Annotated in this window: 39 protein-coding genes; 18 read left to right on the top strand and 21 right to left on the bottom strand. The window is 61.7% G+C overall.

Translation table 11 applies throughout. The features are described from left to right. The 3 genes from VGY55_05365 to VGY55_05355 form a co-directional block, all read right to left on the bottom strand. A partial coding sequence (locus tag VGY55_05365; protein HEV2969401.1) for a type IIL restriction-modification enzyme MmeI occupies window positions 1-489 on the bottom strand: 489 nt, incomplete at its 3' end. A gap of 196 nt (window positions 490-685) precedes the next feature. Further along, the gene (locus tag VGY55_05360; protein HEV2969400.1) at window positions 686-865 is read right to left on the bottom strand and encodes a DUF4926 domain-containing protein; all 180 of its coding nucleotides are present in this window, start codon (window positions 863-865) and stop codon (window positions 686-688) included. Next, window positions 862-2,115, bottom strand: coding sequence for a C45 family peptidase (locus tag VGY55_05355; protein HEV2969399.1), 1,254 nt, complete (start codon window positions 2,113-2,115; stop codon window positions 862-864). The genes VGY55_05360 and VGY55_05355 overlap by 4 nt, the downstream gene beginning before the upstream one ends. 232 nt (window positions 2,116-2,347) lie before the next feature. Here VGY55_05355 and VGY55_05350 point away from each other — a divergent pair, with 232 nt between their 5' ends. The 8 genes from VGY55_05350 to pruA all read left to right on the top strand — a co-directional run bounded on the left by VGY55_05350 (window position 2,348) and on the right by pruA (window position 13,222). Continuing rightward, window positions 2,348-3,217: an RDD family protein gene (locus VGY55_05350; protein ID HEV2969398.1), complete on the top strand. Its 870-nt coding sequence runs from the start codon at window positions 2,348-2,350 to the stop codon at window positions 3,215-3,217. Window positions 3,218-3,256: 39 nt separating this feature from the next. Beyond that, window positions 3,257-4,246, top strand: coding sequence for a stage II sporulation protein M (locus tag VGY55_05345; GenBank protein HEV2969397.1), 990 nt, complete (start codon window positions 3,257-3,259; stop codon window positions 4,244-4,246). After that, window positions 4,236-5,081 (top strand): hypothetical protein, encoded by an 846-nt coding sequence (locus VGY55_05340; GenBank protein ID HEV2969396.1) that lies wholly within the window; start codon window positions 4,236-4,238, stop codon window positions 5,079-5,081. The genes VGY55_05345 and VGY55_05340 overlap by 11 nt, the downstream gene beginning before the upstream one ends. A 5-nt stretch (window positions 5,082-5,086) precedes the next feature. Next, a complete protein-coding gene (locus tag VGY55_05335; GenBank protein ID HEV2969395.1) occupies window positions 5,087-5,959 on the top strand; it encodes a hypothetical protein in 873 nt (290 codons plus the stop codon). Window positions 5,960-6,087: 128 nt separating this feature from the next. After that, the gene (locus tag VGY55_05330; protein HEV2969394.1) at window positions 6,088-7,305 is read left to right on the top strand and encodes a hypothetical protein; all 1,218 of its coding nucleotides are present in this window, start codon (window positions 6,088-6,090) and stop codon (window positions 7,303-7,305) included. Window positions 7,306-7,643: 338 nt separating this feature from the next. Beyond that, window positions 7,644-8,648, top strand: coding sequence for a MoxR family ATPase (locus VGY55_05325; protein HEV2969393.1), 1,005 nt, complete (start codon window positions 7,644-7,646; stop codon window positions 8,646-8,648). Next, window positions 8,645-10,027 (top strand): DUF58 domain-containing protein, encoded by a 1,383-nt coding sequence (locus VGY55_05320; GenBank protein ID HEV2969392.1) that lies wholly within the window; start codon window positions 8,645-8,647, stop codon window positions 10,025-10,027. The genes VGY55_05325 and VGY55_05320 overlap by 4 nt, the downstream gene beginning before the upstream one ends. 132 nt (window positions 10,028-10,159) lie before the next feature. Next, window positions 10,160-13,222, top strand: a complete 3,063-nt coding sequence (gene pruA, locus VGY55_05315; protein ID HEV2969391.1) for an L-glutamate gamma-semialdehyde dehydrogenase — start codon at window positions 10,160-10,162, stop codon at window positions 13,220-13,222. A gap of 28 nt (window positions 13,223-13,250) precedes the next feature. Here the strand turns inward: pruA and VGY55_05310 are convergent, their stop codons facing one another. The 13 genes from VGY55_05310 to VGY55_05250 all read right to left on the bottom strand — a co-directional run bounded on the left by VGY55_05310 (window position 13,251) and on the right by VGY55_05250 (window position 39,284). Next, window positions 13,251-13,532, bottom strand: a complete 282-nt coding sequence (locus VGY55_05310; GenBank protein HEV2969390.1) for a DUF2442 domain-containing protein — start codon at window positions 13,530-13,532, stop codon at window positions 13,251-13,253. Between the two features lie 574 nt (window positions 13,533-14,106). Then, a complete protein-coding gene (locus tag VGY55_05305; protein HEV2969389.1) occupies window positions 14,107-14,475 on the bottom strand; it encodes a hypothetical protein in 369 nt (122 codons plus the stop codon). A gap of 384 nt (window positions 14,476-14,859) precedes the next feature. Further along, a complete protein-coding gene (locus VGY55_05300; GenBank protein ID HEV2969388.1) occupies window positions 14,860-15,768 on the bottom strand; it encodes a DUF58 domain-containing protein in 909 nt (302 codons plus the stop codon). Window positions 15,769-15,875: 107 nt separating this feature from the next. After that, window positions 15,876-16,916 carry a MoxR family ATPase gene (locus VGY55_05295; protein HEV2969387.1) on the bottom strand — a complete coding sequence of 347 codons (1,041 nt, stop codon included), beginning with the start codon at window positions 16,914-16,916 and terminating at the stop codon, window positions 15,876-15,878. A gap of 115 nt (window positions 16,917-17,031) precedes the next feature. Continuing rightward, a complete protein-coding gene (locus VGY55_05290) occupies window positions 17,032-21,027 on the bottom strand; it encodes a hypothetical protein (protein HEV2969386.1) in 3,996 nt (1,331 codons plus the stop codon). Further along, window positions 21,024-22,724, bottom strand: coding sequence for a DUF4175 family protein (locus VGY55_05285; GenBank protein ID HEV2969385.1), 1,701 nt, complete (start codon window positions 22,722-22,724; stop codon window positions 21,024-21,026). The genes VGY55_05290 and VGY55_05285 overlap by 4 nt, the downstream gene beginning before the upstream one ends. Window positions 22,725-22,729: 5 nt before the next feature. Further along, the gene (locus tag VGY55_05280) at window positions 22,730-25,273 is read right to left on the bottom strand and encodes a hypothetical protein (GenBank protein HEV2969384.1); all 2,544 of its coding nucleotides are present in this window, start codon (window positions 25,271-25,273) and stop codon (window positions 22,730-22,732) included. Then, entirely contained in the window at window positions 25,270-27,807 is a 2,538-nt protein-coding gene (locus VGY55_05275) for a BatA domain-containing protein (protein HEV2969383.1), read from the bottom strand. The genes VGY55_05280 and VGY55_05275 overlap by 4 nt, the downstream gene beginning before the upstream one ends. A 178-nt stretch (window positions 27,808-27,985) precedes the next feature. Further along, on the bottom strand, window positions 27,986-29,125 hold the full coding sequence (locus VGY55_05270; protein ID HEV2969382.1) for a squalene--hopene cyclase: 1,140 nt from the start codon (window positions 29,123-29,125) through the stop codon (window positions 27,986-27,988). 171 nt (window positions 29,126-29,296) lie between these two features. Next, a complete protein-coding gene (locus VGY55_05265) occupies window positions 29,297-34,120 on the bottom strand; it encodes a PQQ-binding-like beta-propeller repeat protein (protein ID HEV2969381.1) in 4,824 nt (1,607 codons plus the stop codon). Then, on the bottom strand, window positions 34,110-34,667 hold the full coding sequence (locus VGY55_05260) for an RNA polymerase sigma factor (GenBank protein ID HEV2969380.1): 558 nt from the start codon (window positions 34,665-34,667) through the stop codon (window positions 34,110-34,112). The genes VGY55_05265 and VGY55_05260 overlap by 11 nt, the downstream gene beginning before the upstream one ends. Before the next feature lie 389 nt (window positions 34,668-35,056). Then, complete coding sequence (locus tag VGY55_05255; GenBank protein HEV2969379.1) at window positions 35,057-36,415, bottom strand: serine hydrolase domain-containing protein; 1,359 nt, start codon at window positions 36,413-36,415, stop codon at window positions 35,057-35,059. Between the two features lie 418 nt (window positions 36,416-36,833). Then, window positions 36,834-39,284 (bottom strand): thioredoxin-like domain-containing protein, encoded by a 2,451-nt coding sequence (locus VGY55_05250; GenBank protein HEV2969378.1) that lies wholly within the window; start codon window positions 39,282-39,284, stop codon window positions 36,834-36,836. A gap of 427 nt (window positions 39,285-39,711) precedes the next feature. On the opposite strand from VGY55_05250, the gene VGY55_05245 reads away from it, so the two are divergent. Beyond that, the gene (locus VGY55_05245) at window positions 39,712-40,944 is read left to right on the top strand and encodes a DUF1573 domain-containing protein (protein ID HEV2969377.1); all 1,233 of its coding nucleotides are present in this window, start codon (window positions 39,712-39,714) and stop codon (window positions 40,942-40,944) included. A gap of 187 nt (window positions 40,945-41,131) precedes the next feature. Here VGY55_05245 and xerC read toward each other — a convergent pair whose 3' ends face one another. The 3 genes from xerC to VGY55_05230 all read right to left on the bottom strand — a co-directional run bounded on the left by xerC (window position 41,132) and on the right by VGY55_05230 (window position 43,702). Continuing rightward, window positions 41,132-42,031, bottom strand: a complete 900-nt coding sequence (gene xerC / locus VGY55_05240) for a tyrosine recombinase XerC (GenBank protein ID HEV2969376.1) — start codon at window positions 42,029-42,031, stop codon at window positions 41,132-41,134. 119 nt (window positions 42,032-42,150) lie between these two features. Beyond that, window positions 42,151-42,390 carry a hypothetical protein gene (locus VGY55_05235; protein ID HEV2969375.1) on the bottom strand — a complete coding sequence of 80 codons (240 nt, stop codon included), beginning with the start codon at window positions 42,388-42,390 and terminating at the stop codon, window positions 42,151-42,153. Between the two features lie 121 nt (window positions 42,391-42,511). Next, the gene (locus tag VGY55_05230) at window positions 42,512-43,702 is read right to left on the bottom strand and encodes a hypothetical protein (protein HEV2969374.1); all 1,191 of its coding nucleotides are present in this window, start codon (window positions 43,700-43,702) and stop codon (window positions 42,512-42,514) included. 261 nt (window positions 43,703-43,963) lie between these two features. On the opposite strand from VGY55_05230, the gene VGY55_05225 reads away from it, so the two are divergent. Further along, the gene (locus VGY55_05225; GenBank protein HEV2969373.1) at window positions 43,964-45,211 is read left to right on the top strand and encodes an aminotransferase class V-fold PLP-dependent enzyme; all 1,248 of its coding nucleotides are present in this window, start codon (window positions 43,964-43,966) and stop codon (window positions 45,209-45,211) included. An 80-nt stretch (window positions 45,212-45,291) separates the two neighbouring features. Here VGY55_05225 and VGY55_05220 read toward each other — a convergent pair whose 3' ends face one another. Continuing rightward, window positions 45,292-46,170: a DUF5658 family protein gene (locus VGY55_05220; GenBank protein HEV2969372.1), complete on the bottom strand. Its 879-nt coding sequence runs from the start codon at window positions 46,168-46,170 to the stop codon at window positions 45,292-45,294. A 140-nt stretch (window positions 46,171-46,310) separates the two neighbouring features. Here VGY55_05220 and VGY55_05215 point away from each other — a divergent pair, with 140 nt between their 5' ends. The 5 genes from VGY55_05215 to VGY55_05195 all read left to right on the top strand — a co-directional run bounded on the left by VGY55_05215 (window position 46,311) and on the right by VGY55_05195 (window position 50,507). Then, window positions 46,311-46,835, top strand: a complete 525-nt coding sequence (locus VGY55_05215) for an RNA polymerase sigma factor (protein HEV2969371.1) — start codon at window positions 46,311-46,313, stop codon at window positions 46,833-46,835. Further along, on the top strand, window positions 46,832-47,590 hold the full coding sequence (locus VGY55_05210; GenBank protein HEV2969370.1) for a hypothetical protein: 759 nt from the start codon (window positions 46,832-46,834) through the stop codon (window positions 47,588-47,590). The genes VGY55_05215 and VGY55_05210 overlap by 4 nt, the downstream gene beginning before the upstream one ends. A gap of 379 nt (window positions 47,591-47,969) precedes the next feature. Beyond that, a complete protein-coding gene (locus VGY55_05205) occupies window positions 47,970-48,311 on the top strand; it encodes a hypothetical protein (GenBank protein ID HEV2969369.1) in 342 nt (113 codons plus the stop codon). A 446-nt stretch (window positions 48,312-48,757) separates the two neighbouring features. Further along, window positions 48,758-48,991 carry a hypothetical protein gene (locus VGY55_05200; protein HEV2969368.1) on the top strand — a complete coding sequence of 78 codons (234 nt, stop codon included), beginning with the start codon at window positions 48,758-48,760 and terminating at the stop codon, window positions 48,989-48,991. A gap of 883 nt (window positions 48,992-49,874) precedes the next feature. After that, on the top strand, window positions 49,875-50,507 hold the full coding sequence (locus tag VGY55_05195; protein ID HEV2969367.1) for a hypothetical protein: 633 nt from the start codon (window positions 49,875-49,877) through the stop codon (window positions 50,505-50,507). 19 nt (window positions 50,508-50,526) lie between these two features. Here the strand turns inward: VGY55_05195 and bshB1 are convergent, their stop codons facing one another. Next, the gene (gene bshB1, locus VGY55_05190) at window positions 50,527-51,216 is read right to left on the bottom strand and encodes a bacillithiol biosynthesis deacetylase BshB1 (GenBank protein HEV2969366.1); all 690 of its coding nucleotides are present in this window, start codon (window positions 51,214-51,216) and stop codon (window positions 50,527-50,529) included. A 372-nt stretch (window positions 51,217-51,588) separates the two neighbouring features. On the opposite strand from bshB1, the gene VGY55_05185 reads away from it, so the two are divergent. From VGY55_05185 to VGY55_05175, 3 genes are all read left to right on the top strand, one after another. Next, the gene (locus tag VGY55_05185) at window positions 51,589-51,765 is read left to right on the top strand and encodes a hypothetical protein (protein ID HEV2969365.1); all 177 of its coding nucleotides are present in this window, start codon (window positions 51,589-51,591) and stop codon (window positions 51,763-51,765) included. A gap of 18 nt (window positions 51,766-51,783) precedes the next feature. Then, window positions 51,784-53,349 (top strand): carboxypeptidase M32, encoded by a 1,566-nt coding sequence (locus VGY55_05180; protein HEV2969364.1) that lies wholly within the window; start codon window positions 51,784-51,786, stop codon window positions 53,347-53,349. A gap of 374 nt (window positions 53,350-53,723) precedes the next feature. After that, on the top strand, window positions 53,724-54,929 hold the full coding sequence (locus tag VGY55_05175) for a PrsW family glutamic-type intramembrane protease (protein ID HEV2969363.1): 1,206 nt from the start codon (window positions 53,724-53,726) through the stop codon (window positions 54,927-54,929). Window positions 54,930-54,958 lie beyond the last annotated feature (29 nt).

Raw genomic sequence — 54,958 nt, 5'->3', positions numbered from 1 at the left:
CAATTCGGCCGCTTTGACGTTGACCTGCGGAGCCTCCTGAAAGGGTCGCGCCGTATGTCCGGTTAAGAACCCAAAATCGTTGACGTGGGCGTGAAGCGATTCCACCGGAAATTCAATCGGTTGTTCGCCCTCTAAATCGTAGAGCCGCAACGTGGCGAAATCCGACACGATGACAAATCTCGGCAAATCCTCGTCGGCAATACCCTCGAAGTAATTTGCGGCTTGGGTGAACGCGGCCGTCAGATCCTCGCCGCGCGACTTATGCTCAACCAATAATACACCGCGCCAAAACAGATCGATTCGACCGTGTCTGCCGTCGCGCAACTCGACCGGCACCTCGAACGTCGCCACGCGCCGCCGATGGATCCCAAAGGCATTCAGGAATTCGTTCCAGAACGACTGCTTTTCGGCAATCTCACTCGTCTCGCCTCTCCATTCTTTTGAAAAAGAAATGGCGCGGGAGCGGATTTCGTTTAGTGTGAGCGGCATGTAGGTTGATAATACCAGAATGCAGCTATGAGAAAAGCTGCGGACGGGTTACCGAATTCCTCGAGCGTTCAAGATTTCGGCGGTTCCGCAGAAATTCACAATCGCGATTCCATGGCGCGTGCCAGAACGGATGCCGAGCGGGCCGTTATCCAAAGTCGATTTGTCGGGCGTGAGGCATGTCGCGCGAGGTGACGGGTCACACTCGCGCCGCGTCTAAGGTGGCGACAGCGGTCGTTTGACCAGCGACGGTCACGAACTCGACTTCAATCGCTTCGCCCCCTTCGTACACATGAACGACGGTTCCCACATCGCCCGCTTCGAGCGATTCTTCGGGCACGGAGGTCGTCATGACAACTCTCTCATGTTCCTTGATCATGGACTGACCGCATGGAGAGCAGGGCTTTTCGCGTCGCTCAGTTTCACGGCCGTGACGAGCGGAATCTCCCTTGCTGTTGAATTGGGCTTGCGGGCGAGCAATTCGGTGAGTTGGAATTCGTGATAGGGCTGCTCGGCGGCGGGCTTGCAATCGGCCGACGCGTTGGCGACCCAAAGTTTGGTGCTCGCCGGAGCGAATAGCACGTCGTGCAGGTTCGACTTCATGGCCACCGGGCAATCCATCAGGTGCAGAGCGCCCGCCGCGTCGAACTTACCATGGCCCGCTTTCGCTCGCTCAACTAATTCCTCATATCTCCTTCCGGCGGAGAGCAGCACGCAGTCCTTGACCGGCTTGGGAAGCAGCGGATCGGGTTCGCCCGGCTGGACGGTGTGGAATTCGTTCCAAGAGGCCTCCATGCCGACGGCTCGATTCGTATTGCCATCAGCCACCACGTAGAAATACTGGCACGTCCGCGGATGGTCGCGAAAGACGCCGATGGCCGTGTCCAAATCGCCGGACTTTTCGAGCGCCTCGCGCACTAACAACGCCATCGGCATTCCGCGCCAATGCCCCGTGCCGCCTCCTCCCATCTCGCCGATCGACACGTGCCGAGCGTTCATCCCGGTGACCGAGCCAATGAATCCAGCATAGCTGACGTTCACGAAGGGAATGCTCCCTTCCGGCTCCGCCACGATCAGCACGGCGTGGTCCTGGAGATGCCAGCGGATCGCGTAGTCGAGCACGCGGCCGTGGTATAGAGTGCCATCGGTCGTGGCCGAATTCATGATCGCAAACCCGCTGCAATGAAACAGCTCGGGCACAAAGTTGCCGGCGACGATGTCGTCTCGTTTCAAATCGGCGCCGGCAGCCAGGCCGCTCATCTCGTCAATGTAGCGATCGGGCACGTAGGGGCGCTCGACGATCGGGATCGTGTCCATCAACCGCCGCGGCTTGACGGTGAGCGGGCCGAACTTGATGTCGGTATTCCCCTCGATATCGAGGATATTGTGCATATTCTGGCGGACCGACTCCTTCAGCAGCGCGCCGTGCTGAAAGCCCATTTCGTAAGGTGTGCCTTTAAGGTGCAGCACCGGGTAACCGTCGATCGTTTCGAGCCATCCTTGCCCGCAGCGGGAGACCGTCTGGCCCAAAGCGGCATTTCCGCCGATCGCTAAATGCAAGCAAAGGCCAATGATCGCCGCGACCGCAACACGATTTCGACCAATCCGCAAAATAATCATCGGGTTCATGGTATTCATCCTTCTATGGACGTGTTTTAGCCGACGGCAGTTCGATTCTACGCGATCGGCAACGCAGCTTGCCAGAGCGGAAAACGGCCTCCCATTGCGGGGGCGCGCGGCGGAACGAATAATGGCGATAAGCGTCATTTGACGAGCGGCGATCCGTGGCAGCGAAGGATTGGCCACGTCGTTGTCTTATCCAATAGTGTTTTCCCTCGGTCCCCAATCCCCAGCCCCTTCCTTGTCGAAACCGCCAGACCAACTCGATTCGCGGATTGAAATCGTCACGCCTGAGAACATTGCGTTCAAATACCGGGTGGCGGGGCCATTCCGCCGGCTGCCGGCCTATTTGATCGACATGCTGATCCGAGCCGGCGTGATCCTCGTGGTTGGATATTTCGCGGTGATGTCGTGGCATATCGGGTTCTTGGTCGGCGCCGCTTTGATGCCGTACATTTGGTTTTTTGTCGACTGGTTCTACGGCGGTTTTTTCGAGGCATATTGGAACGGTCAAACCCCGGGGAAACGGGCGATGGGACTGCGCGTCGTTTCGCACGACGGCCAACCGATCGACGCTTTGCAAGCCGTGCTGCGGAATGTGCTGCGGGCCGTTGATGCGTTGCCGACGTTCACGTACCAGCTCGGCCTGGTTGTTGCTGCGTCCAATAAGAGATTCCAGCGACTGGGCGATTTGGCAAGCGGCACGATGGTGGTCGTCGAAGAGAGTCCGCGGCTCTACGGCGTGGCCGCGGTCACCGAGCCGGAGGCGATTCGCCTGGCCGATTTGATTCCAGTCAACTTCGAACCAAGCCGGAGCTTAGCTCGTGCTCTCTCGGTCTACGTCGAGCGTCGCGGCGGTTTCGCCTGGGGCCGGCGGGCAGAGATCGCCCGACATTTAGGCGAACCACTCTGCGAGCGATTCAATCTGCCGCGGCAGACGAGCCACGACCTGCTGCTGTGCGCCGTCTACTATCGCATCTTCGTCGCCAACAAAGCCGGCGAAAGGCAACAGGCCCAAGCCGCCGTGCCGCCGCGTATTGCCCCACCCCCCATTACCGCCGGCCAAACTCGAACCGCCGATGTCCACAACCTGCTCGACCAAATGGTGTGATTTTCCAATCGTCAGTCCCCAGCCCCCAGTCCCCTTCCTATGAAAGTAGTCGAACTCCTCGAACAACGCCGGACAAGCTGGCGGGCCCTCGAGCTGTTGTGCGTGAAGATGGAAGGCCGCGGGCGAAAACGTCTGGGCGGGCCGGGCATTGCCCAGTTTGCATCGCTCTATCGTTCGGCCTGCGCCGATTTAGCGTTGGCGGATTCGTACCAATTGCCGGCCAACACGGTGCTCTATCTGCACCAATTAGTCGCTCGGGCGCACAATCAACTCTATCGCAGCCGCCGGTTCAATGTCGGCAAATGGTGGCAAGAAGTATTTCAGACCGTTCCCCAACGACTTTTCCGCGACAAGTTCTTGCGGATCTCGTTCATTATCTTCTGGGGCTTGTTTCTCGCGTCGATGCTCTTCGCCAGACAGTCTCGAGAGTACGCCGAAGCGCTCGTCGGCAAGAGCAATCTGCACCAGTATCAGGAAATGTATTCCAAGCCACTCGATCAACGGAACGGACAGCTCTCCGCGCTCATGCAAGCCTTTTATAGCTCGCACAATAGTACCATCGGCTTGGAATGTTTTGCCTTCGGCCTGGTGTTTGGCGTTGGCGGCCTCGTCGCGCTCGTGTTTAACGCGGCGCAAATCGGAGCGGTCTTCGGCTATATGTCGACGGTCAGCGAATGGAGCATTTTTTCAGATTTCGTGACCGCGCATGGGCCGTTCGAGTTGTCGGCGGTCGTGCTTTGCGGCGCGGCGGGCATGCGGCTTGGGTTCTCGATGATCGACACCAAGGGCCTGAGCCGCGCGGAAGCATTGCGGCAGGCAGGTCGCGAGGCCATGCCGTCGGCGGGCGTGGCGGTTGCCCTCTTCTTCCTTGCCGCGCCGATCGAAGGCTTTGTCTCGCCTTCGGCGATCCCATACGCTTTCAAGGTGCTCGTCGCGATCGTTTCGGCGGCAGCGATTCTGTTTTACGTCGTCGTCTTGGGCAGCCGGCCGCTGCCAGTGAGCGAAGCGGGGCCGACCCATGCAGCTTGACAATACCCGCATCGCGATCCGCGAGCGCGATCTGCTCGACGTGCTCGATCTATCGCTGCAACTGGTCCGCGCGTATGCGCTGCCGTGGTTTATTACCAGCCTCGCCGGAGCGCTGCCGCTGGCGGTTCTGAACTGGTTGCTGCTCCGACAGGTATGGGATCGACTTGGCGAGCGAGACTGGTTTCTCTTCGTCGGGATGATGATCGTACTCGTGGTGTGGGAGATGCCCGTGGCCAGCGCGGCCGTGACGCGCTATTTCGGACATGCCTTGTTCGTCGATCATCCGCCCGTGCGGCAGATCGTCCGTGACCTGATCGATTCGCTCCCGCAGTTGTTCTTCTATCAAATCCTGCTTCGCGGCGTCATCTTTTTGCCAGCACTGTTCATGGGGCCGGGATCGATCATGTGGGGAATCATCTTCTGGTGGATGCCGTCCGTGATTTGGCCATATCTCAACGAGGTGATTTTGTTGGAGCGAAATCCATTGACGAAGGGCCACGGCCGGATCACCACCTGGCAGCGGAGCCAGGTCCTTCACGCCGGGTCGCGCGGTAGCCAGTTTGGTCGCTGGCTCGTATCGCTGCTGTTCGCCGCAGGGATGGCCGCCGGCTTGAGCTTCGCGATTTGGTATCTGTGCGGCCTGTTCAGCCACCATTGGGAGTTTGGCGAGTGGATGTATTTTGTCTACGTGCCGACGGCCATTTGGCTCGTCGCCAGTTTTTTTGCCGTGGCTCGCTATCTGAGTTATCTGGACCTGCGGATTCGCCGCGAGGGTTGGGAAGTGGAATTGCAAATCCGTGCCGAGGCAGCACGATTGACGAGGGCCATCGGGTGAACGGCATGCAAGCTCGAGCCCTGATGATTCGTGCGTCGCGAAAGTCCGTCGCCCTTGCGGTCGGCGCTTGGTTGTCGATCTGCCTGGGATGCCCACGGCAAATACTTGCCGCCACCGATCCCGACACGGCGGTTCAGTCCGGTCACGAAGCGCTTGGCCCATCGGGACGTTTTCCCTGGTACGATTCGAATCGCGACGACGTGCGGCCGGTTAGACTTCGCGGCTCCGATAATTCGTCCGACGATTTGCCGAATGGGAAATGGACATCGCGCGGGCAGCCCGGCGACGGCGGCGGATCGGCGGGCGACGGATCGGGCTCCGGCTCGTCCAGCGGAAACGATCCGTCGATGTCGATCGATCCGGGCTCGGTGAGCGCGCCGGCCCTGATGTGGATCGCCTGGATCGCCATCGCCGTCGTGTTGGTGTGGATCGCATACATGCTAATTCGAGCGTTTCTCGAGCGCGAGGCGCGCAACGCCAAGCAAACCGATTCGCAGGACGCTGCCGAGGAAGAAACTGAAGAAGACCGCCTCGAGACCTTGCCCACTCGAATCGGCGCCACGAAAGGCGGGCTATTGGAAGAAGCGCGGCGGCAATACGAGGCGGGCAATTACAACGCGGCCGTTATCTATCTCTACAGTTACCAATTGATCAAGCTCGACCAGAATCAGATGCTCCGGCTGGCGAAAGGGAAGACCAATCGACAATACCTCCGCGAATTGACGGGACGGCCGGAAATCTATGGCATCGTGGCCCAATCGCTCGTGCCGTTCGAAGACGTGTTCTTCGGTGAGCACCAGCTCGCGCGCGAGCGCTTCGAAGCGTGCTGGAATCAGGTGGAACGCTTTAATCGGCTCGTCGAGCAGGCAGCGACATGAGAAGTACGCGCCACTTGGCGCTCAGTGGTTGTTCCAGTCGTTGCAACCTCGGCGGCGCCGCTTTACCCCTCACCCCCGGCCCCTCTCCCGCAAGGGAAGAGGGGAGACGAAACGCCGCGCGTTCGCGGGTGGGTGACATCATTGCATGCGCAATCGCGGTAGGCATCGCGGTCGGCGGATGCAGCAAAACGCCTAACGACGATCTCCAGACTCAATATGGTCAGCGGAGCGAAACGCGGTTTGCATCAAGTATCAACGGCTATGGCGTGCTGGCGGATATGTTCGCCAAGGCGGGGCACACGGTCCGCACCGGGACCGATTTGACTCCATCCCTGAAGGACTCGGCCGACGTGATCGTCTACGCTCCTGACGATTTCAACCCGCCCGACGGTCCAATGATCGATTGGTTCCAGCAATGGCTCGAGCAGAAGGAGGGAAGAACGCTGATTTACATCGGCCGCGATTTCGACGCCGCCCCGATCTATTGGCGGAAGATCTGGCCGCAGGTCGCGCCCAAATTGCAAGCGGAGGTGGACCGTCGGCTGGCGGAGGCTACGCAGGAGTTCAACGCCCGCCGCCGCGCGATGTCCGAGGATGCTGCGTGCATCTGGTTCAGCGTCGATTCGACGGCCAAGCACCGCGATGTGCGGAAGCTCGGCGGTCCCTGGAGCTACGGCGTGGATGGCGCTAAGGTCGAGATCGAGCTGAACAGCCGGATCGAGACCGACGACGACGCGGAAATCCTGTTGACCGCCCCCCTGAACGCCGCCGATAAGTCGACTTCCCCGCAAAATGCCGACGACATCCTTGCCTTCCGTCGCGCGTTTCAATCGCCGAACTATCAGGGGATTCCGCTGTTCGCGCCCACGAGTCAATTGATCGTCGTGGCCAACGGATCGTTTCTGGTGAACTTGCAGCTCGTGAACAAGGAGCATCGCAAGCTGGCTGCGAAACTGATCGACAAAGTCGGGCAATCGAAGAGGGTGGTGTTCATGGAGGCCGACGAACCGACGCGGATTCGTAATTCGGGCGGCCGAAATAATCAGGAAACCGCCGGCATGACCGACGTCCTGGGCGTTTGGCCGCTCGGCGTAATCTTGATTCAGTGGGGAATCGTGATGCTGCTGTTTTGCTTCTCGCGGTGGCCCATTTTTGGCCCGCCGCGCGACCCTCCCCCCGCACCGACGTCCGATTTCGCCCGCCACGTCGCCGCTCTGGCGGAGAACTGGGAATTGACGCGCGACTCTTCCTATGCCAAGACTCGTTGGCAATACTACCAAGAGCACGTGCGCGGCGAGCCCGGCATGGTCGTGGCTGCCAAGCGGCACATGAAGAGTGGCAAATAACCGGTGCATAGTGACAAAGCCAGCAACCATCAGAGATTTTCATGCCTGATTCTTCTCTTCCCGTTGCGCCGCCGGCGCCGCCGATGATCGAGTTTCGCTGTCCGCAATGCCAGAACCTGTTGCGGATCACGGCGGTGGCCGCGGGAAAGCAGGCGCAGTGTCCGGAGTGCCGGGCGTCGGTGACGGTGCCATCGCCAGCGACTGCAACGAATCCGACGTTGGTTGCGGCGCCGTTGAACAGCGTCCCAACGCTTTCCCCGTCGCCGCCGCCGTCTGCGTCATTCAGCCCGTCGCCACAGGCGGCTCCGATGCCAGTGCTCGCTCCGTCCACTCCACCGATGCCAGTGCCTCCCTTGCCGAGGTTGCCTCCGACGGCGTCTTCCGGGCAGATGACGGCCACGAAAGCGCTCTTCGACCGAATTACAACCGAGATTCGCAAAATCTACATCGGGCAAGATGAATTGGTGCTCGGCACTTTGGTCGCGCTGTTTTCGAGCGGCCACGTGCTGATCGAAAGCGTGCCGGGGCTGGGCAAAACGCTGTTCGTGCGCACGTTGGGGCGCGTGCTCGGCTGCCGGTTCGGCCGCATCCAGTTCACGGCCGACCTGATGCCATCCGACATCACGGGCGCGCCGATCTTCGACATGAAAACGCAGGAGTTTCGCTTTCATCCGGGACCCGTCTTCACGCAATTCCTGCTGGCCGACGAGATCAACCGCTCGCCGGCGAAGACCCATGCCGCGCTCTTGGAAATCATGCAGGAATACCGTGTCACGGTCGAGCGAACGAGCCACAAGCTCGAGCGGCCGTTCCTCGTGCTGGCCACGCAAAACCCGATCGAAAGCGAAGGAACGTACAACCTGCCCGAGGCCCAGCTCGATCGCTTCATGTTCAAGATCGTGGCCGAATACCCGTCTGCCGAGGAAGAATCGCAAGTGCTCAAGATGCACAGCCAACAGGTCGACCTCGACCAGCGACTGGCCGAGGACCTGCAAACCGTCACCTCGCCGCAAGAGATCGTGGCCACAACGAAGGCCTGCGGGCAGATCCACGTCGACGACAAACTGATCGAATATATCAACACGCTCGTGCGGCGGACCCGCGAATGGCCGCAATTCCACATGGGGGCTTCGCCGCGGGCGGGAATCGCGCTGGTGCAGGGGGCGCGCACTTTGGCCGCGTTTTACGGCCGCGATTATGCCGTCCCGGACGACGTGGTGCAGATCGCCCTGCCGGCGCTGCGGCACCGCGTGATCCTCACGGCGGAAGCGGACGTCGAGGGGCAAAAGGTCGACGATCTGCTCCGCGAGCTGGTCCGCATGGTCGAGGTCCCACGGCTGTGAGCGCGCTCGTTCTCATCTCGTTTGCGATCGTGGCGGCGCTGCTCGTGCTGTTGGCTCGTCTCAGCAAGGTCTATCCTCACCAGCCGCTGGTGCTGATGCTTACCGTGCCGGGGCTGTTGTCGCTTGGATTGATGACGTCGGGTGCGCTGTTCATCGCGCTGGTGGCGATCGATGTGGCAATCGTTGCCGCGGCGGTCATCGATCTTTTGACGCTGCCGCGGTCGAGCGACTTCCTTGCGGAGCGGCAGATGCTGCGGGTGGCGTCGCTCAAGAAACCGCAACCGGTACAGTTGACGGTCACGAATCGCTCGCGGCGGACGCACGCAATCTGGGTCCGTGACGGTGTGCCGGCGCCTTTGGTCGCGGAGCCACGAGAGTTGCTCGTTCGATTGGCGCCGCGGAGCCGCTCGACGCTCCGCTATGCGATCCAGGCGGCGCGGCGCGGCGCGTTCACGCTTTCGGCAATTCATTTGCGAGTTCGCAGCAGCTTCGGCCTTTGGCAGCGATACCTCGATTATCCAATCGAAAACGAATTGAACGTATACCCCGACATGAAGCAGTTGAGCGAATACGGTGTGCTGGCTCGCACGAACCGGTTGAGCCTCGTTGGGGTTCGCCGGACGCGTAGGATCGGCCAGGACAACGAATTCGAACGACTCCGCGATTTCACTCGCGACGATAACTACAAGCACATCGACTGGCGTAGCACGGCTCGCCGCAGCAAGCTTACAGTCAAGGATTTTCAGGCCAATCAAAGCCAGCGGCTGCTGTTTCTGGTGGACTGCGGCCGGATGATGGCCAACGAGGCCGCCGGCTTGAGCCTGCTCGACCATTCGCTCAATGCCATGTTGATGCTGAGCTACGTCGCGCTCAAGCAGGGAGATTCGGTTGGGCTGGTCTGTTTTTCCGATCAAATCCACGGCTTCGTGCCGCCGACGGGAGGCATGAACCAGATGAATCGGCTACTACACGCGTCGTTCGATCGCTTTCCGCAAATGGTCGAATCGCGTTATGATGAGGCCTTCTTGTATCTCGCTTCGCGCTGCCGCAAGCGAGCGCTCGTCGTGCTGATCACCAACCTGATCGACGAGGTGAATGCCAATCAGGTCGAGCGCTACCTCACGTCGCTCGTAGGCCGGCACCTGCCGCTAGGCGTGCTGCTTCGCGACCGGCAGCTTTTCGAGGCCGCCGACGCACCCGAACCGCGCGACAAAGCCCTCTATCGCGCCGCCGCCGCCGCCGAGATCCTCATCTGGCGGCATCAAGTGCTCACCGATCTCTCGAGCAAAGGAGTGCTCTCGCTCGACGTCTTTCCCGAAGAACTCACGGCGCCGCTGGTGAATAGTTATCTGAACATCAAGGCGCGGCATTTGTTGTAAGAACGACTGTTGCGGATAGCATGCCGCGGCGTGCCGCGAGTTTGCCTATTCTTCTTTTCGCAGCCGAATGAATAGAATTGAGGCGCTAACGCGCTCAACAACTGCCGCAGTTCGGAAACACCGCCCCAAGACGTGCCCGATCCGATTCTCACCGACGACTTCAGCCCCGCCGATCTGGCGACCATCGAGCGGACGACGCAAGAGGTCGGGCGGTGGTTGTTCGCGCATTTGGACACACGGCGCTCGACGTTTCTCCAGCGCGCCTGGTGGGACGATCGGATCATGGCTTGGGCCATGCGCGATGAGTCCGTCAAGACCCAAATGTTTCGCTTCGTCGACGTCCTGCCGATGCTCGGCGCGACCGCTAGTGTGACCGAGCATTTGCAAGAGTATTTGGGACCAGTTCGCGGGCGGCTACCAGCCGCGGCACGGATCGGGTTGGACGTGGCCAGGACCATTCCACCGGCCGGACGAGCGCTGGCAGCGGCGGCCCGCCGTGGGGCGACCGCCAACGCCCGCCGATTCATCGCCGGCTCCAACACGGCCGAAGTGCTGGCCGCCGCTCACGCCGAACGACAGAAAAAGCGGGCCTTCACGCTCGACATCCTCGGCGAAGCCGTGACGAGCGAGGTCGAGGCCGAGCGGTATCTTTTTGCGTATCTCCAACTCATCGAAGGGACCGCCCCGACCGTAAATTCCTGGCCCGAGATCAGCCGCATCGATCGCGATGATCGCGGGCCGCTTCCGCGGGTGAACGTCTCGGTCAAACTCTCCGCGCTCGATAGCCAGTTCGATCCGGCCGATCGCGATGGAACGACCTCGCGCGTGGCCCAGCGGCTGCGCACTCTGCTCCGCACGGCCCGCCGTCACAATGCTCACGTGCATATCGACATGGAGTCGTTCGAGGCGAAGGACCTGACCCTGCATATCTTTCAGACGGTGCTGGCCGACGAGGAGTTCCGCGATTGGCCGCACGTCGGCATCGTCATCCAATGCTATTTGCGCGATGCGGGAAGCGACCTGGCGGGATTGGCTGAGTGGACGCAATTGCGCGGCACTCCGATCTGGGTCCGTCTCGTGAAGGGGGCATACTGGGATTATGAGACCGTACGCGCTCAATCCAACGGCTGGCCGATCCCTGTCTTCCAGCACAAATGGGAGACCGACGCATGTTTTGAGCGGCAGACTCGATTCGTATTTCAGAATCGACGATTGCTACGGCCGGCGCTCGGCAGCCACAATCTTCGATCGCTTTCGCATGGCATCGCGGTCGCGAAACTCCTCGACCTGCCTGCCAATTCCTACGAAATTCAAATGCTCTACGGCATGGCCGATCCGGAAAAGCAGGCGATCGTCGATCTCGGCCAGCGGATGCGAATCTACATGCCCTACGGCGAGCTGATTCCCGGCATGGCGTATCTTGTTCGAAGGCTGCTTGAAAACACATCCAACGAATCGTTTCTGAGGGCAAGTTTTGCCGAGCATCTGGCCGCGGAAGAGTTACTGGCGCCGCCAGCGGCGGATGTCCAACGGCCGCGAGCTAGCGGCGACGGGGAATTGAAGGAGGTAACGATGTCTATTGGTGAATCGGTTCGGCACGGTGGATCGGCCCCAGCAACGTTTCGGAACGAGCCATTGGCAGATTTCGCCGCCGAGGTGAATCGTCGCAAAATGCGCGATGCGCTCGGCACGGTTCGCTCGCAGTTCGGCCAGAATTACCCGCTCTGGATCGATGGGCGGCCGGTCGAAACCACGGCACGGCTGGCGTCGAAGAATCCGTCCGATCATGCGCAGACTGTCGGTTACGCGGCGGCGGCAGAGGCGCGGCATATCGGCGACGCCGTGGCGGCGGCAAAGCGGGCGATGCCGGCCTGGTGGCGCCTCGGCGCGCGCGGCCGGGCGGATTTCCTGCTCGCAGCGGCCGAAGCGATGCGCGGGCGGCGCTTCGAGCTGGCCGCTTGGGAAGTCTTCGAATGCGGCAAGCAATGGCGCGAGGCCGACGGCGACGTGTGCGAGGCGATCGACTATTGCGAGTACTACGCCCAAGGGGCGATTGCGCTCGACGCCCCGCACGAGGTCAATCTGCTGGGGGAAGAGAATCGCACGGAGTACTTGCCGCGCGGAGTGGCCGGCGTCATTGCCCCGTGGAACTTTCCATTGGCGATTCTAACGGGGATGACCGTCGCGGCGCTCGCGACCGGCAATACGGTCGTGATGAAACCGGCCGAGCAATCCGCTGTAATCGCCGCCAAGCTCATGGAGATCTTCGAGGAAGTGAAACTGCCTGCCGGGGTCGTCAACTATCTACCGGGGCAAGGAGAAGTCGCCGGGGCGGCATTGGTCGAGCATCCCGACGTCGCTCTGATCGCCTTCACCGGCTCGCGGAATGTCGGCCTGGCGATCAATCGCCGCGCCGCGGAAGTCTCCGCGTCCGGGATCAAGCAAGTCAAGCGTGTGATCGTCGAGATGGGAGGCAAGAACGCCATCATCGTCGATGACGACGCCGATCTGGACGAAGCCGTCGCTGGCGTCGTGAAAAGCGCCTTCGGCTATCAAGGGCAAAAGTGCTCGGCCTGCTCGCGGGCGATCGTGCTCGACGCGGTTTATGATCAATTCCTCCCTCGGCTGATCGAAGCCACGCGCAGTCTGAAGGTCGGCCCGGCCGAGGATCCATCGGCCCACGTCGGCCCGGTCATCGATGCCGAGGCGTTCGATCGCGTCCGGCGCTATATCGAGATCGGCCGGCAAGAAGCTCGCGAGGCGCTAGCCGTAGATGTCGGCTCGCTCGTCGATAAGGGCTACTTCATCGGCCCGCACATTTTCACGGAAGTAACGCCGGCGGCGCGCATCGCGCAAGAAGAAATCTTCGGCCCAGTGCTCGCCGTGATTCGCGCGGCCGATCTCGATGAAGCCCTCGCGATCGCCAACGGCGTGGACTACGCGCTCACGGGTGGCATCTTCTCGCGCAGCCCGGCCCATCTCGAGCGAGCCAGCCGCGAAATGCTCGTCGGGAATCTCTATCTCAACCGCCCGATCACCGGCGCTCTTGTGCATCGCCAACCCTTCGGCGGCTTCAAGCTGTCAGGAATCGGTGACAAAGCGGGCGGCCCGGACTACCTGCTGCAATTCGTCGTCGAACGCACGATCACGGAGAACACGCTGCGGCGAGGATTTGCTCCGCCGGAAGACCCATGATTACACAGTGTTTTTCCAGTTTCCCGTTTCAGTAACCAGATGATTTACGGCGCTCGGCCGAGATTGGGATTCCCGTGATTTCCGCGTACAAGACATCGGGATCCAAGTCGGCGCCGTTCGGCCATTCGATGGTGCCCAATTCCGAGTTCACATGGACTTGATTGAAAAACGCTTTTTCGTGAAGCGGTGCGAACACACTCTCGAAGCGGACCAGTTTCGCAAGATCGATGGTCCCCTCGACACCATCTTCAAATCGGAGATGAACACGATACTCGTCCAACGGCCGAGCGTCGACGATGTCTATTAGCATTGCGTCAGCTCGTGGACAGTAGCGTAAAGGCCAGCCCTTTGTACTAGCATCCAAAACACCGTGAATCCCAGACGTTTCCGAGGATTCAGCAAGTTTGAAACGTCTTGGAGTTCAGCAATCGCACGATTTGAATCGCATCGATTGAACATGGGCGGAGCGTGAAACGGCGCTGATTACCGAATTTACCGTGACATTTATACGACTGCGTTCTCCATAATCCCCAATATGTTGAAAAAGTGCTAGTACAAAGGGCTGGCGTAAAGGCTGAACTCCAACCGTTGGAGTTCACGCTTCAGCGTGCTGCCCAGCCTTACAACTCTGGCGGATCCCACTTTTCTCCAAAACCGTCGATCGGAAACTGGCGCCACATTCGTTCGGCCTTTTCGCGTCCGGTTTCTTCGAGCCACGCGGCGGCACTGCAGAATGGCCAGTCCTGCCATTGTTCGACGTAACCGTGTTTGACTGGGTTATGCAAGACGTAGAGCAAGGATGCCCAGAAGTGCCGCTCCGATTTCATCGCCGTTTCAGCCGCATTGCACCACACTTTTCGACCGCGGCGCTGTTCCTCGCCGTTTCATTCGAAGGAAGTTCGTCCGTGCAGCCGTCCCAATGCCGACAACAGTGCTTCAACGTCCAAGGCTTGGACGAGCGCGTGGTAATGGTTTGGCAAGATGGTCCAAGCATGGACGGCCTGGCATTTTTGCCGCACGACCTCGAGCAACGACGCCTCGAAATCCGCCATGCGCTCGCTGCTGTGGCCGATGACTGCGCGATGCTCGTAGCATGCCGCCGTGATCAGATAGAAGCTTGTGTCGCTTGCATAATGGGGCGGGCTATGCAGCGGGAGTCGCTGCTGTTTGCGGCAAGCCAACGCCTGCTCGCGCTGGACTGGCGTCATTCGCCGCCAGCGATACATCTGGCGCTCAATGGTCGGGTAGCGCATCAAGACGACCTCATTGCGAAGCACGCTGAAGCGTGCTGGAAGTGCAGATGTCAATTTTTATCGCGCGCGCCGAGCAAAGCCCAGCGGCGGGCTAGTCTTTTGGCAACATCCGCCGCTTTCGCAACGCAAAGGGAAAAAGGGCAAAAGGAGAAACGGTTATCGTTTTACGCAGGAGCGGCACGCCGCCATGTCGCCGATGGTAGCTCACGCCATCTGCAATTGCAAACTGTTTTCTGTCGGACCCGTCCGGTTTTCGTATTCCGTCATGCAACACGCTAAAGCGTGAACTCCAACAGTTGGAGTTCACGCTTTAGCGTGCGGGCCGTCAATTGAGCGAAAGACACTTCACAGGCTGAAGCCTGAACTCCAACGATTCTTGCACGTTCACCGGCCTCGATTCAACAAGCTCCGTTTGTTCAGATAGTCGACGAACACTTCGCCCATGTTGCGGCTGGTGTCCACAAGGATTCGCTCGACGGCGTTGCGCTGGCAGACTTGCTCGAAGCGATCGTTGAATCGCTCGACCGCCTTCAAGTATCCGCGGCGCAAGTCGTCGGGCTGGGCCAACAACTCGCCGGGCACTTCCAGGCCGAGGAATTTGATCATGCCGCTGAACTCGAATGTCAGCTCGTCGTGGTGCATGATCTGGAACAGCACAACCTCGTGGCGGCTATAGCGCATCCGTTGCAAGGTCGCTTCGAGAGCGTCGAGATCGGTGAAGAAATCGCTGAAGACCATCACGATCTCGCGGCGCTTCATCCGCCCCACGAGTTCCGTGAGGCACTCGGGCAGACGGGTCTTTTCGACCGGTTTGATCGCGTCGAGATGTTCCGTCATCCGCACGACTTGCGCCATCGAATTGCTCGGCGGAATGACGCCGCGCAGCCGATCGTCGAACGTGGCGAGCGACACCTTATCGCTCTGGCGAATGATCGAGTAGCCGAGCGTCGTGGCCATCTGAGCCGCATACAACAGCTTTTGCTCGCGGTCCTCGCCGTAGCGCATCGACGCGCTGCAATCGATCACCAGATGGCAAACGAAATTCGTTTCCATCTCGTATTGCTTGATGAAATACTTGTCGCGCTTGAAATAGACTCGCCAGTCGATATGCTTCGGATCATCGCCCGGCACATATTCGCGGTGGCCGGCGAATTCCACGGCAAACCCGGCCAGCGGCGACTTATGCGCTCCCGCCAAATTGCCCATCACCAACCCGCGCGGCTCGATATGCCGCTCGGCCATCCGGCTCAAAACGTCGGGATCGAGATAGCGGGAGAGAATACTGCGTGCCATGTCAGGGATGAGGGACGAGGGGTGAGGGGCGAGGGAAACGGACAAAGAGCCGCGAGTTCCGCTTGCGCGTCCCTCACCTCTCGTCCCTCACCCCTCGCACCTGGCGGCTACGCCGCCGGTTTTTCGTATTTGCGATCCGCGGGGACCGCCTCCATGAGCATTTCGATGAGTTGTTCGCTGCCGACGTTCGAGGCCTGGGCGGCGTAGTTGCTCGCGATGCGATGCCGCAGGGCCGGCTTGGCGATCGCCTGTACGTCGCCTACCGTGGCGTGATAGCGGCCACAGAGGATTGCCCGCGCTTTGGCGCACGTCACCAACGTCAGCACGCCGCGCGGACCGGCGCCCCAATTCACCCACCTATTGACGAAATCGGTGGCCTCGGCCGTGTTCGGCCGCGACGCGCGCACCAGCGCCCAAGCATACCCAAGCACCTGATCGCTCACCGGCACGCGCGTCACCAGCCTTTGAATCTCGATGATGTCATTGCCGGACATGATCGGGGCGATCTCGCCCATTTCGCCGGTCGTCACGCGGCGGGCGACCTCCCATTCCTCGGCGCCGCTGGGGTAGTTCACTTTGACAAAGAGCAGAAAGCGATCCAATTGCGCCTCAGGGAGCGGATAGGTCCCTTCCTGCTCGAGCGGATTCTGCGTGGCAAGCACAAAGAACGGATTGGGCAGCTTGTGGACCTGCCCGCCGGCGGAAACTTGCCGCTCTTGCATCGCTTCGAGCATGGCGGCCTGCGTCTTGGGAGGCGTGCGGTTGATTTCGTCGGCCAACAACAGATTGGCGAACACCGGGCCGGGGAGGAATTTGTATTGCCGAGCGCCGGTTTCAAGATTCTCTTGGATCACCTCCGTGCCGGTCACGTCGCTGGGCATCAAGTCGGGCGTGAATTGAATTCGCTTGAAGGTGAGGTGCAGCGATTGCGCGAGCGAACTGACCAAGAGGGTCTTGGCCAGGCCGGGCACGCCTTCGAGCAGCGCGTGACCGCGGGCGAAGATCGCCACGAGCACCTGCTCGATCACTTCGTCTTGCCCGACGATCACTTTGGCCAGCTCATCGCGAAGGCGGCGGTAAGCCTGTTCGCAACGCTGCACGGCGGCGACATCATCGGCGGAAGGGGAAACTGCGGGCGCGGTCGACATCAGTAACTCCAAGCTAGGGGTTCGGGAGTCGGGGTTCGGGGTTCGGAAATTAAGAACGGGCACTCGATGCCGCTTGCGCGTCGCCAGTCCCCAGCCCCGAGTCCCAAGCCCCGTTTCATTTCTCAATGTTCTCGAAATATTTTTTCAAACGATCTTCGTAAACTCGTGGCGCCGGCTGATGCGATTTAGCCCTGAGTGCGTTGCGCGCTTCGGGGGGCAACTTGGCGAACCAAGGGTCATCCTTGAATTGGCGTTTGGCGTCGTCGGTGTCGTGGGCCTTGTCGTCGGCCGTGCAGCTGTCTCCTTGCGAAGCCATCTGGGGTTGAACCTGCGAGGCGGCATGAGGCTGATTTTGGTTGTCGGTCTTCTGACCGGATCGCGAACCCGCCTGGCCGGAACTTGCCGCCGAGGCATTGCCAAGACGCGCGGCTGGCGAACGGGCTTGACCTTGGCCTTGCCCGGGTTCGTCGGCCTGCCCCTGCCTGTTGCCTTGCCCGGATTCTTGACCCTGCTGCGTTGCTTGTGCGGCTTGAGCATTGGCCTTCGCGCCGGCAATTCGCTGGGAGGTCGCGTCGGGGGAACTGGGAACGAGCCCTGTGCCGAGCGAATCTAATCTACGGCGCCCAGCTTGACCGCGACGCTCGCCTGGGCCGCCAGCTTCCCCTTGAACCGGTTCACTTCCCTGGCCCGGTTCCTGCCCCTGACCAGGTTCTTGTCCCGAAGCGGGCTCTTGGCCATTGCCATGATCTTGTCCTTGACCCGATTCCTGGGCCTGGCCGGACTGTTGACCGCCCGCCACTGGCGACTGACCTTGGTCGGAGAGTTGCGACGCCGCTTCTAGGCCTTCGCGGATCGGCTTGTTGGCCACTTCCGCCTGACCGGAGACCTGCTCGGCGTTTTCGCCGATCTTGCGCTGCGCGTTGGCGAAACGGCGCTCGGCGTTCTGTAAATCCCGCGCCGCCGCCTGTTGGGCGGGCGACGGCAGCGGGTGGCCAGTTTGCCCCTGGCCGGAATTCCGCGCGGGATGCTCGCCGGCATTGGCGGCTTGCGTCGCCGCCTGCTGCGTGGCCTCATTCAATTCGGCGGCTGCGCCGGCGATCTGATCACGGGCCTGTTGCTGCTGAGCGGCGTCGGCGGCGATCTGGTTGGCCAATTCCTTGGCATTTTCCAGTCGCTGCTGCCGAGCGGCCAAACTGGCATCGGCGCGGTCGAGGCCCCTTCCGACTTCGGTCTGACTTGCCGCTGATCGTGCAGCGTCGTCGGCGGGACGGTCGCCAACATCTGCTTTTTCAGCTTGCCCGGCGGCCTTTTGCGCATCCTTCAGCGCGGCGGCGGCGTCGGGATCAATCGGAGCCGTGTCTTTCGCCAAATGGCCGAGTTCGCCTCCCTGGGTGGCGAGCTGCCGCGCCTCTTGCCGAGCAACGGTTTGCTTTGCTTGGGCGATTTCACTGGCGGCGTCTTGGAGCTTGTGATCGACGACGGCTTGAGCTTGTCCGGCGGCCGGCTTGTTTCCCTCGCCAAGCGCTCGCTCCGCGTTGCGGGCCTCGCGGGCAGCATCAGCGAGCAACTTCGCCGCGTCAGGCGCCACTTCAGCGGCGAGCTTCTCAGCTTCGGCCGCGGCTTCGGCCGCGGCCTTTTCAGCAGGTAGATCCGGGGCGCCAGCGGGAGCGTCGGCGGATTTCTTGGCTTCGTCCCGAGCGAGTTTTTGTGCCTCGTCCAGTGCCTGGCCGGCTTGCTGACGGGCCGCGTCCGCGGCTCGGGGGCTGCCAGCCACGGTGTTCTTTGCGGCCTCGGATGCTGCCCGCTGGGCTTTGTCCAGGACTTCCTGAAGCGGCGCATCGGCGGTTTGCCTGGCGATGTCGCTGGCCATCTCGCCCACTTTCTGCTCGGAAGTCGCCGCCTCGAACGACGAATCGGTTTTTCCTTGCGACAGATCGTTCGCGGCCCGATCGGCAGTATTCTGCTGCTCGACCGCCTTGGCAATCTGTTGGGCTATCTCTTGCGCGGCGGCAGCTTGTGAGTGCCCCTCGGCACGCTGCTCATGGGCGGCAGCATCGGCCGTCTTTTGCTCGGCCTGATTGAGCCTTTCGAGTGCCGAGCCGACTGATTCCAATTGTTTGGCTTCTGCCTTTTCGACTTTGTTGCGCGTGTCGGCGACCGGTTTCAATTGGTCGTTAGCAATCTTGGCTAGCTCGTTGGCTTCGCTGGCGACTTCCTTTCGAATCTCGGCGGCGGCGGCGGCAAGTTTGTTCGCGGCCGCGGCGCCCTTTTGCGATGCGTCCAGGCTCTCCGGCTTGTTCGCCTCGCCGGGTTTCCCTTCGGCGGCAACGAGATCGTGCCCGGCGTCGTTGATCGGTTGCTTGGCTTCGGCCAGAGTGTTTGCCGCATGGGGCGCACGGTCCTTCACACCCTCAGCGATCTTCTCCGCGACCTTCTTCACTTCGACTTGATCTTGCGCGAGCCTCTGCGCGTCGGCGGCGGAGAGTCCGTCGTCGCTCGCGGCTTCATCTGCGGTCTTGGACAGTTCGCGCTCGCTCGCCGCCGCGCGTTCGAGAGCTTCCGCGGCCCGGGCCAATTCACCGGCAGAGACGGCCTTCTCATTGAGCTTCGTGTCGCCGAGCGCGGCGGCGATTTCGGCGGCGGCGCGCTCGATTCCCTCTTGAGCGACATCTTGGGCGGACCGCTCCGCATCGGCCGGTTGATCGCCGGCCTCCGCTTTCGCGGCGTCTTGCGCCGCCGCCTGAGCTTCGCCGAGCCGCGACTTCACCGCCGCCGGCAATGGACTCGGTTCGGCAGCTCTCGCCAGGGTATCGGCGGCCGCCTGATCACTTTTCGACGATTCGGCCGGATTGCTCTCGACGGCGTCGGCCGCCTTCCGCGCTGCCTGTTTTGCTTCGGCGATCTGCTTCTGGGCCAGTTCCAGATTCTTCACTTGTTGCGCCAATTCGGCGGCGCTCTTATCGTTGGAATCTTGCTCGGAGGCCTGTTCGAGCTTGCGCTGCAATTCGGCCAGATTCCCGATCGCCCGGGTTTCCTGATCGAGGGCCTCAGGTTTCTTGGCGTCGAACAACTCGCCCGTCGCCGCAAACGCGGCGGCCTTCGCCTGCTCGAGCGCCGGGACGGCCGCGGGAAGCCGCTCGAGCGCCGTGCCCAGGCGGGAAAGGTCCTTGCGAATCTGAGCCTCGCGATCGACCAGCTTCTCGGCCGATCGATCCTTAAGATCAGTCTGCTTCGTCTCTTTGCGGATCTCTTCCTGCCGCTTCAATAAATCCCGGACCAAGGCCAGCGCTTCTTCGTTCGATGAATTGAGCAGCCCTTGAATTCCCTCGAGCTTTTCCAAAAGTACCTCGAGCGTATTGATGACCGATTGCTGACTCTTGACCGCCTCGCCGAACCTGGCGGAATCGAGCCCCCGCCCGGCGTTGTCAACTTCCTCACCGGCCTGGCCCGCTTTGAGAATCCGCAATCCGTCGGCCGCGCCGGCGCCGACCTGTCCGCCCCACGTGGCGACATCGGCCAACGCATTGACCAACTGTATGAATAGCCCCTTCACGTCGTTCTGGTTCTGGATCGTGTCGAGCGTGAGTTCCGCTTGACGCTGCCTCGGTTGATCGGTCAGCGATTCGGTGACGCGTTTCACGGCCGTCTGCCGCTCGATCAGCATCTTGACCTGCGCCGTCAGCTCGGCGACGCGCAACCGCCGGGCCAGATTCTGCCGTTCGACAGCCAAGCGCGTGACGATCTCGCGAATCTTGGCGCGAGCTTTCGTGAATTGCTCGGCGCGAGCGGCAGGATCGGCCTTCTGAGCCTGAATCAGGATTCCCACGACGTCGCGCATTTCCGCCTCGACCAGCCCGTCGATGTGCTTCCGCATCAACTGGATGTCCCGATAGAGATCAAGCTTTTGCAGGCCATTCTGTTCGAGCTGCTTTATTTGCACCTCGAGTATGCCCGAGACCAGCTCGCGAGCCATATCGCGGGCGCTCTGCTGGGCTTCCTGCTTCGCGCGCAGGGCGTCGGCGCTAAGAGGGCCGTCGGCGGCAAATGCGGCGCTTGCGCCAATCGCAGTCAACAGACAAACGACGGCCGCTGAGCCAATAGTCCGATTCACTTGAGCCCTCCCGTTTGCGATTGGCGCTGAATCAAGGTATTCATTTGCTCGTAGGCATGGCGATCGGTCTCGCTCAAGGCGGCCATGATGCCTCCCTCGTCGGTGATTTGAAGGACCACGGGGTCGCTCTTCGTCGATTTCCCTGGTTGATCGCCGCGAAAGTCGGTGGCTTCAAGGGTCAGCTTCACCTGATCCCCTTTGGCCAGTTTGAATTGATCGAGCGGCAAGCGATAGGCGCCGGCCAGCGGAAGATTCGGTTTGAGCAACGGCTTGGCGAGATTTTCCTTTGAAATCGCGATCGGCTCGGCGGGACTTTCCGACGTCCCGCCCGGATGAATCACCTCTACATAAAGTTGGATCCGCGAGATGCCGTAGTCGTCGTTGGCGGAATAGTTGATTTCCGGAAGGCCCGTGTTGGGTAAGAAATATTGCACGTCGACCGACGCGTTGACCGTCGGCGGGCGATCGGGTTTGATGCGAATATAGCCCTCGACGGGCCGCGGCAAGCGCAGCCCGTCGGCGTCGGTCACCTGAATCTCGAACCTCGTCGGAGAGTCGATCCGCGAAAGAGGCGATTCTTTTCCGGCGAGCGTCCAGCGGCGGCCGTCGGCGGCCGTTTTCTCGAGCGGGAAATCTTTCTTGTCCATCGTGAGCATCGCGGCCGAAAGCGGCTTATTCTCGCAAGTGATTTCCAGATCGGCGCGCGAGCCTTCCAGAACCGAAAGCTGATGCGAGCCGGCGGTCTGCTCTGGCTCGGCCAGCGCCGCGGAGCGAGCATAAGCCGGGGGCGTGGCCGTGAGCATCAACTCGACTACCGGAAGCGGGATCGCTTCGAGCCGCGTCGCCTCCGTCCAGGCGTCGCCAAGATGGACTTCAAACTCGAGCGAGTCGACAAGCTGCGGCAATTGTCCTTTGAAAACCATCGCGCCGCCGGGCAGTTTCGCGGCCTCCGTCAGTTCGACGGGCTGCGCGACGCCGCCGGCGGCCGAACGAAGATCGACCCGCTTCAAGTCGCCGGGCATCTCGCCGGAAATGCGCACCGCGAAGTTGATCGGCTCGCCGTAGCCGGCCCGGACGACGCGAACGTCGGGCGTCACGGCCGCGCCGTTCACATGAACCTCGTCGATCACCGTGCGGGTGGGATAGTGCGCATTGCTCATTGCTAGCCGTGCGAAGAACGTCGCGGCATATTGTGGAAACAATGCGACCGCCATGCAGAAGAGAGCCACCGTCGCAGCCAGCGCCAGCCCGCGTCGGTAAATGTGCTCGGTCGGAATGCCCTCGAGCACATTGGTTCCACTGCTGAATGAGGCCACATAATCAATCACCGCCCGTTCCAGAGCCACCGATCCCCACCGCGCAGCTTCCGGCGATTCGAACTGAATTGCGGCCACGAGATCGCTGTCGATGCCTTGCTGCCGCTCGACCATCAAGGCCATGTCGAGATCGGTCTCGTTTACCGCCAACAGCGGCCGCGCAAAGCGCCGGTAGGCCCAGATCACCGCGCGGGCTCCAATCGCCAGCGCCACGATTCTCTGCGCACGATTCATCGAAAGTTGCCAATCCAGCAGAAACATCGCCCCCAGACCGCAGAGCACCGCCAAGGCGATCGCAAACCAGGCTGCCGCGAGCCGAACGGAATGCCGGCGGCGGCGAAGCCAGGAAAGCTGGTGGCGAAGTGGCGAAAGTCGGGACATGCGGTTCACGGTAAGTTGATCAGTTTGCGGGCCAACCATTCGCTGAGCATAAGGAACACGACGACGCCGAAGCAGAGCCATGTGCTCCAAAGCGCGAAAACCTTCGTCGAGGTCTCGCGAATTGTCTTGAGATTGATCTCATCGGGAATACGTGATGCGGTTTCGAGATCGTAGGTCCTGCCTTGGCTCTCGGCGGCGATCTGCTCTTGAACCTGAACGTTGCGGACGGCCGTTTGCCGCTCGGGCGATAGGTTGACCACGCGGAATGTCACTTCCCTCGGCGTGCCAGTGATCGGATCCTTCACGCGAACGCGGTAACCGCCGCTCGTGAGCACCGGAAACTCGATCTCGAAGATCCCTTTGGTCAACTGCGATATATTCAGCGTTTGCGACTCGACCGGCGCGCCCTCGGAACGGCTGGGGACAAGCACCTCGGCCGCAAGATTCTTCTCCGGCAATTTATCGACGGTAAGCGGCTCGAAATTGGCATCGTAGGCCTGAACGGTCAGCCGCACGCGGTCGTCCGGCTTATATTGCAGCTTGTCGGTCGAGACGACGAACCGCTTGTCGAGCCCAATGTGGTTGCTCAGCCCAATGTGCTGGATCATCTGACCCCAAAACTGCCGATAGTATTGTTCGCCATATTTCCGCCGCAACCTCCATGTTTCGTTGAAGCCGATGTAGACGACCTTGCCGCCGCTGGGGAATTCGCGGACGGCAATCAACGGCTGATGCGAACGCCCGTCGGCCGTCATGTCGGTCGGGTGCTCGGCCAGCACCGTCGCCAGCGGATGTTTCCATTTCACGGGCTGATACCAGGGCAACATTCCCATATTGTCCCATGCCCGATTATCCCATTTGTCCCGGTTGTCGTCGCCCGTCCGAACCCCGTCGTCCAATTGCATGAATTTGTAGTTCAGTGCGTCGAGCGTGAGCCGCATCTGGAACGGGCGATCGTCGCGCAAACGGGCATTCGAATCGACGACGACCGGAAGGATGTTCGCCAGCTTGGTGCCCTCGAGCTGCCCCGGTCCAAATCGCGGCCCGGCGATGATCACGAGTCCGCCACCGAATTGCGTGACGAATTCGCTCGCCAGATCGCAAAACCGCTCGCTGAGCGCCGTGGCGGGCATATCGCCGAGGAAGATGACGTCGTTGGCCAAAAAATCGCTCCGCTTCGGCGTGAGCGACGGCAGAAACAGCGGGTTGGTCGTGCGCACTTTGGGGTCGGACGATCGCAGGAATGTGCGGAAACCGTTCATCCCCACGAGCGGATCGCGATGGAATACCTCTTTGATGAACCGCCATTCCCAGGTCGGCTCGTATTCGACGTACATCAAGCGGAGAAAATCGTCGATCACGTTCGCCTCGCGATGGGCATGATTGCCCTGATCGACCACCTCACCTTCCAAGTGCTCCACGTCGGCGGCGAAGTCGAACTGGCCGGTCTGTTGCGGGACATAGTCGAACCGCTGCTCGACCGTTGGGCCGGCGAGCTGCACTTCGCGCTGGCCGATTTGCAGCACTTCGCCCTCGTTATCGCTCGTGCCGGCCTTGCGATGAGCGGTGACCGTGATTTTCGCTTTCCGACCATCCAGGCCGCTTTGCCGCAGCACGACCTTGATCTCCTGCCGCTCGGCCTTCTTTAGCTGTCGCGGCATTTCGATCTCCGTGGCCAGATCGACGGCCACCTGCGGGCCAATGCCAACGGCATAGACTGGCACCCCGAGCCTTTTCACGGGCGAGGTCGTCGTTCCAGCCGGGGCGGGACCCGTATTGTTGCCGAAATCGCTGAACATCACGACGCCCGCCAGATTGCTCGTAGCGTGGCGCTCGGCCAAATCGTCGAACGCGGCGCCAATCGCCGTGAGTTGGCCCTTCGTGGTAAGTTGCTCGACCAGCAGCTTGGGGTCGATGGCGCGCCGGGGCGGTTCGGCCAGCTTGAGTTCGCGAACGCCATCCGGACGGTCGAGAATGAAAACCTGCACTTGGAACCGGCTTTCCAGTCGGCTGAGAAGGTTGTCGTGTTCGTTCGTGACGAGGGCTTTTACATATTCGATGCGCGAGAGCCGCGCGGTCGGAGAGATTGGCAGCGCCGCGCCTTTCGCGGCGTCGCTTTTTTCCGGCATGTCCGATGGATTCGATCCGCCAGCAACGTTCAATCCGACGGCCACCGCCAGACGAGCCCGTTCGGCGTCGGACATCTCGTCTTGAATCTCCATGCTCTCGGTGCCATCGAAGAGCATGTAGAGCAGCGGCCGAGGCCGGCTGGTAAATTCCATCTTCAGGACCGGCTCAGCGAGGATCAGAAGCAGCAGCGACAACAGGACCGCGCGGCTCGCGGCGAGCATGGTTAGCGTTTTCTTGCGAGTGCTCGGCTGGTAACGGGAATAGAAGACGATCGCCAACGCAGCCAACGCCGCGCAGCCGAAAAGCGCCCAGGCCGGTCCGTTCTGCGCCCAGGGAGCGGCCAGCGACACCCGTGCGGCGTCGATGGACTGGAGGTTCTCGACCCCCATCAACCAGCCGATGAAGTGCGTGATCATCACGCTTTGTCCCGGTCGAATGTGAACGCCGGCCAAATCAGAATCGCCAGCTCGGCAAACAAGCAGCACAGCGCAAATAGGATCAGCCACCACCAAGTGTCTTGGCCCCAAATCTCCGCGCCGCTCAAGCTGATCGGCTCGCCGCGCGGCACCCACCGATAGTGCGGCGCCTCCGACTGGCCATCGGCCTTCATCTTGGCGGCCAGGCCCGTTTCGTCGATCGACGCCAACTTCGATTCGTCTGCCGAGCCATTGGCGGCGATCAGCTCTTCGCGTGGTTTTTCATCTGCCGGCTGCTTGGCCGGCGACTCGTTCGGTTTACCGATCGTGGCGGCAGCGCCTTCCGGTTTGCGAATGGCGACTCGATAGAGTCCGCGCTTGCTGAAATCACTCACCGCGACGCCGAATTCCTCGCGCCCCGTCCGTTCGACTTCGAGAAGCTGCTGCTTGCCGTCCGGTCGGACCAGATAAAACGGCTCGTTTCGCTCCGCGGCGCTGATCGGCGCCACGATCGGCTTCGACGCCGTATCGACGTTCCGCTGGGGCAGCGTGTACTCGATTCGCGACCGCAGCACGCGATCGATCAGCCAAACGGCGTTCTTGCTCGGCAGGTCGTTCCAAGCGGAGAGGAATCCGCTCGTGAAAAACAGCACGCGGCCGCGGTCGATCTGGCGCTCGACGAGAAACGGAATCTGATTGTCGTAGCGCAACAGCACCTTGGGCTTGCCGCGAGCGGCCAGATCGTGAGGCGACATCTCGGCCCCCTCGCGATCGCGGCCCGAATCGAACAATAGCCAGCTCGGCACGATCGCGTCGCGCCGTCGCTGGGCGCGCTCAAGCGCCGTTCGATCATTCGCATCGAGCCGGCCACGCAGCTCCTTTTCGGAGAGGCCCTGAATTTGCGAGTTGACTTCGGCCAGCAGCTCGCGCTCGTGCTCGATCCGTTTGGTTTCCGCGGCCACGAGCTTGTCGATGGTCGCGTTGTCGTCGATCGGCGTCACCGCTTTGAAAAAGGTCGGCTCGCGGAGCGAATCGGCGATGTCTTGCGGTTCGGTGTCGGGAAGCTGCAAATAGGCGTTGTTCGGCACGTCGGCCGGAGCGACCTTGAGCGAGAACACCTTGAAATCGCTGGTCGCCTCTTCCGGCACGTGGCCGAAAGGCTGCGGCTGAAGCGGCAGCGGCAGTATACCGGCGCCGTCGAGCCAGGCTTGATCGGTCCAAGCGGCCGGATCGAATTCGGCGCCCGCCGCGATCACCAACTGCCCCCCTTGCCGCACGTAATCGCGGAGCAGCTTGACCGCCTCCGTTTCGGGCTTGGCGATCCCCGCGATCACCACGAGCCGCGCCTCGCGCAACTCATTGGCGTCCAACTGCTCGAGTTTTCGATGGACGACACGGACCAGGTGCAATTGCGTTTCACCGCGAACGTTCTGCGGCGCCAGCAGGCTGCGGAGGTGACGCGTCTCGCCGAGCCGATTGAGTTTCGGGTCTTCCGTCTCGCCATATTGATCGACAAAGATGACGGGCAGCGCAGCCACGACCGGCACGACGAGATAACGGGCATCGTCGATGTCGAGTCGATCGGATGGAATCGAAACCTTTGCTGAAGCCCAGCGAATCTGGCCGGGCTCCGGCGGATCTGCGAATTGATGCTCGAAGGTTAGCTCGGCCGTTTGATTTGGATTCAGACTGTCGATCACCTTCGACTGCACGGCCGCCCCATCGATCGAAAGCGTCGCCTGCACGTGCAGCCGCGGCGAGCGCCCCTGATGCGTCACCTTGGCGACGAAATGGGCGGGAGCGGACACGTCGGCCAGCCCGTCCAGCAGGCGGAATTCCGAGACCGACGTGTTTTCCGCGTCGCGGGCCGAAAGATCGACCACTTGCAACTCGGGCAATCCTTTGAGATGCGGCCCGAGCGGCTCTCCTTTCCAGTTCTCGACCTGCTGGTCGCTGAGCAGGATGATTCGCTTGGCGGCATCGGGCACGTCAGGCGCTTGCTGCATCGCTTCTTTTGCCAGGTCGATGGCCCGAGCGGCCGTCGCCGACCGATCTGTCACCTCGGTTTTGTCGAGAGCATCCTTGGCATCCTTCTTTGTGCGATAGGCGTCGCGGCCGAAGGCGCCTCCGCCGCAGAGCGGCAGCACGGAGACACGGCTGCCGTCCGGCAAGGCCTCGATCAGTTCGCGCCCCTTCGCCTTGGCGTCGTCCAATAGCGTTTGCCCCGCCTGACGATAGGCCATGCTCATGCTGTTATCGACCAACAGGATCGCGTGCAACGGCTGCCCCGAACCGATTTGACTCTGGCCGGACGTGGCGAAATAGGGGCGAGCCAGCGCCAGCCCGAAGAACAGCACCGCGGCCGTGCGGAGGATCAGTAGCAAGATATCGCGCAGCTTCAAGATGCGACGATTTCGCTTGACCGCTTCCTTCAAGAAATCCATTGCCGCCCAGGAAATCACGCGGAACCGGCGCCGGTTCAACAAATGGATCACGATCGGACCGGCGGCGGCAATCGCCCCGGCTAGCGCAAACATCGAAGATCCGAATCCGGGAAGGAAGTTGGGCATCAAAGCAGGGTCGAAGTCAGCAGTTTAGAGCCAATCCGAGAACCGCCGGGGATTGTCCCCTTTTGTGGAGTGGGCACCATCGCCGCGATGGTCGGGAACAAAACGGGACTGTCCCCCTCTCCTCAGGCGGTTCTCGGATAGTCTGTCATTCCTTCGTCTTCATCTGGTATTGCTTGATTCTGCCTTCCTGAAGGATTGGCAGATACCGATTCGGAATCGCCAACGCGAAGCAACAAACGGCGGTGGCGTAGAGATCGCCCGGAGGGCCGCCGAGGAACTTCGTATCGTGCCAACAGCCGTCTTGACGCACGTCGCCGGGAGCGCGAACCTGACAGGCGATCAAATGATCGCGCAAGATCGGATATCCTTCGCGCCAGTGCGATCCGCCGACCTGATACATCGCTTGCGCAACGTAGTAGATTCCGTAGGCGCCGCCGTCGAGACCGGGGCGACCGTCGCGATTCGGATTCGGATTGAGTTGCTTGACCGCGGCCCCGATGAACTCCATGCTTTTGGCAATCCGCCAATCTTCGTATTGGCCGAATTCCTGCAGGCAGACGACGCCCGCCGCCGCCATGGCGACCGTCCCGCCGTTGTTCCAGCCGATTCCGTAAGTGAACTGCCCCGGCTCGCGCTGTTGATCGGCTTCGCTGGCCTGATTGCCGGCGCGGGAGCTGTAGTGCTCGCGCACGCCTTTAATGGCCAGCTTGATCACTTCCGGAGGCACTTCAAAGCCGCTATCGACCGCGCTGCGCAGGGCTTTGGCCTGCATCACGGCAAGGCTGAGATCATGGCCGTTCGGCTGAACGCTGGCCTGATAGTCCCAGCCGCCGTCCTGGCACTGCGTGTTGGCGATCAGCTTGAGGGCCCGCTCGAGCACGCCGCCGATCCGCGCGTCGTTGGTCATGCCATAGGCCTGGCCCAGGACGAAGGTCGAGAGGCCGTGGTTGTACATATCGCGATGGCCGTCGGCCATGTTCAAGAGACCGGACGGTTTGGCGTGCGTGAGCACGTAGTTGAGCGCCCGTTCGACGTTCTGCCCGTACTTGCCGCGGCCCGGCGAATGGCCGTCTGAAAGAAACGCCAGTGCCCCCATGCTCACCAAGCCCAAATCGTTCGACTCCCAATTGCCCTCCGGCCCTTGGTTCTGCGCAAGCCAGGCCAGGCCGCGTTCGAGGGCCGCCTCGCTTTGCGGAGTGATTTCCCAATCTCCCTCCGCCGGCGCCGAGCGGCCGATCAAGAAAGCCGCGAGCAAGACCGCGCAGCGGGGGATGTTCAGTCTCATAAAAGGGAGATTGCCAGACAGGGCGGAGGGCGGGCGGCTATTCTATTATGACAATTGGCGCGGTCAGGTTACGGTGTTTTTGCAAAAAACTGTGTCGCGCAGCGCGACAACGCCGAATCTGGCCGCGTCGCCGATAGATGCAGCCGATGATGGCGGCGGCCACGACAGCACTCATTGCCTTGCGGCAAAAACCGTGGCATTCAATCGATTTTTGCCCAAGTTGACGGTCGGGGGCGCGGCCCGCGCCTCCGTCACCTTGCCGTTCGGTGTCAACTCGTATAGCACTCGCACGGGCTCGCTCTCGCCGCCGGCGGCAAAGGCAAACAATTTGCCGCCCCCCGCAATGAACGGCCCGAACATCGGATGATCGTGCTTTAGCGAATCCAACGGGAAGCTGGCCCGCTCGACGCCGGTCGCAGGATCGAGCCAGACGAGTACGGGACGGAGTATTCCGCCGTTGTCTTCGGCTCGTTCGCGGCGGGTATAGAGCAACTTCCCCGGCCCGCCGCAAAGCTGCCCCTCGAGCAAGTCTCCCACGTCGTGATACCAAAGCACATCCCCCTTACCGGGCGCGAGCGCAACCAAACCGTTTTGAGTCTCGACGACGAGGCGATCGTCAACGATGCCGCTCAACCGCATCAATCCGGCGAACACTTTGCGCCAGTACAGTTCGCCGCTATCGATATCCACGCACTCGACCGCGGCCACGCCCGGCTGCGTGACGAACAGCCGATCGTGCCAAACGACCGGCGGGGCTTGAACCTGCCGCGCCCAATCGTGATCGTCTTGCGGAGAGATCCATTCTTGCCGGCGCACCCACCGCAGTTTGCCCGCGTAGTCGCACGAGAGCACCGTGCCGCCGAACACCGCCACGAGCCCGTCCTTCACTGCCGACAATTGGCAGGTCCGATGCTGCCACCAGGTTTCGCGGAGCGTCGCCAATCGCTCCTGGGCGACGACGACGCCATTGGCCTGATCGAATGTGGAGAGATAGAGAATGCTTTGCTGATCGGAATGCGAGAGAGTGAGTGCGACCAAGCCGTGCTCAACCCAAAGCGGATCGGAGACGACGAGCAAGCCCGTGCGAGTGCGCCAGACGACGTGGCCATCTCCCTTTTCGAGTGCCGCCAATTCGGGACCCGTTTTGACCAGCCGCCGCGCGAACAGCCGATCGCCGACGACGACCGGCCGCATCGATGTCAGCGTCCAATCGTGCGTGCGGGCATGCTCGCCGCCGACCCCGCTTGCCCAAATGCGCTTCCCGTCGTCGAGATCAAACGCCGCCACTTGGAAGCGATTGCTGACATAGGCCATGCGGCCATCGACGACATAAGCCAATTGCCGCGCGGCCCAGTCGATTCCGCGCGTGATCGGCGCGGATGCCGTGTCGCCGACGATAAACCGCTTTCGATCCCGTTGCCCAGGGAAGAACTGCGTGTTCTGATCGCGAATGGGTGCCATGCCGCCGAAGTCGCCGGGATTCTCGCCGAGTTCGCCGTCGACGCGGCCAATTTCGCGCAGTGCAAAACCGCTGGGAGCGGGAGCCAGCGGCGCTTGTGCCGCTCCCGGCGCCGCCGAGGCAAGCGCCGCCGAGGCGTGGGTCTTCCGCATCTCGGCCGCTAGCTTCTCGAAATCCGATGCGGAGAGCTGTACGTCGCCGAGCTTGACCGGCTCGATTGCCGGCTGGCCCGAATCGTCGCCCATCATCGCAGCCGCCAGGCGATCGCGCGGCGCCAGGAGTTCGGCGATCTGCGGGCTGGCAATCTTCCGAGCGCGGCCGTAGGCTTCGCGAGCGCGGGCGAATTCGCCGGTGGACATCGCTCGATCGCCCAGCCAGAGATACGCTTGTGCAGCGGCATCGGTGCCGCGGTAGCGAGAAGTGGCCATTGCAATGGCCGCGACATCCCCTTCGTTCATCGCCTGACGAACCTGCAACATGCCGACCGGTCCAAAGTCGCGGATCATCGTTTGCCGCAATTGCGGTTCGTGCGAGATGGCCAGGTCGATGGCGCCGTTGACCGAGACGAGCAACTGCGGATCGCGCGAGCCGGGCCACAGGCCGAGCGAATCCGACACATCGGCCGAGGTGATGATCTGGCAGGCGTCGCGATAGGACTTGCTGGCCATGGCCGCCTCGAAATCGCCGAGCAGATTAAAGCCCTCCTTGTTCAATTCCTCGATGAATGGGTGCCGGCGGTCGACGTGCGGCGCGTTGCGATCGATTGGCGGCTCGTTCTCGCCATGCGTCGTCGCCCAATCGCTCGCCCACGCCAGCAATGGGTCTTGCACGTTCCAAAGCCGCAGGTGTGCCAACAGACGCGCCACGTCGTTTGAATTCTCCGAGTAAACGGTCTCGAGCAGCTCCGTTCGGGCCAACTGCGCGAGGCCGATCGAATACTGTTGCGGGCACCAGAGCGGACTACGAACGATCGACGGGGCCAATGTGGACCACGGATGGAGATTTCCCTCGCGATGCATACGAGCGCCGATCTGCTCATAGCGATGCATGAAATCGCCCGCCGCGCGGCCGTCTCCCCAAACATTTGTGAGCAGGGCCAGTTCATCGAGTCGCTTCAATTGCACTTCGGCTGACCCCGGCAATGCGACCGCCTCGTCGGCCAACAAATCGACCACCGGCCGAATCGCCCATACCGAACCGCCCGCGGCAAGCGTCTTGAAAGCGCAAGCCCGCCGCCAATCACTCGCGCCGATGCCGGCCGGCCTCTGTTTGACCACCTCGGCTTCCCAATGAGCGAAATCGGGAATCGGGAGCGCCTGCGCTCGGGCCATGATTTCGGCGGGCGGGGCCAGCGATTCAACCGCTTCCAGCTTCCGCAGCGTCACTCGCCGCAAACGAATCCCGCGCGGCTGCCCGCCCTGCGGCGACCAGAGCATGAGATGCGTCAGCGGATAGGAGGGCGAATCCAGAGGCTGAAGCATCCGCGCCCAATGGTGCCCATCGATGCTCGTGTAGCACTTCAGCCCGCAGCCGCCGATGAACTTCAGCCAAAAATGTCCGGCCGCGTTGGCTGCGCCCGCGCCGCCGTGGTAATCGACGCCAAAGTCCATCGCCGCGTTGCCAAAATTGTTCCAGCGGAACGAGAGCCCGCCGGAGTTGTTGTCGCGAAAAAAGCCGACGCTGGCCTTCGGCTTCGGATCGTTTTGAAGCGACCCGAGACCGACATTGCTCCCCGGCGTCACGTCGTCCACTTCGACGACCAGCTCGTGCAGGCCGAGACCATCTTCGGGCAAGGGAAAGGCAAGCCAGCCTGGCTGCTGCGACTGCCGAGACTTGAGTTCCACGCTGCCGTCGTCCAGCTTGTTGGCCGTCATCCCGTTGGGCACATGGCTTTCCCATTTCAAATCGGCGGGGCGCGCAAAGTCCGCCACGATAGGCCGATCGGCCGGCTCGGCAGGCAAGTCGCTCGTGGTACGAACCAGCGCCAGTCCCTGCACTACCGCATGCCCCTCGAAGATCACTTCACCGGGAAGGCCGTCATAAGGCGCCCGCAAGAGTTCGACATCGCCGCGACTGACGACCATCAACCCGGAGTGGAAGCGAATGTCCATCCGCAGCGGCCAGAGCGGCGGGTTCGTGCGCCAATTCCGGTCGTCGTCCGTGGCGGCCAAAACGCGGATGGGACGGTTCCGGACTGGCCCGGACGTGGCGTAGGCAACCGACGCTCCCTTGTTATCGTAGCTGCGAAGAGCCAGCCCCCGTTTGCCGCGCCAGAAATTCAGCGACAGCCCTTGAGCTTCGTAGACCGACAGCCTCAACACCGAATCTTCCGTGAGCGGCGCATTCAGCCGCAGCCGTCCCTCGATCAACGGGATTCGCCCGCCGTAGAAATCGCGCATGTCGACGCGGCCGTTCTCGACCGGCGTAAACCAGCGCCGCATCTCGTCCAGAGAGGGAGAGGAGCCTGGAGCGTCGAATGGATCGACGGCGATTTCTTCCATCGGCCGCGGCGCGGCGCCAAGGCTCTCCTTCGCCAGCCAGGGATCGTGACTCGGAGCCACGGGCCCGGTGAAATTCACTTCGCCAACCACTTGCACGAATGCCAATCGGCTCAGGTGCGGAAAGAGTCCCTCGGCTTCCATCCGCAGGGTGTTCTTCCCTTGCCGCAAGGGGAAGATCCCCTCGCGAAACCAGCGCTGTCCATCTGGAAACCAGTTGCCCGTCACTTCCGTGGCGGCTCGCTCCTTGACCACGGCTCCGTTGAGCGAAACCTTCAGCGGCCGGGATTCGGCGGCCGCATAGCACAACTCCAGCCGATATTTGCCCGCGATCGGCACATTGAAATCGAATTCCGCCCAGCCATGCTCGCTGCCAGTCAGGACGCCGCCGATTTTCTGCCCATATTCCGTCGTGTCGAGTTCGAGGCGGTCCATTCGCGAAACGGCGGCAGCGGCGATCTCGATCCGCGCCCCGTCGCGTTTGCCTCCGCCGACGATGGCGGCCGGATTGACTGGCAGCCTTGGCCCGTTGCCGGGTGGATTGGCGGCGGGTCTTTTCTCATCGCCGTTTGAAGCTGCCGTTGCAGTCGCGTCGTTCACGTTGGCCGCGGCCGAATCGCTGCCGCCACGGTGCGTATCCCCAGATTGGATTACAGCGGCCGCGTTCACCGCGCCAGTTCCATTTTCCGCTACTTTGGGCGTCGCGACGTCACCATTCGGCCGAATGACAAACGCGTAGACCAGGATCGAAACCACGAAACCCATCATCAACAAACACGCCGTCCAGCCGAGCCAGCTTAGAATGCTCGGCCTGCCGAAGCGGCTCGCGCGGCCGGCGGACGAGAAGACGGCGTCGGGCGAAAGATCGATCTTGCCGATCAGCCCCGCCAGGTATTGATCCAGCTCCAACTGCGCCGCGAGCGCCCGCCGGACCGCCGGCGAGGCCCGCATCCGGCGGCGGATCAGGTCGATTTCCTCCAGCGACAATTCCTGGGGGAGCTTCGATTCGACGAGCGAAATGATTTCTTTATCCGTCATGGGACCCGCTTCGCAGTTTTCCGTCAAGACAAAGTCGCAGGGCCTGCCGGGCCCGGAACAGCAACAACTTCACCGCTCCCTCGGTGCGGTGCAGCTTGTCGCCGATGGCCGTCAGCCGCAAGCATCCCCGATAGTGCAGATCGAGCGCCTCGCGGGCGGTCGGACCCAAGGAATCCAAACAGTCGGGCAAGTGCCGCACGGCCGAATCGTGCTCATCGTCGTCCGCCGGGATCAACAACTCCAGTTCCAAGCAGAGTTCCGTCCAGGCCACCTCGCGCCGCCGCTTCATCCGTCGCACTCGCTCGCGAAGCAGATTACGAGCGATTCCGATCAACCACGGCCGCACCATCACGGGACTATCGAAACGGGCCTGCGCGGTGTAGCAGCGGAGAAACACCTCTTGGCACAGGTCCTCGGCGTCGGATGGCTCGAGCAACCGCGAACGCAGGTAGCCATACACGGACCCCTGGTGGCGCTTGATGATCGCTTCAAACGCGGCCCGGTCCCCTTGTTGGGCCGACTCGAGTAGCCGATGGTCGTCCGACACGCGCTATCCTTTGTGCGTATTGCTCTCTTCCGGCCGCAATCCGATCTGTTCCACGAATCCCGCGAGCAAGCTAGCTCGATCGCAATCGGCGGCGGCAAGGTTCCATGATACGCCGCTAGAAGAGCGCTTGGCAATGATCCGGCGAGATACCAATGCAATAGCTCCGATATCTGTTCCGCCAATTACGAGCGGAGAAGCTGACTCCGTCGGCCGGCTCAATGCGCACCAGCGGGAGATCGTCGGCGACAATAAGATCGTGACGTTTGCCCTGTCAGGGACGGTGAATCGCGACCGTGTACGCGCGAATAACAGCGTGTCCGATAGGGATTTCTCGAATCTGACGGTCGACGTCCGCAACGATTGGAAATGTGGAACGCGATCAGGTTGCATCAACGGCCGGTCAGCAGCTTGTCGAATAAATCACCTTCCGGCCAATTCTTGATTTGATCGGCTGGACCGTGCAATAGGGGGTCTATCAAATCGGCAAACGCTTTGCCGTCGCGCGTGCCGTCGGAGTTGAACAGAGCGACCCAATCGATGTCATCGTTGCGGCAGACCATCAGGGTCGAACTGCCGGCCAGCCCTCCGGTGTGCCACTTGGTCCACTTGCCGCGCTCGACGTTCACCGGGCGGACTTCCCAGCCGCAGCCGTAAAAATCGGGCTTCGGTTTGCCGTTGGCCGCGTAGCCGAGCACCCCGGCTGGCCGCGCCATGATCTCCCGAATGCTCTTTTCGCTTAGCACCCGGCACTGGCGCGGATCGTCGAGTGACGAAGTAAATCGCACCAGATCGACGGCCGACGCGATCCAGCCGCCGTTGGCGTCCATTGTCTCGATACACTCGACGCCATAGGGCAAGGGCGCCTGCTGGCCGATCCTTGGCCCCGAAATGGCTCGGCCCGTGCGATTGCCGCTGTCGTAATATCGCACTTCGCCGGGTGCGCGATCGACCAAAAGATTTTTCCCCAGCTTCATGCGACGGATGCCGAGCGGCGCGAGAATCTCCTTCTGAACATATTGGCCGTACCTCTGTCCCGAAGCCTCTTCGATCACGCGCCCCAGTACGCAGTAGCCGAAATTCGAGTACGCGAACGACTTGCCCGGATCGAAATCCAACCTGCGGCCGAACGTGTAGCGGATGATATGCTCGGGACGAATCGGCAGGCCGATCTTGAGGGCCTTGGCGATTTGCTCGGCGGCTTCGGCGGCCATCGGGTCGAAGCCCTTGTCGCGGTCCCAGCCGCCGGCGTGGTGCAGGCAATCGAGCACGGTCACCTCGCGCAGCCGGGGATCGATCTTCGCGCCTGGCGCGAGATACGGCGCGATCCGCAGCAGGCTAAACACCTTCGCATCCAGCTTGAGCCGCCCTTTCTCCGCCAACTGAAAGACGGCCGCGGAGGTGAGCGACTTGCTCAAGCTGGCGATCCGGAACAGCGAAGTCGGCTCGACCGGCTCGCGCCGTTGCCGATCGGCATAGCCAAACCCACGGGCGTAGACCAGCCGCCCCGCCTTGGTGACCGCCAGCGCCGCCCCCGGTGGCTTGTGCTCGCGCATGAACGACAGCATCAACTTGTCGTACGCGGCCAGTTGCGGCGGGCCAATGCCCGTCATCGGCAGCGCTTCGCCGGGCGACTTTGGCGGACCGGCGGAAATATCGTCCTGCGCGCGGGCTTGTACGCCGATCGCGCAAACTCCAACTCCAGCGGCAGCCCCGAAGAATTGGCGTCGGCTTTGCGAATTAGCGCACATGGTTACCACGCCTTACCTGGCACGGAGTGCTCGAACAGCAAGGCAGACACCGTGTTGCTGGTGTCGAAGACAAATCGGAACTCAGGACTCATGGAGCATTGAGTCCAAGATTTCAGGCGTTAGGCCGCGTTGCTGCGCTTGGCGGCTGATGTCGCGCATAAGCTCTTGCAGAGATCCGTTGGGCTGCATCGCATCGTGGAGGCGCAAGCTGAGGAGAAGATCGAGCTTGCGCCGCTCATCCACCGATGCTTCTCGGTAAGCACGGGCCGCTTGGGGGTCAACGCGGATTGTTATCTCTTCGGTCGCCATTCGTCGAATTACGTGCAGGAGTTTCGTGTCGGAATATTAATCAATTCTGATCGGTTGAGCCTCGAATGGCAAGTCATCGCGACACTTGGTAACGGAGCGGCGCCTGCAACTATTTAGTGACCTCCAGCGGCACTTCGATCGAAGGCGCGGCGGCGACGCTGGAAACCGCGATCGGGATCGTCCATTCAACCGCCCCGACCTTGCAGAGGCCTTGGGCGCGCTCTTGGCAGTAGTAATAGTTCATCGAGAGCCGGAGCGTGTCGCGGCCGTTGGATTGTTGGATTGGCACCTTGATCTCGAACTCGGTCGTCGGATGGTCGAGCTGCTCGAGCTTGCCGAGCGAGTTGCGATCGATGGGGCCGGTCGCCCCGTCAACCTCAAGATAATAACGCAGCGGGGCGAGCGGGTTCATCTTGTAGCCCGCCGGCAAGGTGAACTTGATGGCCAGGCGGATCGCTCCGTCGGCTGGCTTGACCATCGCTTCGGGCAATTGCACCTGTTCGGCCCCGTTGAAACTCGGCTTGCTCGCAGTGGGAGTATTTCGCGGCTCGGGCGCCGAGAGGCCGGGGATTTGCAACGTTGCGACCCGGAAGTCGTGTTCAAGATCGACGGTCCGGATCAGGTGGTTGTTCGTATCGGCCACGTACAGCTTTCCCGCGGCATAGCAGAGGCCGGAGGGTTCGCTGAAGGTGGCGCCCGCGCCGCCGGCGTTGGTTGAGTCATCGTGCCCGGCTTCGCCGCTGCCGACGAGCGACTTGCAGACGCGGCGAGAAACGTCGATCGCCTTGATCTTGTTGTTGTAGGTGTCGGCCAAGTAGACCTTGCCGTCGTGAAAAGCGATGCCCAACGGGTGCTGCAACCTCACTTTGCCCGCCTCGCCATCGACATCGCCGAAGGTGAACAACCGCGAGTGGCTCAAGGCGGCGGTGCCGACGACCGTGCGGACCTCGCCGATCCCCAGCGGCACGTTGCGGATCGAGCTGGCTTCGCTGTCGGCGACGTAAAGCCGATTGCCGTCAAGCGCCAGTCCACTCGGCTGCGCGAACGACGCAAAGCCCGCCGCATACGGCTGCCGCGGCAAGAGCGGGCCATCGACGATGTCTTCACGGCTGTTGCCTGCAAACGGACCGATCTCGGCTTCGTCGAGCGGCATTTTCCAGATTTGGTGTGTGCCAGCCATCGCGATGAACAGATCGCCAGCGACTGCCGGAGAACGGCCTGTGGAGACGGGAGCAATCCCCTTTTTCTCCGATGACTTCACAACGGGTGGCGTGGCCCGGCCGTTTTCCCTTCTGCGGATCGCCAAATCCCACGGACTGCTGAGCGCGGTCGCGCGCGGCGGGCCGACAAACCGCAGCGGCGGCTTCGTCTCCTCTCCAATATCGAACGGCGATCGTTCGCTCTGATGCCAGCCGGGCCAACCGTTCTCCCCCTGCCGCCCCGTGCCGGCAATCGTGACCACCTGCTTGAGCTTGAGATCGACCTTGCGCAGTAAATGATTCTCCGTATCGGCGACGTATAGCAGGTCGTCCGCCAGCGCCATCCCTTGCGGCCGGTTGAAGCGGGCCGTCTTGTAGTCGCCTTCGGTCTTGCCTACGTCGCCGGCGCCGATTACATCGAGCAGCGTGCCGTCGAGATGGGTTACGACGATCCGATTATGGTTGCTGTCGGAGATGAAGAGCCGGTCGCCAGCTTCATCGGCCACGATCTTGCCGGGGAAACGGAGCGGCGTCTGCGCCGCGCGGTAGCGCTCGAGATCGAAGCGCAGCGGCGTTTCGCTCAGCAGCCCCTTCTGGCGATAGTAGGGAATCAGTTTCCTCATCACATTCTCGAGTACTTCGGCCTTCGTCTCGCCAGCGTTCTTGAAGAGCACGTAGCCTTCCGGATCAATCAGCACGATGGTCGGCCAACTTTGGACTTCGTAGCTTTCCCAAATGGCCTGGTGTGGATCGTTCACCACGGGATGCTCGATCTCATAACGGAGCACGGCCTCGGTGATATTCTTGGAATCCTGCTCGGCCTCGAACTTGGCCGAATGAACGCCGATCACGACGAGATTGTTGGGATAGTCCCTTTCTAGCTGCTTCAATTCGGGAAGGACGTGCATGCAGTTGATGCAGCAGAAAGTCCAAAAGTCGAGCAGCACGAACTTGCCGTGGAGGTCTTTCAAATCGATCGGGCCGGCCGTGTTGATCCAGGCGGCGCCCGCATCGAGCGAGGGAGCGCGGAATTTCCGCTGGGCAAAGAGCTGGTCAAGGACGGCCTGCTCTTCTTCTTCCGACCGGAGCGACTCGGCTGAGCCCTTTGCCGATGGGCGCCGACCGTCGATGTCGGCCGCACGCGATCGATCCTTTACTGAATCGCCGGCCGGATCGGGCGCGGTGGCAGAGCCGGCATCCCCAATGTTGCCGGGGGGCACCGCGGCGATTTGTTGTGCTGCCGCCCTCTGTGGGATCGGTTCACCGCCACAGCCGATCAGACAACCGATCAACAGCGGCACGACGATCCGGAAGCCATTAATCCGCCTTCGCCCAAGCCGCCCAAAAACTGAAGCTACCATTGGACTTGCCCTCCATTGGACGCTAGCCAGTTGCCGAATGGCCCGCTCATTTGAGTCATCCTATCCGATAATAATGTTACACGCCACACAGTTGCTACCGTGAACGTTCTCCCGACTTCCGCCGACAGCTTGATTCGCAAGTGATGCTGGATATGCGGTTTTTGCGCACTCCGCGGATACCAACAGCTATGGTAAGCCTGGAAAAAAGATTTCGGATTGCCGATTAGGCGGTCCGAATTATCGCAAAAGACTGGTCGGCATCCCGGCAGGTGGCCGAAGTTGACATATCGGCTGATGACGCATAGATTTGCGCAACCACGTGACTTGCGCAGCTTGCCAGCCGGTGTTCGATTCCGCGCCCGACGAGTGACCATCCACATTGATGCTTTCATGCGCTAGATTTCACGCCGTTTGGAGATTGGGGTCCGTGCAACGTCATTTGCTAAGCGCGCTGTTGCTCGTGTTGCTCGGTTCGTCGGCCGGCATGGCCGAGGATTGGGCCCGCAAGATGTTTACAGAGTCGAGCCACGATTTCGGCACCGTCGCCCGTGACGCGAAAGTCGAGTACCGATTCCAGTTTGCAAACCCGTACCAGGAAACCGTTCACGTGGCGGGGGTGTCGTCGAGTTGCGGCTGCACGACGCCGGAAGTTACAAAATCCGATCTGAAGACCTACGAAAAGAGCGAGATCGTCGCCAAATTCAATACTCGCAGTTTCACCGGCAACCATCAGGCCACAATCACGGTGACATTCGACAAACCGTTTTACGCGACCGTGCAATTTGTAGTCTTCGGAGACATTCGCGGCGAGTTGCAGCTCCAGCCGGAGCAGGTTGAACTGGGCACGATCGACCAAGGGCAGGAGGTCGAGCGACGAGTCACCGTCAACCATTACGGCTCGAGCGACTGGAAGATTCTCGACGTGCGGAGCGTCAACTCGAACTACGAAGTCGAGGTGAAGGACGGTTCGAGGTCCTACGACAAAGTCTCCTACGACCTCGTCGTGCATTTGAAGAAAGATGCCCCGCCAGGCTACTTGAAGGATCAACTCGTTTTGGTGACGAACGACCCGCGGATTACACAGTTCCCGGTGGAGGTCGAGGGGTTGGTGAAGGCCGAATTGAGCGCCAGCCCTCAATCTCTGGCCCTGGGACTCGTCGAGGTTGGAAAGACGGCGACCAAACCGATCGTCGTTCGCGGCCGGCGGCCATTCATGGTGACGGCCGTGCACTGCGACGACGACGCCTTCACGTTCAAAGTGCCCACGGCGGCCGGCGCCGTGCAATTTATTCTGGTTACTTTCACCGCCCCAGACAAAGCGGGAAAGATCGCCAAGAAGATTCGGATCGAGACCGATCTGGGCAAGAGCTTTGTGGTCGAAGTCGTCGCGCAAGCGGAAGTGAAGGGCGTGGAGCATCCGGCGGACGTCGCCCCCAATAAGACCGACACGGCGGCGGACAAGACCGCGGCCGATAAGCCCGCTACTGGCAACAAAGCAACTGCAGACAAAACGGGCAACGACAAACCGGTTAGCGAAAAGGCCGGCGCCGACCAGAAGCCGTCATCTCCAAGCGTCCAGCCGGCCACGGCATCGCCAGCAATTCCGAGCCGCGGCAACCCCTTCCGCGCTTCGTCCACTAGCACGAAGAGCGGAATCTAGTGGAGCTTCAAAGCTATTTTGACACGTAGGGTGCCATGCCCACGGCTCGGCGTGGGTATGAGCCGCAACGAGGCATGGCCACTCAGGGCAGTGGCCATGGCACCCGTCAATTCAGCATTGATACTCCACTAGTAACGGTACCGACGCTGGCCGCGTCGGCCGCGGCTACTGTCCGCGTCGGCCATGCTCACTTCGCCCGTGGGTGCGCTCGTTCATACGCGGCACGCAGCCCGGCGGTGCTCACGTGCGTGTAGATCTGCGTCGTGACCAGACTCTTGTGCCCGAGCAACTCTTGGACGCTGCGGATGTCGGCTCCGCGGTCCAGTAGATGCGTCGCGAAGCTATGGCGAAGCGTGTGCGGCGTCGTGCGGCGGTCGAGCCCTGTAGCACGCAGATACTTTTCGAGCATTCGGCCGACGCTCCTCGTCGTGAGTCGGCGACCGAAACGATTCGCGAACAGCGGCCGCGCCGGATTCCGCGCGAGCGCCGCGGCCAACCGCCTCACGGCCAGATAGCGCTTCATTGCTTTCATGGCAAACGAGCCGATCGGCGCCAATCGTTCGCGTTTTCCTTTGCCGCGCACGCGCAGCACGCAGGCGGCGTGATCGACGTCGTCGTCGTTCAGCCCCACCAGCTCGCTCACGCGGAGCCCTGCTGAATAGAGCGTCTCGAGGATGGCCCGATCGCGGATCCCTTGCCGGTCGCTGGCAGGAGGCGCTTCAAGCAGTCGGCCAAGATCGTCCGTCGAGAGAAAATGAGGGAGCGACCGCGGCTTGCGCGGATTGCGGAGCGGCTTGGCGGGGTTTGTATCGGCCCATCCTTCGCGCTGGCCGAAACGAAAGAAGCTTCTCAGCGACGCCAATCGTCGCGAGACCGTAGTCTTGGCGTAGCCCGCCTCGTGCATCCCCGAGACGTAGCCGCGCAGGTCGGCCGTGCTGATCGTCGCGGGCTTCGGAACCGAACCGTGCGACTGCGAAAGATACTCGATCAGGTGCGAGAGATCCTCGCGATAGCTCTTGATCGTCAGATCGGAAGCGTTGCGCTCGACGGAGAGGTATTGCAGAAATCGGGCAATCGAGGTCTGCATAAGTGCAAGTACGAAGTACAGAGTACGAAAGAAGATTCGTGCGGCGCGACGGATCAAGAGCGCCAGCGCCGAGGCTTCCGCTACCAGTTTTTGTACTTCGTACTATGTACTTGGTACTTCTAGTCTTCGCTCGTGAGCGGGAGGTTAAAGCGGCGCTCGGGGAAGTGCTTCTGCTCCGGGAGGCCTTGGCGGATTTTTTGGCTTAGCACCGCCGCGTCGTACCAGGTGAAGCTCAGCTCGGGGTTCGAGGCGTAGCGGCCCAGCGCGCGGAGCGTTTCCGCGCGGCTCGCGTCGTCATAGAGGAACACATAGCGCTCCGCCCCTTTGACCAAGGCCAATACATTGATGTCGTCTGACACGGCCTGTGAAGCTCCTTCCCCGGCGGCGGTGGTTTGTCAAGGCGGAACGAAGCACGAAAAAGAAGAGGTCGATCCGATCTTCATTTTTCATTCGTGCTGCTTCATTCCATCCGGTGCATCCTCACGGTGTATATCGGCTGTCGGGCCAGCGCCACAATACTCGCGTTGTGCCTGCGCCGCCGCGTGCCGTGAGCATTTCGGCGATGTGCTTGTGACAGCAGAAGCGGATGAAGTCTTCGCTCCGCTGCAGGTAGCCGGACCATCCGCCAAATCGGGCATCGTCGCGGAAGGTGGAATAGTTTGACAGCGCCGCGGTGAAGTCTGGATCGGTGCCGCTGTACATCTTCGTGTGCCGCAGCACCGGCTCACTGGTCGGAAAGCAGCCGGGGCGACGGCGCGACGGCGGCGGCGGCACCAGCCCCCGAGGATCGGGCCAATCGGGCGGCAAGCCGGAAAGGCCGATTTCCGGGCCGCCCACAAGAACGCTTCGAGCCACCGGCGGCACGAGCATTGATCCCATGCCATGATCTCCCGGCACAATGGTTTCCCCGGCGGCGCGCGTTCGGCTTGCGGAAACGGAAGTTGCGTCGGGACCAGTCGGGTTGGGATTTACGGGTGCGCTTGCTTTGCCGTCGGCGCGGGCTTGAGCGCCATCGGCCGACTGCCGCGCGCCCGCCGATTCGCCCCCCGCTAGCAACACTCCATCAGCCCGCCGCGCTGGCCTAGCGCGCTCCGCGGGAGCCGCCACTGGAGCATCTTTCGAGGTCTTATAGTCGGGCGTTTGGGTCTTCAATTGCTCGCGGGCGAGCGACATCTCGGTTTCCATCACGAGCGGCTCGGGAATGTCTTCCTCGGCGGGTGTTCCCCAGGGAAGCCCATAACCGGGCGGGATGGGGTGAAAGCAGGGGTTAGCCGCGTACCATTCGACCTGCAATCCGCACCGCGGTGGATAGTACGGCGAATAGTCGGTCACGGCGCCGAGAACCACCGCATCGACTTCGAGCAATTGGGCTAAGCGGCGTACGTCGGCCGGCGTGTTCAATGAGATATGGTTCTCGCGGATCGCGGCTTCGACAACGCCGATCGGTACCACCTCGAAACCCTGGATCGCCTGCAACTCGCCGAAATACGCGATGCCGAATTGTCGACCGTCAACCGTCGGCTCGGCGCTGAGATTGACAAACGGCGCGACGGCGATTTTGGTAAGCTGGGGGAACGGATTGTGGATCGTGGGCTGATGCGCGACCTCAGGCAATAGCCCGCAGCCGGTCACCAAAATCACGACGCCACAGGCGATCGCCAGGCGCATCATGAAGAGGCCATATCGTTTCGGAAAAGGATTCCCCCCTTTTCCCGCCGGTAGCCGCGCAAACTGGCATCCAGCAGCGTCCGCATTATCGGTAAACTCAATCGGGCCGCTCCAATTTTTTTGGCGCCTAAGCGAATAAATGCTGGTTGACTTTGCAGCGAGTCGATTCATTCCTCGGATGCTTGCATGAATCCGGCTAGTAGCGGAGAATGGCGAAGCGGGCGGCCATCGTGACTTTCGGCGCAGTGATCGCGGGAGACGGCGATGTGGGTTCGAAAGCGACTTGACATCCATTGGCTCGATCTGACGTATGCGCTGGCCAATTGCCTCGTGCCGCGACCACGCGCGGTGCTGGCCGCGCGGCTGGAGCGGCTTTGGGACTGCCACCAGGAGAGCATTGCTTGCCTTTCGGTCCGTAGCGGGTTTGATCTCTGGCTGTCAGCCGTGTCGTTGCCGCGCGGCAGCGAGGTGCTGGTCTCGGCCATCACGATCCCCGACATGCTGCGGATCATTGAAGACCATGGGTTGGTGCCGGTGCCGGTCGATATCGATCCGGATCACTTGGCAATCGAAATGGACTCGCTAAAGCGAGCCGTCACGCCGAGGACGCGAGCGCTGCTGGTGGCCCACTTGTTCGGCACGCGACAGCCGCTCGAGGCGATCGCCGAATTTGCCCAGCAGCGCGGCCTGCTGTTGGTCGAAGATTGCGCCCAGGCCTTCGTGGGGCGCGATTTCACCGGCCATCCGGAGGCCGACGTCTCGATGTTCAGCTTCGGGCCAATCAAGACGGCCACCTCGCTCGGCGGCGGGCTACTTCGCGTGCGCAATCCGCAAGTCGTCGCCGCGATGCGACGGCTGTTGGCCGAGCAGCCGCGGCAGAGCCGCTGGGCCTACCTTCGCCGCGTGCTGAAGTACGCGGGAATGAAGTTCCTCTCGACGCGGCCGATGTATGCCACGGTGTTTCACTCGTGGCGCGCCATGGGGCGCGATCCCGACCAACTTGTCAATGGAGCGGTGCGTGGATTCGCCGGACCGGATTTCTTCCGCCGCATCCGTCGGCAGCCGTCGGCGCCGCTGTTGGCGCTCGTTCGGCGGCGGATCGCGCAATTCGATCCCGCGCGGATCGCCCACCGCGCTCAGTATGGCGAGCGCTTGCTTGCGCTGTTGGACGGAAGTTTTGTCTCGCCTGGGCATGCCTCGGATGAACACACTTACTGGGTGTTGCCCGTACTGGCCGATGACTCCGCGCGGTTGATCGCGGCGATGCGCGAAGCGGGCTTCGACGGATCGTCGGCCCACAGCATGTGCGTGGTCGAGCCCCCAGCCGATCGCCCTGCTCAGCGCGCGGCGATGGCCGAGAGCATTCTCCCGCGGATCGTTTATCTGCCGTTCTACACGCAGATGCCCGAGCACGAACTCGAGCGGCTGGCGACCGTGCTGCAAGCCGTCGCCGACGAGCGCGAGCCGGTCCACTCCGTCGCCGCGCCGAGCCTGGCAAGAACCGCGCGATAGACGCGATTTGCCCGGTGCGGCTGCGCGGATTCTTTTTTCTTGGTCCTGCTTTCCGCGCTGAATTCATCGCGCTTCAGCGCTCAGCTTGTCGCGGCGTGGAAATACATCACCCACCACATCGCCAAGAGCACATAGGTGGCGGCCGCGCCCCACGAAGCGAGTTGGGCGATTTGGTGGCGCCAGAAGGCCAAGAATAAGACTGCGCATGCGCCGATCACGGCTGACTTGGCGGCAATGAGCATCGGCAATGAGTTCGTCAGCATGTCGGCCAGCGGGTTGAGTTCGATGAACGCGCCGGACGGCACCAAGAACGACGTGAACCCCAGATCGGCGGCGTTGAGAACGAGCAGCACGACCACACACCGGACCAAAGTTCGCCGCGCGTCACGACTGTCGTTCTTTCCGCGGATCCCGTTTAACTCAGGACGATTGCAGAGGACAATGGCCAACCCTCCCGCGGCCAACGCGATGCTCAGAAGGCTCATGACTCGGAACGGCAGCGGCACGAGATCACTCGCCATGGAGTGGGCCTCGCCGCTGGGAGGAACGAGCGGACGCGCCAACGTCGGGAAGTCAGGATCACGATCGAGCCGGTCCAAATCGCGCGAAATGCGCCGGATACGGTAGTCCAGCGAATGGTCCAGCGAGTAGTCCAACGAGTCCGCGCCGCGCTGAAAATGCCGCCGATAATAACCCGGGGTCAAGCCGCCGAGCGCCGTGCCGGCCGAATCTCCGTTCAACGCCAAAGGTGCCGGCGGTTGACCGGTTCCAATCTCAAATCGCTGACCATTCCGAGCGATCGCTGCTTGAGCGATCACTGCTTGAGCGACCGCTGCTTGAGCGAACGCTGCTTGAGCGAACGCTGCCAGCGGCGCCAGCATGAGCGGGCCGGCCAGCGCTGCCAAGGCAGCCGCGGCTAGCAGGCGACGGTCGGTTCGACCCGGATTCTTGCAGTGCATCGTTCTCACAAGATAGTTATCGCTGAAGGACGCCAATTATTGCAAAGTCCGACGATGCAGCAAGCCGGAATCCCGGCGTAACGGATCAAACCCGCAATAAACGCCGCGGTTCCGGCGTTTACCCTATAACGATGGAAACGATGGTGCAAGAATCAGTCGAGTCCGACCGCGTCGCCGCGTGGGTCCACGAGCATGGCGGGGCCGTGCGCGGGTATTTGCGCGGGATTGTCGGGCGGCTCGAGGGGATCGATGATTTGGTGCAAGAAGTTTTTTGTCGGGCTTGGCAGGGGCACGAGCGGTACGAGGAGCGCGGATCGGCCCGCGCCTATCTGCTTCAGATTGCCGACCGAGTGGCCTGCGATCGCTTTCGCCGCACTCGACCGGAATTTCAACTGGGGGATGAAATCTGGGAGATCGGCGAGCCGGCGACCGCGGCCAGCGACCCGAGCGCCAAGGCAGCCAGTTTAGAAGCCACGCGGCGACTTGATGCAGCACTCGATCAACTGACGCCGATCCAGCGCCGGGCCTTGCTGCTGCGCTACTTCGGACAGCTCACTTTCAATGAAATCGCCGAAACGCTCGGTTGTCCATTGAACACGGCGCTCAGCCATTGTCACCGCGGGCTGCAATCGTTGCGAAAACAATTCGAGGGGGAAGAACCGTGAAGCTCGAACCAACAAAACTGCACACGATGCTCGAGCGAGCGACCGCGCCGCCGGATGAAGCGCCGGCCGACTTGGATGCCGAGACGGCGTCGCTCCGCCACGGCTGGCTGGGGCTTTGCAAACTGATTGAAGAGGAACAGGCTTCCGGCGATGGGTTCGTTAACAGAGTGAGGGTGGCACAAGTAGCGGCGGCGCGAGCCGAGAAGCGTCTCGAGATTTGCGGCGCGGCGCCGCAGCGGAATCGGGCCACATGGTCCCGTTGGATTGCTGTTTCGGTCGCGATGGCAATCCTGGTTGCCGCCGGAGCAACCGTTGTAGTGCGCTCACTCGACGGTTCGGGCGCCGTTCAGCCAAACTCACTGCAGATGGCTCGCGACAATGGTCTATCGAAGAGCCTATCCGATAACCGCCGGGGACAGTCCCCTTTTGTGGAGCGGGCACCATCGCCAGATGGTCGGGAACAAAAGGGGACTGTCCCCCTCTCCGCTGGCGGTTCTCGGATAAGCTCGAAGTCGCCCGCCGATCGTGGTTTGTCGGCGAACCGAGAGACGGCCACGTCGAATCAAGCCGATCGACAAACGAACTCGACGGTCGATCGATTGGCGTGGGGAGACACGGTGGACGACGAGATCACGGCAGTCGGCCAAGCCACGACTCTGGCGCAGCACGATTGGTATGGTCAGTCGAACAGCGTGAGCGTGATTCGTAGCGGACTCGATAAACTGGAGAACGAAGTTCAGCAAGGGCGTCTTTGAGCGCGCCTTGGCCCGTCGGCCTCGTGCGCAGAGCAAGTAGTCAAGAATCCTTTCTTCGGGAGCAAACGATATGAAAATTCGCAATTGGATGTTGATTGGACTGCTCGGGGCAGCGTCAAGTATTTATGCCCTGAATTTGGTTTGCGCGGCAGACCCGCCACCAGCGAATCCGGAGAAGAACTTTGTCGCGGAGGATCAGCCTGCGCCGCAATTCCAGCCGCCGCGCGGCGGTGATCGCGGGCCTTTCGTGCCGGCCGATCCGTCCGCGTCCCCGCGCGCGGAAAATAATCCGTACGCACAAGGCCGAGGTCCGGCTTCGCCGCCGGTCTCTCCTCGATCCGGCCGATATGGGCCGCAAGGAATGCCAGGTGCGCCGGGAATGAGAGGCATGATGGGCGGAATGGGTCCCATGGGCCCCAGCGATCCTGAAATGGAAAAGCTGATGCAACTCGATTTCAGCCTCGACGGGCAGAGCCACGAACTGGCGGAGCAATTTAGCCAGGCATCCAAGGACCAACGCGACGAGATCAAGAAAAAACTCGATGAGGTGGTGACCAAACAGTTCGAAGCCCGCCAGGAGCGCCGGACGCTCGAACTAAAACGGCTCGAGGACGAGATCAAGCGCATCCGCGACTCGATCGACAAGCGCAATCAGGGCAAGCAGCAGATCGTAGATCGGCGTGTCTCCGAGCTGCTCGGTCAAGACGACACCTCGTTTTGACGCGAATGGCTGCAATAAACTCGGACGGTCGGGAGTTTAGTTCGGTAGAGTCGAGCGAACGAGGCGGGGCACTCCTGCGTTTTCGGAAACAACTAGGACCAGTTGTTTCACCGGCCTTCAAACCTAAGAGGATGCCATGACCAAACTGACGAGCGTGCTTCTGGGGACCGCGGTGATCCTGACGGCGCCAATGTTGACGTCGACCGCGCTCCGGGCTGATGAACCGGCCGGTCCTGGTGACAACGCGCCGCCGGGCGGACGCGAGGCGGCAAGAAGTTCCAACGGATTCGCCGACGGTGCCTACAGCTTTGCCGATTGGGATAGCCCAGATGCAAGCCACAGTCGCGTTCGTCCCGCAGCCGATTGGGATGATCCAGACGGTCGCTTGAACGGGCCACGGGATCGAGCCGGCGCCCGCAGCGGCGCACCTGCGCGGATGCGCGACGATGGTCGCGAGCGCGGACCGATTGGTCGTCCTCCGCGAGACGGTGCCGATTGGCCGGGAGGGCGCGACCGCGCGCCGCGCCGAGGAGTCGGTCCGGCCGATGTTCCTGGGCCGAACGCAATGGGAAGTTGGCAAGGCCCTCCCGATATGCGTTGGGACGGTCCGGTTGGTCGTCGCGGTCCGCAACGTGGATTCGGTCCCGGCGGCTTTGGTCCCCGCGGCCCTGATGGTCTGATGCACTTTGCCCGCGGGCCGCGTCGTGGAGGTCGTCGCGATCTGGATCGCGGCTTCGGCGGCCCCGCTGGTTTCGCCGGCGGGAGTGGGTTTGGCGGGGGACCCGAGGTCGGACATTTCGCGGGCATTCCCGGCGGCTTTGGTCCCGAGGGCTTTTCCGGCCCGCGCGGTCCTGGCGGCCGAGGTCGACACGAATTCGGCCCTCCTGACGGTCGCGGACCTGGCTCTGGCGGTCCCGAGTGGGCGCGGGGCGGCTTTGGCGGCCCGGGTCGAGATGGCCCACCGTATGAACCGCGCAGCTTCGGTCCCGGCTTTCGTTTTGCCGGTTTTCAAGGTCCGCGCGGTTTCGATGACGGGCCGCGACATGATGGTCCTCCTGGCCCGCCGCACGGCTTTGGACTCGGTCGCCGACCCGACTTCGGCGGCCCGAGGGGACCCGGCGGCGGGCGCGGCCCCGACGGCCCGCAACGGCGCGGCTTCGGCCCGGAGGGGGGCGGCTTCCGCGGTCCAGGTCCCGATGGCTTCCGCGGCTTCCCCGGTCCAAGAGACTTCGGCGACGATGACGAACGGGACGGGCCTCGCGGTGGTAGAGGTTTCGACCGTGGCCCCGAGTTCGCTCGCGCTCCGGACGCGGCTTGGGATCGCGGCTGATCGTCGGCCAATTGCCTCGTTTAACCCGGAGCCAACGGCGACGGCAGATCGCTCAGTTTCCGTCGCCGAAGGCTCCGCGCTAAACTATTGTTGGGCCTGGACTACAATTCGACGGACGGATGCGATAAGATGTTGGTGCGTTTTGTGGCGGATAGCATGTACCTCGACGCGTTGACCGATCCCGTTTATTTCAATGGAGGCGCTGACGAGCCATGATTTCTCCTAGCCGAACGTTGCCAAACCGACGCGTCGCGACCGTCGCAAAATACGATCTGCCGAAGAAGAAACGGATGACCAAAGGGCGTTGGGCTTTGTTGGTCACGCTCGTGCTGCTCATCGGAGTCGGCATGGCCTGGGCCTTCGGTGTTTTCGATTCCGATCCTCGGCTGGCGGAACTGCGGGCGCTCGGCGAGAAGATGAGCGATCCCAAGCTCGCCGATAAGGACCGATTCGCGCTCATGGGCGAGGCGATGAAAAAGATGCAGGAGTTGCCCCCTGAGATGCAAAAGAAGTTGTGGGAAGAACGTCGCCCTCGAATGGGAGGAATGCAAAACCAACATATTAAGGATACTCTCGCCTTGCCGCCCGATAAGCTGATGGCCGAAATCGACAAAGACATCGATCGCATGCAGGAGATGAGAAAGCAGTTCGAGCAGATGAGCAAGGCTGGCGGTCCCGGTAATGGCGGTCCGCCGCGCGGATTTCCCGGGCCGCAGGGCGGGCCGAACCAGTGGAAGAATTTCCACAATCAGATGTTGTCTTCCATCCCGGCAGATTCACGAGCCCAAATGACTATCTACCGGGAACTGATGCAGTCCCGTGCCGCCCAGCGCGGGATCACGATGCCGGGCCCGCCGGGGCGATGATTCGCTGATTGAGTTGCCTCTACACGAACTCCGCCATCCCGCTCACGCCGAGCGGCTCGCGGCTGGCGAATGGCTCGCCGTAGCTGGCGCCGATCGACCAACCCCAATAGGCCGCCTGATCGCGTTGCCGATCGATGAAGGTCGGCGGTGTTTGCGGACGGCCCTCAATGAACTGGCTTTCATAGCATTCGATCGCCCGCCGCTTTTGCTCCCAAAAGGGGCTGATGTCGAGCACGAACGCGGGCGGAACTGCCAGCCGCAGATGAACGCAGAAATAGTAGAAGATGCGTTCGGGAAAATGCGGCTCGCCCGGAATATCGGTCTTCGTGAGCTTCGACCAAAAGCGGGCCGCCTCGATGAGTTCCGTTGCCGCGACGTGATCGGGATGGGAATCGACCCAATACGGTGCGAAGATCCACCGTGGCTTCTCGCGGCGAAACACGGCTGCCAAACGATGCCGGGCCGCGAGCGTGTGCTCGAGGCTGCGGTTGGGCAGCCCCAGATTTTCGCGCCAATCGAGCCCCAGCACGGCGCTCGCGGCGGCCGTCTCGCGGGCCCGGATTTCGGGCGTGCCGAACGGCGTCGGCTCGCCGTTGGTGAGATCGAGGACGCCGACCCGGCGGCCGTGAGCTTTCAACCGCAGAATCGCCCCCGCGGCGCCAAGCTCCGCGTCGTCCGGATGCGGGGCGACAACCAGCACGTCAAGCATGGGATTACTCGCATGACCAGAGCGGCATTAGCCACATGATGAGCCGGGCGGCGTTAGCCCCCGGATGAGCCAGATTATTCATCCATCCTGGTCGAAGCGATCATTTTCGGCAACTGGCCTGGACACAGAACGAACGATTTGCGACAGTCTTGGCCCAATTCTCGAATCTTCATTCCCGACCATCTCTCGTTGCCATTTCCGATGTTTAAGAGCCTATCCGAGAACCGCCGGGGACTGTCCCCTTTTGTGCGGGCACCATCGCTTCGATGGTCGTCGGAACAAAAGGGGACTGTCCCCCTCTCCGCAGGCGGTTCTCGGATTGGCTCTAACGCGCGCCCAAAGCCCGGCTGGCTCTCGATTTTGGTTTGTGCCGTGGGGTTGCTCATCGGCGGTTGCACCGAGTCGCAGCGGGCCACGATCATGGGAGAGGGTTTCAACGACGAATTCGCCAAGAACAATCAGAATCTCCGGCCCAGCCATGGCGACGGAAACTACGACGGTGTGAGCACCAAGTCGCAGGAGATCGAGCACGATCTCGGCGTGCACTAGCGCTGCCCGCTTGCGGTTTTGCCGCATCGCGATTACGCTCGCGATATGGTGAACTCGAACGACGCAATCTACGATCAACTCGTGCGGCACTCGCGCGAAGCCGCCATCTTGACCGCGGTGGAATCGCTGCTCAGTTGGGACGAGCGGACGATGATGCCGGACGCAGCCGGTCCCTATCGGGCCGAGCAAATGACGCTCCTCGCCGGAATGATTCACGAGCGGCGGACCGATCCGCGCGTCGGCGATTGGCTGGCTCAATTGCTCGACAGTCCTTTGGCCGCCGACAAACATAGCGTCTCAGGAGCGACGATCCGCGAGTTGAAGCGGCAATACGATAAGCGCGTCAAGTTGCCGCAGGCGCTCGTCGAAGAGCTGACCCGGACCTCCGTGCTCGGGCAGCAGGCTTGGGTGCCGGCCCGGGCCAATAACGATTTCAAATCGTTTCAGCCCCTCTTGGAAAAGACCTTTCGGCTCAAGCGCGAGCAGGCCGCGGCGCTCGGTTATCCCGAGCGACCGTACGACGCTCTGCTGGACGACTTCGAGCCGGGGGCGTTGACCTCGCAAGTCGCGAAGGTCTTGGCGGCGCTCCGCGAGCGGCTGGTACCATTGGTGGCGGCGATTGCCGCGAGCAGCCATCGGCCGGATGTCGACATTCTCACCCGGCATTATCCGCGCGACGCCCAAGAGCGATTCGGATCGGAAGCGGCGGCGCGAGTCGGCTTCGAATTCAATCGCGGGCGGCTCGACGTGACGGCCCATCCGTTCTGCACCGGGCTGGGCCCTCATGATTGCCGGATCACGACGCGCTACGACGAGCATCATTTCCCCGGCGCGTTTTTTGGAATCCTGCACGAAGCGGGGCACGGCATCTACGATCAAGGCCTGCCCGCGGAACATTTCGGGCTGCCGCCGGGAGACGCCGTTTCGCTGGGGATTCACGAATCGCAATCGCGGATGTGGGAGAACCTCGTCGGCCGCAGCCGGGCATTCTGGGATTATTTCTATCCGCAAGCGCAAGGCGCTTTTCCCGCGGCGCTCGGCAAAGTTTCGCTCGACGAATTCTACTTCGCGATTAACGACGTGCGGCCGTCGCTGATCCGCGTCGAAGCGGACGAGGCCACTTACAACTTGCACATCCTGATCCGCTTCGAGCTGGAGCAAGCGCTGTTGGACGATCAATTGCGAGTGGCCGAATTGCCCGTGGCGTGGAACGAGAAATACCGGCATTATCTTGGGATCACGCCGCCGACCGATTCGGAAGGCGTTCTGCAAGACATCCACTGGAGCGCCGGCCTGGTCGGCTACTTCCCGACGTACTCGCTCGGCAATCTCTACGCCGCGCAGTTCTTCGCCAAAGCCGATCGAGACCTCGGCGGCCTGCACAAGCAGTTTGCCCGCGGCGAATTCGCGCCGCTCCGCGAATGGCTGCAGCGGCAAATCCACGAACACGGCTCCCGCTACACCGCCCCGGAACTAATCGAGCGCGTCACCGGCCGCCCCCTCTCACACGAGCCTTTGATGGAGCATCTGTACGGCAAGTTCGGTCCGCTGTATGGGATTCAGGGGCCGGAAGCAAAAGGCTAGAGGCGAGAGGCCGGGTGGCGCGGGGGTCGCGTGCCAGCAAGTGTGCTCGTCACTCCGCGCGTCAATCCTATGACTCCCAAACCGTTTTCTTTCTCGACCATATTTCTTCCTCCGCGACGAAATAAATTGCGAAACCCTCATTCGCAAGCTATAACCGACCCATGAGCATTGAGGTAGTTTGCACCTGCGGCAAGTCGCTTAAGGCACCTGACTCGGCGGCGGGGAAAAAGGGGCGTTGCCCGGGATGCGGTGGGATCCTTGCAATTCCTTTGGTCACGAGGCTACCGCCATCTTCAACCCCGTCGGCCCTAGCCAGCGTCTCGACGGCACCGTCAAATCGATCTGGCGCTCCAGGAGCCGGCGACGTTCCGGTGGTGTCAAGCCCGGTGAAGCCGAGCGGCACGGAGACTCGAAGCAAACCCTCGCTTGCGCCGCCGAGTCCGTCTGCCCCGGCAGCTCGCGCGGCGTTCCCCGGTAGCTCGCGGCCTCATGGGGGAACCGGCAAGCTGGCACCTTCGCTCAAGTCGGGAGGGCAGTCTCGTGGCGTTCGCGACTATCTCTACATCGTCCTCCTCCTGGCCCTCGTTCCGCTGGCGATTTCGACGTTTCAATCGCGGGTTTCGGTCGAGGAGGAGTTAATTGCAACCGTCAAAGAGCATCCCGAGATCATTCCGCAACTCAAGTCGCTTCCGGAGAAAGCAGACATATTTGACGTTCTACCGGAGCACCGACTTCGCGACGCGTTTCTTCCGCGCGATAGCAAGCTCCATTGGCTTTTCGGAATTCTCGCTGCTGGCATTTTTTTCGCGATCGTCGCAACGGCATTTCCCACGGCCATGGTCCAGCGCCTGCCGCTCCTTGGAATCGGATTGCTGACGGCGACCGTCGGAGTCTTGCTGCTACTGGGCGTGCAGCTCGCGGCAAAGTCAACGGCCGGACAAATCTACATTGGTTTCGGCCTTCGCGCGGTCATCTTCTACATTATCAAGTTCATCGGCTTCTCGTATCAGTGCGCCGACGATCCCCGCAACGGTTTTTTGTTGTCGTTCTTCGGCTATACGATGGGAGTCGGTCTTTGCGAGGAGCTTTGCAAGTGCTTGCCGTTATTCTTTCGCATCAAGCACTTCGCGACTGAAAGACGCGCTCCAGCCAACAACTGGCGGAGCATTTGTCTATGGGGGATGGCATCGGGAATGGGCTTCGGAATTGCCGAAGGGATCATGTATTCCGGCAACACGTACAACGGCGTTTCTCCCGCGTCGATTTACGCTGTCCGATTTCTGTCGTGCGTGGCATTGCACTCGATCTGGGCCGGTTCCGTCGGCATAACGATGTTCAACCGGCAGCAGAGCATTGATGCAGCAGACAAGTGGTATAGTATGCTCTTCGAGCTTGTCTTGACGATCTCGATTGCAATGACATTGCACGGCCTTTACGACACGCTCTTGAAGAAAGACATGGACGCACTTGCGCTGGTGGCCGCAGTCGTCTCGTTTGGCTGGTTCGCATTCCAGATCGAAACCATGCGGCGGTCGGATCCAATCGCCACGAGCACCCGCGCGGCCGCCATGCCCACCTGACGAGTCCGTCACTTCCGTGGTGGGTCAAC

The sequence above is a fragment of the Pirellulales bacterium genome, assembly GCA_035939775.1.
In the GTDB taxonomy this organism is placed as follows: domain Bacteria; phylum Planctomycetota; class Planctomycetia; order Pirellulales; family DATAWG01; genus DASZFO01.
This window is presented reverse-complemented; position numbering and strand designations above follow the sequence as displayed.

Coding starts and splice junctions, on each gene's coding strand:
- VGY55_05230 (HEV2969374.1), bottom strand. CDS start 43,702: ATGATGCGCCTGGCGATCGCCTGTGGCGTCGTGATTTTGGTGACCGGC.
- VGY55_05255 (HEV2969379.1), bottom strand. CDS start 36,415: ATGTGCGCTAATTCGCAAAGCCGACGCCAATTCTTCGGGGCTGCCGCT.
- VGY55_05340 (HEV2969396.1), top strand. CDS start 4,236: ATGCAGCTTGACAATACCCGCATCGCGATCCGCGAGCGCGATCTGCTC.
- VGY55_05335 (HEV2969395.1), top strand. CDS start 5,087: ATGCAAGCTCGAGCCCTGATGATTCGTGCGTCGCGAAAGTCCGTCGCC.
- VGY55_05250 (HEV2969378.1), bottom strand. CDS start 39,284: ATGGTAGCTTCAGTTTTTGGGCGGCTTGGGCGAAGGCGGATTAATGGC.
- VGY55_05325 (HEV2969393.1), top strand. CDS start 7,644: ATGCCAGTGCCTCCCTTGCCGAGGTTGCCTCCGACGGCGTCTTCCGGG.
- VGY55_05310 (HEV2969390.1), bottom strand. CDS start 13,532: ATGCTAATAGACATCGTCGACGCTCGGCCGTTGGACGAGTATCGTGTT.
- VGY55_05300 (HEV2969388.1), bottom strand. CDS start 15,768: ATGGCACGCAGTATTCTCTCCCGCTATCTCGATCCCGACGTTTTGAGC.
- VGY55_05305 (HEV2969389.1), bottom strand. CDS start 14,475: ATGCGCTACCCGACCATTGAGCGCCAGATGTATCGCTGGCGGCGAATG.
- VGY55_05200 (HEV2969368.1), top strand. CDS start 48,758: ATGGTCGCGAGCGCGGACCGATTGGTCGTCCTCCGCGAGACGGTGCCG.
- VGY55_05270 (HEV2969382.1), bottom strand. CDS start 29,125: ATGAGACTGAACATCCCCCGCTGCGCGGTCTTGCTCGCGGCTTTCTTG.
- VGY55_05285 (HEV2969385.1), bottom strand. CDS start 22,724: ATGTCCCGACTTTCGCCACTTCGCCACCAGCTTTCCTGGCTTCGCCGC.
- VGY55_05355 (HEV2969399.1), bottom strand. CDS start 2,115: ATGAACCCGATGATTATTTTGCGGATTGGTCGAAATCGTGTTGCGGTC.
- VGY55_05225 (HEV2969373.1), top strand. CDS start 43,964: ATGTGGGTTCGAAAGCGACTTGACATCCATTGGCTCGATCTGACGTAT.
- xerC (HEV2969376.1), bottom strand. CDS start 42,031: ATGCAGACCTCGATTGCCCGATTTCTGCAATACCTCTCCGTCGAGCGC.
- VGY55_05360 (HEV2969400.1), bottom strand. CDS start 865: ATGATCAAGGAACATGAGAGAGTTGTCATGACGACCTCCGTGCCCGAA.
- VGY55_05215 (HEV2969371.1), top strand. CDS start 46,311: ATGGTGCAAGAATCAGTCGAGTCCGACCGCGTCGCCGCGTGGGTCCAC.
- VGY55_05220 (HEV2969372.1), bottom strand. CDS start 46,170: ATGCACTGCAAGAATCCGGGTCGAACCGACCGTCGCCTGCTAGCCGCG.
- VGY55_05205 (HEV2969369.1), top strand. CDS start 47,970: ATGAGAGGCATGATGGGCGGAATGGGTCCCATGGGCCCCAGCGATCCT.
- VGY55_05295 (HEV2969387.1), bottom strand. CDS start 16,916: ATGTCGACCGCGCCCGCAGTTTCCCCTTCCGCCGATGATGTCGCCGCC.
- VGY55_05345 (HEV2969397.1), top strand. CDS start 3,257: ATGAAAGTAGTCGAACTCCTCGAACAACGCCGGACAAGCTGGCGGGCC.
- VGY55_05275 (HEV2969383.1), bottom strand. CDS start 27,807: ATGTTTGCGCTAGCCGGGGCGATTGCCGCCGCCGGTCCGATCGTGATC.
- VGY55_05265 (HEV2969381.1), bottom strand. CDS start 34,120: ATGACGGATAAAGAAATCATTTCGCTCGTCGAATCGAAGCTCCCCCAG.
- bshB1 (HEV2969366.1), bottom strand. CDS start 51,216: ATGCTTGACGTGCTGGTTGTCGCCCCGCATCCGGACGACGCGGAGCTT.